Source organism: Kitasatospora cineracea, assembly GCF_003751605.1.
Taxonomy (GTDB): Bacteria; Actinomycetota; Actinomycetes; order Streptomycetales; family Streptomycetaceae; genus Kitasatospora; species Kitasatospora cineracea.
This window is the reverse complement of record NZ_RJVJ01000003.1, coordinates 1-57,671: the sequence shown is the minus strand read 5'-3', so window position 1 is coordinate 57,671 and position 57,671 is coordinate 1. Positions and strand designations below refer to the sequence as shown.

At 73.9% G+C, this 57,671-nt stretch carries 45 protein-coding genes and 3 pseudogenes; 31 read left to right on the top strand and 17 right to left on the bottom strand.

Features of this window, described 5'->3' with window-relative positions:
- Window positions 1–47: 47 nt before the first annotated feature.
- Together EDD39_RS34475 and EDD39_RS34470 are read right to left on the bottom strand one after the other, a co-directional pair.
- The gene (locus tag EDD39_RS34475) at window positions 48–1,406 is read right to left on the bottom strand and encodes an extracellular solute-binding protein (protein WP_208765732.1); all 1,359 of its coding nucleotides are present in this window, start codon (window positions 1,404–1,406) and stop codon (window positions 48–50) included.
- Between the two features lie 191 nt (window positions 1,407–1,597).
- Window positions 1,598–2,620 (bottom strand): LacI family DNA-binding transcriptional regulator, encoded by a 1,023-nt coding sequence (locus EDD39_RS34470; protein ID WP_123563545.1) that lies wholly within the window; start codon window positions 2,618–2,620, stop codon window positions 1,598–1,600.
- Between the two features lie 208 nt (window positions 2,621–2,828).
- Here EDD39_RS34470 and EDD39_RS34465 point away from each other — a divergent pair, with 208 nt between their 5' ends.
- The 4 genes from EDD39_RS34465 to EDD39_RS34450 all read left to right on the top strand — a co-directional run bounded on the left by EDD39_RS34465 (window position 2,829) and on the right by EDD39_RS34450 (window position 7,960).
- A complete protein-coding gene (locus EDD39_RS34465; RefSeq protein ID WP_123563544.1) occupies window positions 2,829–4,484 on the top strand; it encodes a carbohydrate-binding protein in 1,656 nt (551 codons plus the stop codon).
- A gap of 347 nt (window positions 4,485–4,831) precedes the next feature.
- Window positions 4,832–6,592, top strand: a complete 1,761-nt coding sequence (locus EDD39_RS34460; RefSeq protein ID WP_123563543.1) for an FUSC family protein — start codon at window positions 4,832–4,834, stop codon at window positions 6,590–6,592.
- A 122-nt stretch (window positions 6,593–6,714) separates the two neighbouring features.
- Entirely contained in the window at window positions 6,715–7,356 is a 642-nt protein-coding gene (locus tag EDD39_RS34455) for a ClpP family protease (protein ID WP_030913048.1), read from the top strand.
- A gap of 1 nt (window position 7,357) precedes the next feature.
- Window positions 7,358–7,960 carry a ClpP family protease gene (locus EDD39_RS34450; RefSeq protein ID WP_030463979.1) on the top strand — a complete coding sequence of 201 codons (603 nt, stop codon included), beginning with the start codon at window positions 7,358–7,360 and terminating at the stop codon, window positions 7,958–7,960.
- Window positions 7,961–8,040: 80 nt separating this feature from the next.
- Here EDD39_RS34450 and EDD39_RS34445 read toward each other — a convergent pair whose 3' ends face one another.
- Complete coding sequence (locus EDD39_RS34445; protein WP_123563542.1) at window positions 8,041–8,433, bottom strand: helix-turn-helix domain-containing protein; 393 nt, start codon at window positions 8,431–8,433, stop codon at window positions 8,041–8,043.
- Between the two features lie 153 nt (window positions 8,434–8,586).
- Window positions 8,587–11,169 (bottom strand): DUF7617 domain-containing protein, encoded by a 2,583-nt coding sequence (locus EDD39_RS42405; RefSeq protein WP_279638470.1) that lies wholly within the window; start codon window positions 11,167–11,169, stop codon window positions 8,587–8,589.
- Window positions 11,170–11,698: 529 nt separating this feature from the next.
- On the opposite strand from EDD39_RS42405, the gene EDD39_RS34435 reads away from it, so the two are divergent.
- From EDD39_RS34435 to EDD39_RS34410, 5 genes are all read left to right on the top strand, one after another.
- Window positions 11,699–13,282: a carbohydrate-binding protein gene (locus EDD39_RS34435; protein ID WP_123563541.1), complete on the top strand. Its 1,584-nt coding sequence runs from the start codon at window positions 11,699–11,701 to the stop codon at window positions 13,280–13,282.
- Between the two features lie 360 nt (window positions 13,283–13,642).
- Window positions 13,643–14,746: a multiple monosaccharide ABC transporter substrate-binding protein gene (chvE, locus tag EDD39_RS34425; RefSeq protein WP_162870309.1), complete on the top strand. Its 1,104-nt coding sequence runs from the start codon at window positions 13,643–13,645 to the stop codon at window positions 14,744–14,746.
- 40 nt (window positions 14,747–14,786) lie between these two features.
- Complete coding sequence (mmsA, locus tag EDD39_RS34420) at window positions 14,787–16,334, top strand: multiple monosaccharide ABC transporter ATP-binding protein (protein ID WP_123563539.1); 1,548 nt, start codon at window positions 14,787–14,789, stop codon at window positions 16,332–16,334.
- Between the two features lie 3 nt (window positions 16,335–16,337).
- Window positions 16,338–17,573 (top strand): multiple monosaccharide ABC transporter permease, encoded by a 1,236-nt coding sequence (gene mmsB / locus EDD39_RS34415; protein WP_123563538.1) that lies wholly within the window; start codon window positions 16,338–16,340, stop codon window positions 17,571–17,573.
- An 89-nt stretch (window positions 17,574–17,662) separates the two neighbouring features.
- Window positions 17,663–18,763 (top strand): LacI family DNA-binding transcriptional regulator, encoded by a 1,101-nt coding sequence (locus EDD39_RS34410; RefSeq protein WP_123563537.1) that lies wholly within the window; start codon window positions 17,663–17,665, stop codon window positions 18,761–18,763.
- Here the strand turns inward: EDD39_RS34410 and EDD39_RS34405 are convergent.
- The 4 genes from EDD39_RS34405 to EDD39_RS34390 form a co-directional block, all read right to left on the bottom strand.
- On the bottom strand, window positions 18,703–19,818 hold the full coding sequence (locus EDD39_RS34405; protein WP_123563536.1) for an aldose epimerase family protein: 1,116 nt from the start codon (window positions 19,816–19,818) through the stop codon (window positions 18,703–18,705). The two genes, EDD39_RS34410 and EDD39_RS34405, sit on opposite strands and share 61 nt — an antisense overlap.
- A gap of 106 nt (window positions 19,819–19,924) precedes the next feature.
- Window positions 19,925–21,430 (bottom strand): L-arabinose isomerase, encoded by a 1,506-nt coding sequence (gene araA / locus EDD39_RS34400; protein WP_123563535.1) that lies wholly within the window; start codon window positions 21,428–21,430, stop codon window positions 19,925–19,927.
- Between the two features lie 15 nt (window positions 21,431–21,445).
- Window positions 21,446–22,117: an L-ribulose-5-phosphate 4-epimerase gene (locus EDD39_RS34395; protein WP_123563534.1), complete on the bottom strand. Its 672-nt coding sequence runs from the start codon at window positions 22,115–22,117 to the stop codon at window positions 21,446–21,448.
- Entirely contained in the window at window positions 22,114–23,829 is a 1,716-nt protein-coding gene (locus EDD39_RS34390) for a ribulokinase (protein ID WP_123563533.1), read from the bottom strand. The genes EDD39_RS34395 and EDD39_RS34390 overlap by 4 nt, the downstream gene beginning before the upstream one ends.
- Window positions 23,830–24,448: 619 nt before the next feature.
- On the opposite strand from EDD39_RS34390, the pseudogene EDD39_RS34385 reads away from it, so the two are divergent.
- From EDD39_RS34385 to EDD39_RS34355, 8 genes and pseudogenes are all read left to right on the top strand, one after another.
- A pseudogene (locus EDD39_RS34385) lies at window positions 24,449–26,998 on the top strand (beta-L-arabinofuranosidase domain-containing protein); the annotation flags it as partial.
- The gene (locus EDD39_RS42605; RefSeq protein ID WP_341869192.1) at window positions 26,999–27,193 is read left to right on the top strand and encodes an RICIN domain-containing protein; all 195 of its coding nucleotides are present in this window, start codon (window positions 26,999–27,001) and stop codon (window positions 27,191–27,193) included.
- Window positions 27,194–27,322: 129 nt separating this feature from the next.
- A complete protein-coding gene (locus tag EDD39_RS34380; protein WP_208765731.1) occupies window positions 27,323–28,360 on the top strand; it encodes a LacI family DNA-binding transcriptional regulator in 1,038 nt (345 codons plus the stop codon).
- 280 nt (window positions 28,361–28,640) lie between these two features.
- On the top strand, window positions 28,641–29,624 hold the full coding sequence (locus EDD39_RS34375) for an ABC transporter substrate-binding protein (RefSeq protein ID WP_123563530.1): 984 nt from the start codon (window positions 28,641–28,643) through the stop codon (window positions 29,622–29,624).
- A gap of 80 nt (window positions 29,625–29,704) precedes the next feature.
- Window positions 29,705–31,225, top strand: coding sequence for a sugar ABC transporter ATP-binding protein (locus tag EDD39_RS34370; protein WP_030464234.1), 1,521 nt, complete (start codon window positions 29,705–29,707; stop codon window positions 31,223–31,225).
- A gap of 50 nt (window positions 31,226–31,275) precedes the next feature.
- Window positions 31,276–32,274, top strand: a complete 999-nt coding sequence (locus tag EDD39_RS34365) for an ABC transporter permease (RefSeq protein WP_123564033.1) — start codon at window positions 31,276–31,278, stop codon at window positions 32,272–32,274.
- A complete protein-coding gene (gene yjfF / locus EDD39_RS34360; RefSeq protein WP_123563529.1) occupies window positions 32,271–33,248 on the top strand; it encodes a galactofuranose ABC transporter, permease protein YjfF in 978 nt (325 codons plus the stop codon). Before EDD39_RS34365 ends, yjfF begins: the two co-directional genes overlap by 4 nt.
- A 160-nt stretch (window positions 33,249–33,408) precedes the next feature.
- Complete coding sequence (locus EDD39_RS34355) at window positions 33,409–34,059, top strand: lysophospholipid acyltransferase family protein (protein ID WP_123563528.1); 651 nt, start codon at window positions 33,409–33,411, stop codon at window positions 34,057–34,059.
- Window positions 34,060–34,087: 28 nt separating this feature from the next.
- On the opposite strand, the gene EDD39_RS42400 is transcribed toward EDD39_RS34355, so the two are convergent.
- Window positions 34,088–35,017 carry a DUF4232 domain-containing protein gene (locus EDD39_RS42400; protein ID WP_341869362.1) on the bottom strand — a complete coding sequence of 310 codons (930 nt, stop codon included), beginning with the start codon at window positions 35,015–35,017 and terminating at the stop codon, window positions 34,088–34,090.
- A gap of 143 nt (window positions 35,018–35,160) precedes the next feature.
- On the opposite strand from EDD39_RS42400, the gene EDD39_RS34340 reads away from it, so the two are divergent.
- Together EDD39_RS34340 and EDD39_RS34335 are read left to right on the top strand one after the other, a co-directional pair.
- Window positions 35,161–36,096: a DUF389 domain-containing protein gene (locus EDD39_RS34340; RefSeq protein WP_123563527.1), complete on the top strand. Its 936-nt coding sequence runs from the start codon at window positions 35,161–35,163 to the stop codon at window positions 36,094–36,096.
- Between the two features lie 432 nt (window positions 36,097–36,528).
- Window positions 36,529–37,008: a DUF4279 domain-containing protein gene (locus EDD39_RS34335; RefSeq protein ID WP_123563526.1), complete on the top strand. Its 480-nt coding sequence runs from the start codon at window positions 36,529–36,531 to the stop codon at window positions 37,006–37,008.
- Window positions 37,009–37,069: 61 nt separating this feature from the next.
- On the opposite strand, the gene EDD39_RS34330 is transcribed toward EDD39_RS34335, so the two are convergent.
- Both EDD39_RS34330 and EDD39_RS41695 read right to left on the bottom strand, forming a co-directional pair.
- Window positions 37,070–38,065 carry a PucR family transcriptional regulator gene (locus tag EDD39_RS34330; RefSeq protein ID WP_244257461.1) on the bottom strand — a complete coding sequence of 332 codons (996 nt, stop codon included), beginning with the start codon at window positions 38,063–38,065 and terminating at the stop codon, window positions 37,070–37,072.
- A complete protein-coding gene (locus EDD39_RS41695) occupies window positions 37,960–38,214 on the bottom strand; it encodes a lipopolysaccharide assembly protein LapA domain-containing protein (protein ID WP_030464696.1) in 255 nt (84 codons plus the stop codon). The genes EDD39_RS34330 and EDD39_RS41695 overlap by 106 nt, the downstream gene beginning before the upstream one ends.
- Window positions 38,215–38,394: 180 nt before the next feature.
- On the opposite strand from EDD39_RS41695, the gene EDD39_RS34325 reads away from it, so the two are divergent.
- Complete coding sequence (locus EDD39_RS34325) at window positions 38,395–39,585, top strand: MFS transporter (RefSeq protein WP_123563524.1); 1,191 nt, start codon at window positions 38,395–38,397, stop codon at window positions 39,583–39,585.
- A 219-nt stretch (window positions 39,586–39,804) separates the two neighbouring features.
- Window positions 39,805–41,100 carry an alpha/beta hydrolase family protein gene (locus EDD39_RS34320; RefSeq protein WP_123563523.1) on the top strand — a complete coding sequence of 432 codons (1,296 nt, stop codon included), beginning with the start codon at window positions 39,805–39,807 and terminating at the stop codon, window positions 41,098–41,100.
- Window positions 41,101–41,158: 58 nt separating this feature from the next.
- Here the strand turns inward: EDD39_RS34320 and EDD39_RS34315 are convergent, their stop codons facing one another.
- Window positions 41,159–42,577, bottom strand: coding sequence for an FAD-binding oxidoreductase (locus EDD39_RS34315; RefSeq protein ID WP_244257459.1), 1,419 nt, complete (start codon window positions 42,575–42,577; stop codon window positions 41,159–41,161).
- A gap of 352 nt (window positions 42,578–42,929) precedes the next feature.
- Between EDD39_RS34315 and EDD39_RS34310 the strand changes: the two genes are divergently transcribed.
- Entirely contained in the window at window positions 42,930–43,700 is a 771-nt protein-coding gene (locus EDD39_RS34310; protein ID WP_123563521.1) for a polysaccharide deacetylase family protein, read from the top strand.
- 328 nt (window positions 43,701–44,028) lie between these two features.
- A complete protein-coding gene (locus EDD39_RS34305; RefSeq protein ID WP_148089583.1) occupies window positions 44,029–45,069 on the top strand; it encodes a response regulator in 1,041 nt (346 codons plus the stop codon).
- Window positions 45,070–45,191: 122 nt separating this feature from the next.
- Here the strand turns inward: EDD39_RS34305 and EDD39_RS34300 are convergent, their stop codons facing one another.
- A complete protein-coding gene (locus tag EDD39_RS34300) occupies window positions 45,192–47,336 on the bottom strand; it encodes a carbohydrate-binding module family 20 domain-containing protein (RefSeq protein WP_244257458.1) in 2,145 nt (714 codons plus the stop codon).
- A 349-nt stretch (window positions 47,337–47,685) separates the two neighbouring features.
- On the opposite strand from EDD39_RS34300, the gene EDD39_RS34295 reads away from it, so the two are divergent.
- Window positions 47,686–50,010: an ATP-binding cassette domain-containing protein gene (locus EDD39_RS34295; protein WP_123564032.1), complete on the top strand. Its 2,325-nt coding sequence runs from the start codon at window positions 47,686–47,688 to the stop codon at window positions 50,008–50,010.
- A gap of 134 nt (window positions 50,011–50,144) precedes the next feature.
- Here EDD39_RS34295 and EDD39_RS34290 read toward each other — a convergent pair.
- Window positions 50,145–50,498: pseudogene (locus tag EDD39_RS34290) on the bottom strand (winged helix-turn-helix transcriptional regulator); the annotation flags it as partial.
- A gap of 95 nt (window positions 50,499–50,593) precedes the next feature.
- Here EDD39_RS34290 and EDD39_RS34285 point away from each other — a divergent pair.
- Window positions 50,594–50,944, top strand: a complete 351-nt coding sequence (locus EDD39_RS34285; RefSeq protein WP_123563517.1) for a DoxX family protein — start codon at window positions 50,594–50,596, stop codon at window positions 50,942–50,944.
- Between the two features lie 167 nt (window positions 50,945–51,111).
- Window positions 51,112–51,630: a GNAT family N-acetyltransferase gene (locus tag EDD39_RS34280; protein ID WP_244257457.1), complete on the top strand. Its 519-nt coding sequence runs from the start codon at window positions 51,112–51,114 to the stop codon at window positions 51,628–51,630.
- A 57-nt stretch (window positions 51,631–51,687) separates the two neighbouring features.
- Here EDD39_RS34280 and EDD39_RS34275 read toward each other — a convergent pair whose 3' ends face one another.
- The 3 genes from EDD39_RS34275 to EDD39_RS34265 all read right to left on the bottom strand — a co-directional run bounded on the left by EDD39_RS34275 (window position 51,688) and on the right by EDD39_RS34265 (window position 54,620).
- Window positions 51,688–52,929: an RCC1 domain-containing protein gene (locus EDD39_RS34275; protein ID WP_123563516.1), complete on the bottom strand. Its 1,242-nt coding sequence runs from the start codon at window positions 52,927–52,929 to the stop codon at window positions 51,688–51,690.
- Between the two features lie 30 nt (window positions 52,930–52,959).
- A complete protein-coding gene (locus EDD39_RS34270) occupies window positions 52,960–54,204 on the bottom strand; it encodes an RCC1 domain-containing protein (protein WP_123563515.1) in 1,245 nt (414 codons plus the stop codon).
- Between the two features lie 113 nt (window positions 54,205–54,317).
- Window positions 54,318–54,620: a hypothetical protein gene (locus EDD39_RS34265; protein WP_123563514.1), complete on the bottom strand. Its 303-nt coding sequence runs from the start codon at window positions 54,618–54,620 to the stop codon at window positions 54,318–54,320.
- Window positions 54,621–54,995: 375 nt separating this feature from the next.
- Between EDD39_RS34265 and EDD39_RS34260 the strand changes: the two genes are divergently transcribed.
- The 5 genes and pseudogenes from EDD39_RS34260 to EDD39_RS39125 form a co-directional block, all read left to right on the top strand.
- Window positions 54,996–55,904: a hypothetical protein gene (locus EDD39_RS34260; RefSeq protein WP_123563513.1), complete on the top strand. Its 909-nt coding sequence runs from the start codon at window positions 54,996–54,998 to the stop codon at window positions 55,902–55,904.
- Window positions 55,898–56,479, top strand: a complete 582-nt coding sequence (locus EDD39_RS34255) for a hypothetical protein (protein ID WP_148089582.1) — start codon at window positions 55,898–55,900, stop codon at window positions 56,477–56,479. The genes EDD39_RS34260 and EDD39_RS34255 overlap by 7 nt, the downstream gene beginning before the upstream one ends.
- A 214-nt stretch (window positions 56,480–56,693) precedes the next feature.
- A complete protein-coding gene (locus EDD39_RS34250) occupies window positions 56,694–56,975 on the top strand; it encodes a hypothetical protein (protein WP_123563511.1) in 282 nt (93 codons plus the stop codon).
- Window positions 56,972–57,259, top strand: a complete 288-nt coding sequence (locus tag EDD39_RS34245; protein WP_123563510.1) for a hypothetical protein — start codon at window positions 56,972–56,974, stop codon at window positions 57,257–57,259. The genes EDD39_RS34250 and EDD39_RS34245 overlap by 4 nt, the downstream gene beginning before the upstream one ends.
- Before the next feature lie 95 nt (window positions 57,260–57,354).
- Window positions 57,355–57,671 (top strand): annotated as a pseudogene (locus EDD39_RS39125) (hypothetical protein); the annotation flags it as partial.

Genomic DNA, 57,671 nt, shown 5'->3' with positions numbered 1-57,671 from the left:
GCGGGTGCGGCCGGCGGCGGGGGCGTGCGGCCGGCCGCGCCCCGGGCTCACTGCGCGGTGGCGAGGATGGTGTCGACCTTCTTCTGCGCGTCCTTCAGCAGCTCGTCGACGTTCGCGTCCTGCTTGGTGAGCACGGCCTGCATCACGCCGTCCAGCACGGTGTAGATCTGCTGCGCGTTCGGCGGCTCGACCTTGACCTTCACCTCCGCGGAACGGTCCACGAACGGCTGGTAGTTCTGCTGCGGGACGTTGGCGTACTTGGCGTGCACGGCCTTGACCGTCTCGCCGCTCTTCCCGTCGAACAGGTCGGGCTGGGGCAGGCCGATCGGGATGTCGGAGCCGGCCGACTTCTTGTCGGTCTCCTCCTGCCGGTCCGGGTTCAGGTACTTCCACTGGACCCAGGCCAGGCCGGCCTTGATCTTCGCCGGGGTGTCCTTGGGGTTGAACATGAAGCCGTCGCCGCCGCCGAGCGTGGCGGTGCCGGGCATCGCGGCCAGCCCGTACTCGTCGTACTTGCGCTCGAACTGCTTGACGATGGTGGGGATGTTGTCGGGGCCGGCGAGGTACATGCCGAGCTTGCCCGCGCCCATCGCCTTCTGGACGTCGGGGATCTCCAGCAGTTGGCGGCTGCCCATGCTGTTGTCGGTCCACCGCATGTCGTGCAGGTACTGCAGGGCCTTGCGGCTCGCGTCGGAGTCGACGGCGGCCTTCCACTTGCCCGTGCCGTCCTGGGTGGCGACGTCGCCGCCCAGCGAGTAGATCCACGCGGTCAGGTGCCAGCCGCCCTGGTTGTTCTTGGAGAAGTCGGCGTAGCCGGTGGTGCCGTCGCCGAGCGCGGTGATCCTCTGCGCGGCGGTGCGGACCTCGTCCCAGGTGGTCGGCGGCTTGTCCGGGTCCAGCCCGGCCCTGGTGAACAGCTCGCGGTTGTAGACCAGGCCCATCGAGTAGTTGCCGGTGGGCAGGCCGTAGACCTTGCCGTCCTTGCCCGTGAAGACCCGCTGCAGCTCGGGCTTGACGTCGGCGAGCGCGGGGACGTCCTTCAGGTACGGGGTGATGTCGGCGGCCTGGTGGCGCTGGATCAGGCCCGCGGGGTCGGTGAAGTAGACGTAGTAGACGTCCTCCAGCTGCCCGCCCGCGAGCTTCGCGGCGAAGGTCTTCGGGTCCATCAGGCCCTCGTGGGCGTCGATCCTGATGTTCGGGTGGCTCGCCTCGAACGCCTTGACGTCGTCCTCGAAGTTCTTGCGGTCCACGGTCTGGGTGGCCGGGGGGAGGCCGTTGACCGAGATGGTGACCACGCCGCCGGCGTCACCCGAGCCGCTGCCGCTGCTGCCGCAGGCGGCGGCCGCGAGGGCGGTGGCCGCGGCCAGCGCCACGGCGGAGACACGGCGGATTCTGTTGCTGTCCATGCTGATTCGGACCTTCCGTGGGACCTGCAACCGCTTGCGCCGGGGAGTGGACGAACGCGCAAGCGGCTTGACGGATGAGGAGGCCCGGCTGGTTGCCTCGGGCGCTCGTCGATGACCCGAACACTGACATCGTGAACGCAAAGAGTCAACAGTGTGACGCAATATCCTTGCGCGCCGTCCGGCTTCGTGACCTACCTCCCGGTGGCGATCACTGCGCGTACCGGACCGGTCGACCCGCGCACGATCAGCTCGGGCTCGAACAGCACCTCCCCCGCGGGCACTTGGCGGCCCTCGATCTGGTCGACCAGGGCCTTGGCCGCCGCGGCGGCCATCGCGGCGGTCGGCTGGCGCACCGTGGTCAGCGGCGGATCGGTGGCGATCATGTACGGAGAGTCGTCGAACCCGACCACCGAGACGTCGTCCGGCACCACCAGTCCCTCGCGCCGCAGCCGCCGCACCGCGCCCAGCGCCAGCGCGTCGCTCGCGCACACCACCGCGCTCGCCCCGGCCTCCACCAGCCTGGGCACGGCCGCCGCTCCGCCGTCCATCGAGAACATCGCGTGGGCCACCAGCCGGCCCAGCTCCCCCTCCCGCCCGCGCCGGCGCAGGTGCCGGGCGAACGCCTCCAGTTTGCGTACGGACGGCACGTGTCCGGCCGGGCCGAGCAGCAGCCCGATCCGCTCGTGCCCGAGCGCCTCCAGGTGGGCCAGCGCCTGCTCGACGGCGGCCTCGTCGTCGACCGAGACCAGCGACGAACCCCGGTGCCCGTCGGCCGCGTTGATCAGCACCACCGGCACCTCGCGCTCGCGCAGCGCCCGCCCCTGCTCGGGCCCGGCGTCCGCGTAGCTGGCCCCCACGAACACGATGCCGGCGACGTTCTGCCGCAGCAGCATCTCGATGTAGTTCGCCTCCGAGACGCCGTCGGCGGTGCGGGTGCACAGCACCGGCATCAGCCCCTGCTTGCTCAGCGCCCCCGCCAGTACCTCGCAGAACGCCGGGAAGACGGGATTCTGCAGGTCGGGGACGACCAGGCCGACCAGCGGCGCCCGCTCCGACCGGAAGCCGGCGGGCCGCTCCAGGCCCATCACGTCCAGCGCCGTCAGCACCGCCGCGCGCGTCTCCCGCGACACCCCCGGCCGGTTGCGCAGCACCCGGCTCACCGTCACCGTGCTCACGCCGGCGAACCGGGCCACCTCGTCCAGCTTCTTCTTCATGCCCGAAGGCTACTGTCCGGACTGCAAAAAAACGACTGCTCCATGAAAATCAACGAAAGCGGGAGTCACCGGACCGGTCGGCCGGATGGTCTGTAAGGACTCTTGACAGTCGTGCGGCCCGGACCGCGACCATGGGGCCGGACCAGAGCCCCCCTCCCCGAAGGCCGAAGTCCGTTGCCTTCCCCCACAGTTGAAGGGAGCGCGGTCCATGACAGGACCCGTTCGCAGACCGTTCCGAGCCCTGCTCGCCGGAGTCCTCGGCGTCACCGCCCTGGCCGGCCTGACGCTGACCGGCTCGGGCACCGCCGACGCGGCGGGCACCCCACTGCCCGCCCGGGTCTTCGCCCCGTACTTCGACGCCCGGACGACCGGTGACAGCCTGTCCGCCCTCTCCACGCGGTCCGGCAACAAGTTCGTGACGCTGGGCCCCGTCCAGGCCGACGCCAAGGGCTCCTGCACGCCGTACTGGAACGGCGACACCAGCACCCCGGCCTTCCGGGTCGACCGGGCGCCGAGGTTCACCGACGACATCGACTACCTGCGGGCGGGCGGCGGTGACGCCGTCCTGTCCTTCGGCGGGCCCGCGGCCGACCGCGCCGGCACCGAGATCGCCGACAGCTGCACCGATGTCGGGGCGATCGCCACGGCCTTCCAGAACGTCGTCCTGTCGTACGGCGTCAGCCGGATCGACCTGGACGTCGAGGGCGGCTCGCTGGCCGACTCGGCCGGCATCGACCGCCGCAACAAGGCGGTCAGGCTGACCGAGGACTGGGCGACGTCCGTCGGCCGCCCCCTCCAGTTCTCGTACACCCTGCCGGCCACCCCCGCGGGCCTGACCCCCGGCGGCCTGGCCGTGCTGCAGAACGCGCTGTGCAACGGCGCCCGGATCGACGTCGTCAACCTGCTGACGTTCGACTACCGCGACGGCCCCCGGCACGACATGGCCGCCGACACCCGGAGCTCCGCGCAGGGCCTGCACGACCAGTTGCAGCAGCTGTACCCGTCCAGGACCGACGCGCAGCTGTGGGGCTCGATCGGGATCACCGAAATGATCGGCGTCGACCACTACGGCCCGGAGGAGACGTTCAGCACCGCGGACGCCGCCGCCGTGGAGAGCTGGGCGGCGGCCAAGGGCGTCAGCACCCTGTCGTTCCGGTCGCTGCAGCGCGACAACGGCGACTGCCCGGGCACGGCCGGGTCGGACTCCTGCTCGGGCACCGCCCAGAGCGCCTGGCAGTTCAGCAGGGCCTTCCAGCCGTTCACCGACCCCCCGCCCGTCTACCACTCCCCGTCGCCCTCCTCGCCCTCCTCGCCCTCCTCGCCCTCCTCGCCCTCGTCCCCCTTCCCCTCGATCACCGACGAGGGGCCCAGCTTCCTCATGCACCTGGGCCAGGACGCGGGCAGCGTGGTCGCCGGCTCCTCGGTGACCACCACGGTGAGCGCGGCGGTCAACCACGCCCAGGTGGAGTACGTGACGGTCGGGGTCAGCGGCACCCCGGCGGGGGTCACCGCCTCGGTCGACCCCGCCGTGGTCTTCACCGGCTATCCGGGCAACCAGAGCAACTCGGCCGCCACCCTGTCGCTGGCGACCACGTCCGCGGCCGTCCCCGGCGTCTACCGGCTGACGGTGACCGGGCGGGGCAGCTCGTTCCGGGCCGACGCCACCTACACCCTCACCGTGGTGAGCCCGGTCCCCCCGCCGCCCTGCGCCACTGCCGCCTGGAACCCCGCGCAGGTCTACACCAACGGCGACACCGTCTCGTGGACGGGCCGCAACTGGCGGGCCAAGTGGTGGACGCAGGGCGAGCAGCCCGGGACCACCGGTGAGTGGGGTGCCTGGAAGGACCTCGGCGCCCACTACTGAGCCACCAGGCCCGAACCCGCCGGCCCGGTGCGGAGCTCGGGAACGGCCGCCCGCGCACCGGGCCGGCGGGGGGTTACGCACTCCGTCCGGGGGACACCGGGAGGTCACGCGGTCTCCCCCGGGCAAGCGAAATCCCGACTCCAGGCGGCGCAGGGCGGCGGTGGCGCCGGGTCGGCGGGGGCGGGGCGTCGCCTTGCATGTGCCGCATGTCAACACTTCGACACGGGCGTCACCGCACGCTCCGGTCCGACCTCCCGCTGCCCCGGGCCCGGCGTCCGAAGCCGGGCCCGGAACCGGCCGCAGCCCCGTCCCGCTTCCGGCGGGAGTCGGGCCGGACCCTGCGGTGGGTGCGGCAGACCTGTGCGCCCAAGGGGCGGCCCGCCGTCTCCCCGGCGGTGTGGCGGTCGGCGCTGGCGGTGACCGCCCCGGCCGGGGTCGGGCTGGGGCTGGGGCGGCCCGCGGAGGGGGTGATGGTGGCGATGGGGGCGCTGTCGGCGGTGCTGACCGATGTGGCGGCCGCCTACCGGCACCGGGCGATCACCATGCTGTTGCCCCAACTGCTGGGCGCGGCAGGGGCGTTCGCCATGCTGGCGGCGCAGGGGCGGTGGTTCGCGCCGGGGGTGCTGCCCGCGCTGGGGGTGGTGGCGGGGGTGCTGGCCACGCTGGGGGTGGAGGGGTCGCTGGGGGCGATGATCCTGCTGATGGACGCCGAGGTGGCGATGGACCTGCCGCTGCCGGGCCCGCTCTGGTGGCCGCCGGCGCTGATGCTGCTGGGCGGGCTGTCGGTGGTCGGGCTGGCGCTGGCCGGGCGGCCGTTCTTCCGGGGCCGGGCCGAACGGGCGCTGCTCGCGCAGTGCCTGGCGGGGTGTGCGGCGGTGCTGGCGCCGGACGCGGCGGGCCCGGCCGGGACGGCGCGGCGGCGGGCGCTGCACGACGTGCTGGAACGGGCCAGGCACACCGGTTCGGTGGGGGGCAGCGTGCTGCTGGCCCGCCACCTGCCGGGCCTGCTGGCGCTGGCCGAGGCGGCGTCCTCGGCGGGGGCGCGGGGGCTGGTGGCCGATCCGGCGCTGGTCGGCCGGCTGCGGGCCGAGGCCGGACGGGTGGCGGCGGGGCGGCCGGGCGCGGGCGGGGCGTGGCCGCCGGGGCACGGCCCGCTGGACGTCCGGCTGGTCCGGGCGGCCCGCGCGGCGGTGGACCCGGGCCCGGGGCCCGTCGGGTCCGCCGGTCTGCGGGCCGGTCTGCGGGCCGGTCTGTCCCCGGGCCGGCGGCGGGCGGCGGTCCGGGCGGTGCTGGCGGACCCGCGGTCCTGGCTGGGCGGCCTGCGGGTGGGGGCGGCGCTGCTGCTGGCGGGGGCGGCGGCCGCGCACTGGGACCTGCGGCACCCGTACTGGGCGGTGCTGAACGTGACCTTCGTCTGCCGTCCGGAGGTCGGTCCGGTCACCGGGCGTGCGCTGGAACGGTTCTGCGGCACCGCGCTGGGACTGCTGGGCAGCGGGCTGGTGCTGGCCTGCGCCGGGCCGGACGGGGCGCTGCTGGCGGTGCTGGCGTTGGCGGCGGGGCTGGTCCCGGCGCTGTCCGGCACCGGCTACCTGTACCAGGCGGCGGCCCTGGCCACGGTGGTGCTGATGGCCACGCAGCTCGCGGGCGATCCGGGCCTGCCGCTGCTGCTGCCGAACCTGGCGTCCTGCGCGATCGGCTGCCTGGCCGCGGTGCTGGCGGGTGAGCTGTTCGGCCCGCGCCACCGGCACCCGGCGGTGGCCCGCCGGCTGGCCGGTGCCGTCGAGCAGGCCGCCCTCGCGCTGACCCCACACCGCCCCCGGACGGCGGCCCCGGCCCCGTACCGGCCGGGCGCCGCAGTCTCCGCCGCCGCGACCGTCCCGCACCTGCAACTCGCGGCGGCCCGGGCCGAGTTCGAGCGGATTCGGCGGGAGCCGCCGTGGCGGCAGGGGGCGACCGCGCGCTGGGCCGCGCTGATCGACGAGGTGGAGCGGACGGTGGACACCGCGCTCGCCCCGGCCGCCCCCGCCGACCACCGCCACTTCGACGCGACCCGCCACCACCTGCACCGGCTCGCCACCGACCTGCACCGGCTGGCGGCCCGCCCCTGAGCCCCGCACGGCCCGGCCCCCTCTGCCCGCAGCGAATCTGCGGCGGGCAGAGAACCCTTCGCCGGGGGCCGCCGGGGGCCGACAGTGGAGTCACCGACCCTCCGTCACCACCGGGAGATCCGATGACTCCACCGCTCAGCGTCCTCCGCCCCCGGGCGGAGGACGGCGACACCCCGCCCAACCCGTTCGACGACCACCTGGCGGCACTGCTGCTGGCCCGGCGGATCGTCCTGCTCGGCACCCAGGTCGACGACGTGTCGGCGAACCGGGTGTGCGCGCAGCTGCTGCTGCTCTCGGCCGAGGACCCGCGGGCCGACATCAGCCTGTACATCAACAGCCCGGGCGGTTCGGTCACGGCCGGGCTGGCGATCTACGACACCATGCGGCTGATCCCGAACGACGTCTCCACCCTGGCGATGGGGTTCGCGGCCAGCATGGGGCAGTTCCTGCTGACGGTGGGCGCGCCGGGCAAGCGGTTCGCGCTGCCGAACGCGCGGATCATGATGCACCAGCCGTCGGCGGGCATCGGCGGCACCGCGTCGGACATCGCCATCCAGGCGGAGAACCTGGAGTACACCAAGCAGGCCATCGAGCGGATCACCGCCGAGCACACCGGGCAGAGCCCGGAGACCATCGCCCGGGACGGCGACCGGGACCGCTGGTTCACCGCCGAGCAGGCCCGCGAGTACGGGATGGTGGACCAGGTGCTGGAGTCGCTGGCCGACATCGGCACGGCCGCGTCCCGTCGACGGGCGGGGCTGTGACATGGCCTCCTACCCGATTCCCTACGTGATCGAGCGGACCGCCCAGGGCGAGCGCTCCTACGACGTGTTCAGCCGGCTGCTGAACGAGCGGATCGTCTTCCTCGGCACCGAGATCGACGACGGCGTCGCCAACGTGGTGATCGCCCAGCTGCTGCACCTGGAGGCGGCGGCCCCCGAGCAGGAGATCGCCGTCTACCTCAACTCGCCCGGCGGGTCGTTCACCTCGCTGATGGCGATCTACGACGCGATGTCGTTCGTGCAGTGCCCGATCGCCACCTTCTGCGTCGGCCAGGCCGCCTCCACCGCGGCGGTCCTGCTGGCCGGCGGCGACCCGGGGCGGCGTTCGGTGCTGCGGCACGCCCGGGTGCTGCTCAGCCAGCCCGCCAGCGGCGGGCAGCGCGGCACCGTCTCCGACCTCAGCCTGGCCGCCAAGGAGGTGCTCCGGATCCGCTCCCAGGTCGAGGAGGTGCTCTCCCGGCACACCGGCCACCCGGTGGCCGCGCTGCGCGCCGACCTGGACCGCGAGAAGGTGTTCAGCGCCGAGGAGGCCGTCGCCTACGGCCTCGCCGACCGGGTCCTGAACAGCCGCGTCCCCGCCCCCTGAGCCCCCCCATGCTGGTGCGCGCCCGCCCCCTTCCGTCCGAAGGGGGCGGGCGCGCACCGGCGGGTACGGCCGTCCGGCGCTCAGGCCGCCAGGCAGAGCCCGCCGTAGCGGCCCGCGGTCGCGGTCGCGGTCCGGCTGCGGCCGGCCGTGCTGTGCACCGCGACCAGTTCCCGCTGCACCAGCGAGAGCACGTCCCCGAGGCCCAGCCCGAGCGCCCGGGCGGCGGCGGCGAGCACCTCCGAGGAGGCTTCCTTGCGGCCGCGTTCCAGCTCCGACAGGTAGGGCACCGAGATCCGGGCGGCCTCCGCGACGTCCTTCAACGTCCGCCCCTGGGTGAGGCGTTCGCGCCGCAGCACCCCGCCCACCACGTCCCGCAGCAGCGGCTCCCTGGGTTCCGGCACGGGCCGCGGGGCCTGCTGCGGGCGCAGCGGGACGACGCGGGCGGTCTGGGTGTCCGACGCACGAGTTGTCATCCCCCAAGCCTAGGCACCGCACCCGGCCCGGAGGGCCCGCGCCGCTCTGCCCTCAGCAGAACCCTCGCACCGGCCCCGGTCGGCCGCCGGGCGGGGGGCCCGGCGGCCGACCGGTTCGTCAACCTCCTTCCGTTCCAGGGGTGTCGGCCGGTGCTACGGCACGGCCAGCAGGCACAGCAGCGAGCAGGCGACCGCCGCGGACGGCGCCGTGGTGGTCGGGACGGTCCCGGCGGGCGCGTTCGCGGCGACGAAGCTGGCGGACGCGGTGTTCTTCACCGGCAGGGCCAGCAGCAGCGAGTCGCAGTAGACCTGGCGGCTGCTCCCGGCGGCCAGCGCGAACGTCCCGGCGGCGCTGCGGCAGGCGGGCGTGCTGGGGTCGTTGACGGTGACGGTGGCGGCGTCGACCGGGCCCGCGTTGGTGACGGTGATCCGCCAGTGCGCGGTGCCGAGCAGTCCGAGCAGTCCGACGGGGCTGGTCTTGGCCCAGGGTCCGGGTCCGCCGGGGGCGCAGTCGTGCCAGTTGAGGGAGCCGCAGATCTCCTTCTCCACGCTGACCTTCGGCTGGCAGCCGGTGCCGGGCGCGACGGGGGCGGTGACGGTGTTGGAGGTGAACGTGCCGGTGGTGTCGGTGCCGGTGGCGGTGTTGCTGACCGAGGTGGTGGTGCAGCTCGCGGCGACCGTGGTGCGGAAGCAGATCTGCGGCGCGTCGCCCCGGTACTCGACGACCAGCATGGGGTGGTTGGTGGCGGTGAAGTCCCCGGTGGTGGTGAGCACGAGCTGCGCGGTGACGGTGAGCGCGGGGTGCGCGGCGGGGTCGACGCCGGACAGGTCGACGGTGCCGTCGGGGGCGAGGCCGGGGGTGGCGACGGGCGTGCCGTCGGGGTCGGTGACCAGGACCCGGGAGGCGGCCAGGTCGAGGTGGGTGAGGTCGAGGTCGGTGAGCCGGGCCCGGGTGTAGGCCTGGACGTGGCCGCTGCCGCCGTCGCAGTAGAAGGAGGCGGGTTTGAGGGTGACGGTGGCGCCGCTGTGCTGGCAGGGGCTGGCGGCGGTGGCCGGGTCCATCGAGAACAGGATTCCGGCGTCGCCGAGGCCGATCAGGCAGCGGGTGGTGCTGTCGTAGCTGTAGCCGTAGTCGCGGGTGGTGCCGCCGTTGGCGGTGGGGTGGGTGGCGGGCAGCGGGAAGCCGGCGCAGGGGGCGGCGGTCCGCCAGTCGTAGCAGAGGGTCACGCCGCTGCCGCCGCTGCCGCCCCAGGCCGGGAAGTAGCTGCGGGTGGTGGTGTCGGTGACGACGGTCTCGGGGTCGAAGGTGAGGGTGGCGCCGTTGAGGGTGCCGAGGATGCCGGGTGCGGTCAGCGGCGTGCCGTCGACGGCGTAGCAGGTGGTGAGGACGTTGGCGCCGCCGACGGTGCTGGTGCAGACGCCGTTGGGGTGCCCGGCGGTGTCGTAGGCGGTGAAGGCGTCGTAGGTGTAGTACGCGGAGCTGGGCCCGGCGGTGTGCGGGGTGCTCCAGCCGGCGCAGACGGCGTTGGTGCTGGTGTCGAAGCAGCCGAGGGCGGGCGCTCCGGGGGCGGTGGAGCCGCTGCCCTGCGGGGCGGAGGAGGCGAACACCTTGTCGCCGATGGCGGTCAGGCCGCCCTGGTAGAGGGCGCCGGGGTTGCCGGGCAGGTCGTGGTTGGCGGCGACGATCGGGGCGTAGGGCTGTCCGGCGCAGGGGGTGCGGCCGGGCAGGGTCATGCACAGCACCTGGCCGGTGTTGGCGACCGCGTACAGGTTGTCGCCGACCTTGGCGAGGCCGGCGATGTTGTTGGCGCTGCTGGGGGAGGTGCCGTTGGCGGCGAGCGCGGTGAAGCCGCAGTTGGCGTGGGCGGCCAGGTCGAGGCAGCCGATGCCGACGCCGGTGGCGGTGTTGGCGGGGTAGTAGAGCAGGTTGGACTGCTGGGGGTCGATCACGTACTTGGTGGTCAGCGGGCTGCCGAGGTCGCCGGTGTTGCCGGTGCCGAGCGGTCCGGCGGCGGTGTTCAGCGGGCGCGGCCAGGGGCCGCCGGTACAGGGCCGGCCGGTGGTGAGGCTGCTGCACACCACCTTGGCGGCGGCGGGCGAGGCGTGGTGGTAGATGCTCCAGGCCTGCACCTCGCCGTTGGGGGTGCGGTACAGCACGGGGGTGTAGCCGTCGCCGCCGGTGGCCTGCGCGGTGGGCTGGACGGGGGCGAGCAGCAGCGGGGAGACCTCGGTGCCGCCGGCCCGGGCGACCGGGTTCTCGGCCCGGACGGCGACGGTGGCCGCGCCGGTGTCGGTGGGCCCGAAGGTGGTGCCGTCGGTGGACCAGGACGGCGTCCAGCCGGGCGGGACCTGCAGCGATCCGGGCAGGTAGCTCTGGCCCGCCCCGGCCCCGGCGATCGGGTCGGTGACGGTGGCGGGGGCGGCCGCGTCACCGGGGGTCCGGTTGTCGTACTGCACGGTCCAGTTGAGGGTGTCGCCGTGCTCGGCGGTGGCGGCCCCGGGGTGGGTGGCGTTCTGCACGCTCTTCACCAGCGCGGAGCCCGAACCGGTGTCGGCGGCGGTGGCGGTGTCGGCGGCGGCCCGGCCGCTCGCCGGGACGAGGCCGCCCGGTCCGAGCAGCAGCAGGGCGGTGGTGAGCGCCGCGGCCAGGGCGGCGCGCAGCGAACGGCCCGGCCGGGGGGCCGGTTCGGGGTTCGGGGTCGGTTTCCGATGGGGCGGACGCTGGCTGTTCAGCACTTCTTCTCCACCTCGGCTCAGCAGCCGATCTGACGGATCGTCAGATCGCGCCGCCGCCAGGGTAGGGCGGGCGCGGGCCCGCTCCGCGCCCGCTTTTCGTATTGGTCGCATCATGACCGAATATGACTGTCCGCCTCCGCCGCGGCCGCCCGGAAAACCGAACACCGGCCCCCGTCCCGAAAACCCGTCCGAACCCGAGCCCCCCACCGAGCCCCGAACCGAAGCCCGCCCCCACCGGACCCCGCCCCGCACGCCCCGGAGGTCGGTTTCCACTCCCGACCCGCCGGTCCCGCGCCGTTCGGCCCCGTTCGGCCCGGCGGCCCGTCCTGAAAGTTCCGCGGGCCCGTCCCGCGGAGTTTTCCGGCGGGTCGCCGCCCCGACCTGCCGGAAGCCTTGGCGTTCACATCCATGAACTTCGGTCACGTACAAGTCTATTGACGCGCCCAGAACAGGCTCCTACTGTCCCTGGAGCGGCGCCGCACCCGCACCACGTTCACATCCGTGACCCCACCCACCTGGAGACGAACGCATGCGCAAGAGAGCAGCCCTCGCGTCCGCGGCCCTGCTGGCCGGCACCCTGGCCGTGCTGTCCACCGGGCCCGCCCGAGCCGCGTCCACCCGCTACGAGGCCGAGACCTCCCCCGCGGTCTGCACCGGCACCGTCGACTCCGACTGGACCGGCTTCTCCGGCTCCGGCTTCTGCAACGGCACCAACGCCACCGGCGCGTACGCCCAGTTCACCGTGAACGCCACCGCCGCGGGCACCGCGACCCTGCAGTTCCGGTTCGCCAACGGCACCACCACCGCCCGGCCCGCCGACCTGGCCGTCAACGGCACCGCCACCGGCACGCTCTCCTTCGAGGGCACCGGCAGCTGGACCGGCTGGACCACCAAGTCCGTGACCGTGCCGGTGCGTTCGGGCAGCAACACGATCCGGCTCACCCCGACCGCCGCGGCCGGCCTGCCCAACCTGGACTACCTGGACGCCGAGGTCACCGCCTCCTCCACCACGCCCCCGCCCGCCTCGGGCGCCCTCTACGTCGCCCCGAACGGCACCGCGGGCGCGGCCGGCACCCAGTCCGCGCCCACCACGCTCGCCTCGGCGATCTCCCGGATCACCCCCGGCGGCACCATCTACCTGCGCGGCGGCACCTACGCCTACGGCACCACCGTCACCGTCCCGGCGGGCAGCAACGGCACCGCCGCCGCCCGCACCACGCTGTCCGCCTACCCCGGCGAGACCCCGGTCCTGGACTTCTCCGCGATGACCGAGGACCCGGCCAACCGCGGCCTGGTCGTCAACGCCGACTACTGGCACGTGTACGGCCTCACCGTCCAGCACGCCGGGGACAACGGCATCTATGTCGGCGGCAGCCACAACGTCATCGAACGGACCGTCACCCAGTACAACCGCGACTCCGGCCTGCAGCTCGGCCGGATCTCCTCCACCACCCCCACCGCCCAGTGGCCGTCCGACAACCTGATCCTCAGCGCCGAGTCCCACGACAACGCCGACTCCGACGGCGAGGACGCGGACGGCTTCGCCGCCAAGCTCACCGTCGGCCCCGGCAACGTCTTCCGCTACGCCGTCTCGCACAACAACATCGACGACGGCTGGGACCTGTACACCAAGACCGCCACCGGCCCGATCGGCCCCGTCACCGTCGAGGACTCGCTCTCCTACGGCAACGGCACGCTCTCCAACGGCACCGTCAACGCCAACGGCGACCGCAACGGCTACAAGCTCGGCGGCGACGACATCGCGGTCAACCACACCGTCCGCCGCAGCATCGCCTACCGCAACGGCCACCACGGCTTCACCTGGAACAGCAACCCGGGCACCATGGCGGTCTCCGGCAACCTCAGCATCGACAACGCCGAGCGCAACTACTCGTGGGACGCCGGTACTTCGGTGTTCCGCACCAACACCTCCTGCCGCTTCGCGGTCAGCGGCTCCAACGACAAGACCGTCGGCGACGCCGACTCCACCAACCAGTTCTGGACCGGCACCAACGGCTCCCGCTGCGCCCCCTACGCGGGCGCCCTCGCCTGGTCCTTCACCGCCGACGGGCGCCTGGCCGTCACCATCGGCGGCACCCCCGTCACCCTCTGACCCGCCCGCACCCCGCCCCACCCCGGAGCCCCCGGCCGCCCGCCCCGCCAGGCGGACGCCGGGGGCTCCCGGCCGTCCCGCGGCGCGCCGGACAGAGGGCCGGGCGGCGGGCCGGACGGGGGGCCGGACGGGCGGCGCCGGGAAAATGTCATGAACCCTTGACGTCGGCACTGTTAGCGCTAACACTCGTGTGACGTCGAACGACGGCACCCCAGCGGCCGGTCCGACCGCCCGGCACCGGGCCGTCGTCCGCCCCGCCGCGCCCGCGCGCGGGCCCGGGCACGGGCCCCCGTCGTCCGGCGCACCACCCCCTGCCCCATCCCCCTCGCCGGCCCACCCCGGCGCACCCCTGGAGGACCTGTGCGGAAGCTTGCGACGACCCTGGCCACGGCGGCGCTGCTGCTGCCCCTCGCCGCCTGCGGCCAGAGCGCGAACGGCGTCGGGGACGGCGCGGTCAAGGACGGCGGCGGCGGCAAGGGCGGGCTGGTCGGCATCGCCATGCCGACCAAGTCCTCCGAGCGCTGGATCAACGACGGCGACAACATGGTCAAGGAGTTCCAGTCCAAGGGCTACAAGACCGACCTGCAGTACGGCGACAACGTGGTCGAGAACCAGGTCTCGCAGGTCGAGAACATGATCACCAAGGGCGCCAAGCTGCTGGTGGTCGCCGCCATCGACGGCTCCTCGCTCACCGACGTGCTGCAGAAGGCCGCCGACGCGCACATCCCGGTGATCTCCTACGACCGGCTGATCCGCGGCACCAAGAACGTCGACTACTACGCCACCTTCGACAACTTCAAGGTCGGCGTCCTCCAGGGCACCTACATCGCCGACAAGCTGGGCCTCAAGGACGGCAAGGGCCCGTTCAACATCGAGCTGTTCGCCGGCTCCCCGGACGACAACAACGCCAACTTCTTCTTCGACGGCGCGATGAGCGTCCTCAAGCCGTACCTCGACGACAAGAAGCTGGTCGTGCAGAGCGGCCAGACGGCGTTCAACCAGGTCGCCACCCTGCGCTGGGACGGCGGGCTCGCCCAGTCCCGGATGGACAACCTGCTGAGCAAGTCCTACACCTCGGCCCGGGTCGACGCCGTGCTCTCCCCGTACGACGGCATCTCGATCGGCATCCTGTCCTCCCTCAAGGGCGTCGGCTACGGCGGCGCCGGCAAGCCGCTGCCGATCGTCACCGGCCAGGACGCCGAGCTGGCCTCGGTGAAGTCCATCATCGCGGGCGAGCAGACCCAGACCGTCTACAAGGACACCCGTCAACTCGCCAAGGTCGCCGTCCAGATGGGCGACGCGCTGCTCACCGGCGGCAAGCCCGAGACCAACGACACCACCCAGTACGACAACGGCGCCAAGGTCGTCCCGGCCTACCTGCTCCAGCCCGTGAGCGTGGACAAGGACAACTACCGCCAGGTGCTGGTCGACGGCGGCCAGTACACCGCCGACCAGGTCAAGTAGCCGCAGCGGCCCGCACCCCCACCCGAAACGGATGCCCACCATGGCCGGACCGGTCCTCGAGATGCGCGCGATCACCAAGACCTTCCCCGGGGTCAGCGCGCTCTCCGACGTCAACCTCACCGTCGCCGCCGGCGAGGTGCACGCGATCTGCGGCGAGAACGGCGCCGGCAAGTCCACCCTGATGAAGGTGCTCAGCGGGGTGCACCCGCACGGCTCCTACCAGGGCGAGATCCTGTTCAAGGGCGAGCCCTGCCGGTTCAAGGACATCCGCGCCAGCGAACGGCGCGGAATCGTCATCATCCACCAGGAACTCGCCCTGGTCCCGTACCTGTCCGTCGCGGAGAACGTCTTCCTCGGCAACGAGCACGCCCGCCGCGGCATCATCAGCTGGAACAGGACGCTCACCCACGCCGCCGAACTGCTGCGCCGCGTCGGCCTGCACGAGCACCCCCGGACCCGGGTCGCCGACCTCGGCGTCGGCAAGCAGCAGCTGGTCGAGATCGCCAAGGCCCTCGCCAAGGACGTCGAACTCCTCATCCTCGACGAGCCCACCGCCGCGCTCAACGACGAGGACAGCCGCAAGCTCCTCGACCTCATCCTGGAACTCAAGGCCCAGGGCATCGCCTGCATCCTCATCTCGCACAAGCTGAACGAGATCGCCAAGGTCGCCGACTCCGTCACCATCCTGCGCGACGGGCGCACCATCGAGACGATCGCCGTCGGCTCCGGGGGCGTCTCCGAGGACCGGATCATCCGGGGCATGGTCGGCCGCGACCTGGAGCACCGCTACCCCGAGCGCACCCCGCAGATCGGCGAGGTCGCGCTGGCCGTCGAGGACTGGACGGTCCAGCACCCGATCGACCACCACCGCAACGTCGTGGACGGCGTCTCGCTGCACGTGCGGCGCGGCGAGATCGTCGGCATCGCCGGCCTGATGGGCGCCGGCCGCACCGAGCTGGCGATGAGCGTCTTCGGCCGCTCCTACGGCCGGTGGACCGGCGGCCGGGTCCTGGTGAACGGCACCGAGGTCCGCACCCGCACGGTCTCCGAGGCGATCGGCCACGGCATCGCTTACGTCACCGAGGACCGCAAGCACTTCGGACTCAACCTCGCGGACGACATCAGCCGCAACATCTCGCTGGGCGCGCTCGGCAAGGTCTCCCGCCGCGGCTGGATCAACGCGCACGAGGAGACCCGGGTCGCCGAGCGGTACCGGAAGTCCATGAACATCAAGGCCCCCTCGGTGTTCACGGAGACCGGGAAGCTCAGCGGCGGCAACCAGCAGAAGGTCGTCCTCAGCAAGTGGATCTTCGCCGAGCCCGAGGTGCTGATCCTCGACGAGCCGACCCGCGGCATCGACGTCGGCGCCAAGGCGGAGATCTACACCGTGATCGCCGAACTCGCCGCCCAGGGCAAGGCGGTGCTGGTCATCTCCTCCGAACTCCCCGAACTGCTGGGCCTGTGCGACCGCATCTACACCATGGCCGAGGGCCGGCTCACCGGTGAGGTGCCGCGGGCGGACGCGACCCAGGAATCCCTCATGCGCCTCATGACCGTGAGCGCCGCGACCCAGAACGAGCAGGTGTAACGCATGGCCCAGACCGGGACCACCCCCCAGGCCGGGAAGGCCGCCCCCGCGGCGGCCGACCGCCCGGCCCTCCAGACCCTCCTCGCCGGGGCACTGCGCGGCAACGTCCGCCAGTACGGCATGCTGGTCGCCCTCGCCCTGATCGTGGTGCTGTTCCAGATCTGGACGGACGGCATCCTGCTCCAGCCGCTGAACGTCACCAACCTGATCCAGCAGAACAGTTACATCCTGATCCTGGCGATCGGCATGATGATCGTCATCATCGCCGGGCACATCGACCTGTCGGTCGGCTCGCTGGCCGCCTTCACCGGCGCGGCGGCGGCCGTCATGATGGTCAAGCACCAGGTGCCCTGGCCGGTGGCGCTGATCGCCTGCCTGCTGATCGGCGCGGCGGCCGGCGCCTGGCAGGGCTTCTGGATCTCCTACGTCGGGATCCCGTCGTTCATCGTCACGCTGGCGGGCATGCTGGTCTTCCGCGGCGGCACCCAGATCATGCTGCAGGGCCAGTCGATCGCCCCGTTCCCCAAGGGCTTCCAGAAGATCGGCAGCGGTTTCCTCCCCGAGGTCGGCCCGCACACCGACTACCACAACCTGACCCTGCTGCTCGGCGCCGCCGTCCTCGCCGTCGCGCTCCTGCAGGAGGTCCGCGGCCGCCGCCAGGCCGCCTCGTACGGCCTCGAACTCCTGCCGACGGGCTTCTTCCTGGCGAAGCTGGCGGCCGTCACCGCCGCGGTCGTGGTCTTCACCCTGCTGCTGGCCAGCTACCACGGCTTCCCGATCGTGCTGCTGGTCCTGGCCGTCCTGCTGTTCGGCTTCGGCTACCTGATGCGCAACTCGATCATCGGACGGCACACCTACGCCATCGGCGGCAACGAGCCCGCCGCCAAGCTCTCGGGCGTCAAGAGCAAGCGCGTCGTCTTCCTCGCCTTCGTCACCATGGGGGTCCTGGCGGCCCTGGCCGGACTGGTCTTCGCCGCCCGCCTCAACGCCGGCACCCCGCAGGCCGGCATCAACTTCGAACTCGAGGCGATCGCCGCCGCGTTCATCGGCGGCGCCTCCGCCAGCGGCGGCGTCGGCACGGTGCTGGGCGCGATCATCGGCGGCCTGGTGCTGGGCGTGCTCAACAACGGCATGTCGCTGGTCGGCGTCGGCACCGACTACCAGCAGGTGATCAAGGGCCTGGTGCTGCTCGCCGCGGTCGGCTTCGACGTCTGGAACAAGCGCCGGGCCGGTTCCTGACCCGCCTGCGGGCCCCGGCACGGCCCGGTGCCCAGTACTGTTTGGCGGAGGGGAACTCGTCCGGCCTGGTCCGGAGGAACGGGAGAACGATGGAAGAGACTGCCGAGCGGCGCCCGCCGACGATGGCGGACGTGGCCCAGGTCGCCGGCGTGTCCCACCAGACGGTCTCCCGGGTGCTCAGCGACCACCCGAACGTGCGCGAGGCGACCAAGGAGCGGGTGCTGCGGGCCATCGCCGAGCTGGGCTACCGGCCCAACTCGGCGGCCCGCACCCTGGTGACCCGGCGCAGCCGCACCATCGGCGTGGTCGCGGCGAACACCACGCTGTTCGGCCCCGCCAGCATCCTGGCGGGGCTGGAGCGCGCCGCCCGGCAGGAGGACTACCTGGTGGCCTCGGTCGGGCTGGAGGAGCTGACCGAGCACGCGCTGGGCAAGGCGCTGGAGCGGCTGGGCGGTTGGGGGGTGGACGGCGCGGTGGTGATGACGCCGCACCGGCGCGCGGTGGCGGCGCTGGCCCGACTGCCCCAGCCGTTCCCGGTGGTGACGGTGGAGGGCGGGCACGACCTGGACCTGCCGGGCGTGGCCGTGGACCAGTTCGCCGGGGCGCGGGCGATCACCGAGCACCTGCTGGCGCTGGGCCACACCTGTGTGTGGCACGTGGCGGGCCCGGGCGAGTGGATCGAGGCGGAGGGGCGGCTGCAGGGCTGGCGGGCCGCGCTGGAGGCGGCCGGGCTGCCGGTGCCGCCGCACCTGACCGGGGACTGGAGCCCGGCGTCGGGCCACGCGGCCGGGCGGCAGGTCGCGACGGCGTTCCGCGGCGGGTCCGGCCCGCGGCCCACGGCGGTGTTCGCGGCCAACGACCACATGGCGCTGGGCCTGGTGCGGGCGCTGACCGAGGCGGGCGTGCGGATGCCCGAGGACGTGGCGGTGGCCGGGTTCGACGACCTTCCGGAGGGCGCGTACACCACCCCGTCGCTGACCACGGTCCGGCAGGACTTCGCCGCCGTCGGCCGGGCCGGGATAGGGCTGCTGCTGCAGCTGATCGACGACCCCGGCGCGGCGCTGGCGCACGTGTCCGTCCGGCCGGAGCTGGTGGTGCGGGAGAGCACGGCGGGCCGCTCCCCCGGCGGTCACCGCCCGCGGGCGTCCCGTCCCGGCCCGTCCTCGGCGCTGTTCTCGGACGCCGGCTGACCGGTGGTGAACCGGTAGGCGGTGGTCGAGTCGTACTCCTCCCCCGGGCGCAGGACGGTGGAGGGGTAGCCGGGGTGGTGCGGCGAGTCGGGGTGGTGCTGGGTCTCCAGGGCGATGCCGCCGTGCCGGGGATGGGGGGCCTCGGCGGGGCCGGTGGAGCCGTGGAAGTGGTTGCCGGTGTAGACCTGGAGGCCGGGTTCGGTGGTGAGGCACTCGACGCGGCGGCCGCTGGCGGGGTGGTGGAGTTCGGCGGCCGGCCGCAGGCCGGGGGCCGGGCGCAGCAGCCAGTTGTGGTCGAACCCGCCACCGGCGAGGGCGAGTTGGGGGTGGTCGAGGCCGAGCCGGGGGCCCAGCGGGGTGGGGCGGTTGAGGTCGAAGGGGGTGCCGGCGACGGGTGCGGGCGGGCCGAGCGGGATGAGTTCGGCGTCGACGGGCAGGTAGGCGTCGGCGTGGACGCGCAGCAGGTGGTCGCCGATGGTGCCGTTGCCCTCCCCGGCGAGGTTGAAGTAGGCGTGGTTGGTGAGGTTGACGACGGTGGGCGCGTCGGTGGTGGCCCGGTACCGGATGGTCAGGGTGCCCCCGGCGTCGAGCAGGTAGGTGACGTGGACGTCGAGGGTGCCGGGGAAGCCCTGGTCGCCGTCCGGGCTGGTCAGGTGGAAGCGCACTCCGGCGGCGTGGTCGGTGCGGACGGGTTCGGCGTCCCAGTGGCGGGTGGCGAAGCCGTCGGGCCCGCCGTGCAGGGTGTGGCCGGTGCGCTGGGTGGCGAGGGTGTGCACGGTGCCGTCGAGGGGCAGTTCGCCGCGGGCGATCCGGTTGCCGTAGCGGCCTACGGTCGCCCCGAAGTAGGCGCCGTCCCCGTGGAGTTGGCTCCAGCCTGCCGCACCCAGGACGATGTCGGCGGTGCGGCCGTGCCGGTCCGGCATGCTGAGGGACTGGAGCCTGGCGCCGAAGTCGAGGAGTTCGGCGACGACGCCGCTCGGGGAGCGCAGCGTCCAGCCCCCGCCGGGCAGGGCTCCGGCGGGGGCGCGGTGGACGGTGGGGGTGCGGTCGGTCATGGCGGCTCCCGGGGGTGTCGGTGGGGGCCGTCCGGGCCGGGTCCCGGTGTCGGGGCGGTGACGTGGCCGGGCCCCGGCCCGGACGGCGTTCGAGGGGGCGTCGGAGTCAGAGGCCCTGGGCGAGACGGTGGTAGGCCTGGTTCCAGCGCAGTTCGCGGGTGAAGGTGCGCATCGTGGTGTCGGCGTCGATGAGGACGAGTTCCACCTTGAGCATCTCGGCGAGGTCGTCGAGGTGTTCGGCGTCGAGGGCGCGGGTGAGCACGGTGTGGTGCGGGGCGCCGGCGGTCAGCCAGGCTTCGGTGGAGGTGCGCAGGTTCGGCTTCGGCTGCCAGACGGCGCGGGCGACGGGCAGCTTGGGCAGCGGCTCGGCGGGGTCGACGACGTCGATCTCGTTGGCGACCAGCCGGAAGCGGTCGCCGAGGTCGGCCAGGCCGACGACGACGGCGGGGCCGGGGGCCGCGTCGAAGACCAGGCGGACGGGGTCCTCGCGGCCGCCGATGCCCAGCGGGTGGATCTCGCAGGACGGGGTGGCGGCGGCGATGGTCGGGCAGACCTCCAGCATGTGCGCGCCCAGGATCAACTCCCGTCCGGGCTCCAGGTGGTAGGTGTAGTCCTCCATGAAGGAGGTGCCGCCGTCCAGGCCGGTGGCGGCGGTCTTGAGGGTGCGCAGCAGGACGGAGGTCTTCCAGTCGCCCTCGCCGCCGAAGCCGTAGCCGTCGGCCATCAGGCGCTGCACGGCAAGTCCCGGGAGCTGGCGCAGGCCGCCGAGGTCCTCGAAGTTGGTGGTGAAGGCGCCGAAGCCGCCGTCCTTCAGGAAGTAGCGCAGGCCGAGTTCGATCCGGGCGGCGTAGCGCAGCGCGTCGTGGCGCTCGCCGCCGGCGCGCAGTTCGGGGGCCAGCCGGTAGAGCTCCTCGTAGTCCTTGACGAGCTTGTCCACGTCCGTGTCGGCGGCGGCGTCGACGGCGGCGACCAGGTCGTTGACGCCGTAGGTGTTGACGGAGACGCCGAGGCGCAGTTGGGCTTCGACCTTGTCGCCCTCGGTGACGGCGACGTCGCGCATGTTGTCGCCGAACCGGGCCAGCTTGAGGGTGGCGAGGTCGGCGCGGGCGGCGGCGGCGCGGGCCCAGGTCGCGACGCGGGCGGCGACGGCGGGGTCGCTGACGTGGCCGGCCACCGTCTTGCGGGTGACGCCGAGGCGGGACTGGATGTAGCCGAACTCGCGGTCGCCGTGGGCGGCCTGGTTCAGGTTCATGAAGTCCATGTCGATGGTCGACCACGGCAGGTCGCGGTTGGCCTGGGTGTGCAGGTGCAGCAGCGGCTTGCGCAGCGCGTCGAGGCCGGCGATCCACATCTTCGCCGGGGAGAAGGTGTGCATCCAGGCGATCAGCCCGACGCAGGCGTCGTCGGCGTTGGCCTCCAGGCAGACCCGGCGGATCGCGCCCGCGTCGGTCAGCACCGGCTTCCAGATGATGCGCACCGGCAGTCCGGTGCGGGCGAGCTGGTTGGCGACCTGCTGGGACTGCTCGGCGACCTGCTGCAACGTCTCGGGGCCGTAGAGGCCCTGGCTGCCGGTGAGGAACCAGATCTCGCGGTTGAGGAACACTTCGCTCATCGGGGGACTTCTCCTTCAGCGGGCCGCGGGGCGCTGGCCGTAGACGTTCTGGTAGCGGTAGTTGAGGCGGTCGATGTCGTCCTGCGCGATGGGCAGCGGTTCGCCCAGCTGGCGGGAGATGTGCACGGTGCGGGCGACGTCCTCGCACATCACGGCGGCCTTCACCGCCGCCTTCGCGTCCTTGCCGATGGTGAACACGCCGTGGCTCTTCATCAGCACGGCGGGCGAGCGGTGGCCGTCGAGGGTCTCCACGATGCCGCGGCCGATCGAGTCGTCGCCGATCAGCGCGAACGGGCCGACGGGGATTTCGGCGCCGAACTCGTCGGCCATCGCGGTCAGCACGCACGGCACCGCCTCGCCGCGGGCGGCCCAGGCGCTGGCGTAGGTGGAGTGGGTGTGCACCACGCCCCCCACATCCGGGCGGTGGCGGTAGACGTAGGCGTGCGCGGCGGTGTCGGAGGACGGCGCGTGCTCGCCCTCGACGACGTTGCCGTGCAGGTCGCACAGGATCATGTTCTGCGGCGTCAGCTCGTCGTAGTCGACGCCGCTGGGTTTGATCACCAGCAGGTCCTCGCCGGGGACGCGGGCCGAGACGTTGCCCGCCGTCCACACCACCAGGCCGTAGCGGACCAGTTCCCGGTGCAGGTCGCAGACCTGGCGGCGCAGCAGGTCGATGGTGTCGCTCATGGGTTGCGGTCCTCGCTGTCGTGGGTGAGGGCGGTGTTGCGGATGGCGCGCAGGCGGTGCAGCAGCAGGTCGTCTCCGGTGCCGAAGTGGTCGTGCAGCAGGCGGTACTCGGCGTACAGCGCGTCGTAGGCGTCGGCACGGTCCGCATCGGGCAGGTAGGCGTGGCGCTGGACGCGGCCCATCGCGGCGGACGCGGCCCGCACGTCGGGGTAGGCCCCGGCGGCGACGGCGGCGTGGATCGCCGAACCCAGCGCCGGTCCCTGCTCGGAGACCGCCAGCGAGACGGGGCGGCGCAGTACGTCGGCGTGGATCTGCATCAGCAGGGCGTTCTTCTTCAAGCCCCCGGTGACGACGAACTCGCTCACCGGAACGCCACCCGCCTCCAGGGCGTCGACGATGGTGCGGGTGCCGAAGGCGGTGGCCTCCAGCAGGGCGCGGTAGACGTCCTCGGGACGGGTGGCCAGGGTCAGGCCCGCGATCACACCGGACAGGTGGTGGTCGACCAGGGTGGAGCGGTTGCCGTTCATCCAGTCGAGCGCGACCAGGCCGTGCGCGCCCACGCGCTGGGCGGCGGCCTTGCGGGTCAGCAGCTGGTGCGCGTCCTCGCCCGCCGCCTCGGCCTCGGCGAGGTAGTCGGCGGGCAGCCCCTGGCGCAGCCACCAGGCGAAGATGTCGCCGACCGCGGACTGCCCGGCCTCGTAGCCCCACGCGCCCTCGGCGATCCCGCCGTCCACCACCCCGCAGATCCCGGGGACGTCCGCCAGCACCGGGCCGTTGACGACGTGGCAGGTGGAGGTGCCCATGATCGCCAGCAGCCTGCCGTTCTCCACGGCCTGCGCAGCCGGGGCCGCCACGTGCGCGTCCACGTTCCCCGCGGCGACCGCGATGCCCGCCGGCAGGCCCGTCCAGGCGGCGGCCTCGACACTCAGCGAACCCACCCGCGAACCCAGCGCGGCCAAACCGTCCGGGTGCTCCAACTTGGTGCGGGCGAAGTCCGCGAAACCGGGGTGCAGGGCCGCCAGGTACTCCTCGGACGGGTAGCCGCCGTCCTGAAAGATGCCCTTGTACCCGGCGGTGCAGGTGTTGCGGGACTCGGCGCCGGTCAGCTGCCAGACGATCCAGTCGGCGGCCTCGATCCACCGCTCGCACGCCGCGTAGACCTCGGCGTCCTCCTCCAGCACCTGCAGCGCCTTGGCGTACTGCCACTCGGCGGAGATCTTCCCGCCGTAGCGGCCGATCCACTTCTCGCCCCGGGCGTGCGCCAGGGCGTTGATCCGGTCGGCCTGGCCCTGCGCCGCGTGGTGCTTCCACAGCTTGGGCCAGGCGTGCGGACGGTCGGCCCAGGCGGCCACCTCCGCCAGCGGGGTGCCGTCGGCCAGGGCGGGCAGCACGGTGCAGGCGGTGAAGTCGGTGGCGATGCCGATGACGCGGGCCGGGTCGACGCCGGCGTCGGCGAGCGCGGCGGGGACGGCGGTGCGCAGCACCTCGCGCCAGTCCTCGGGGTGCTGCAACGCCCAGTCCGGCGGCAGCCGGCGGCCGGTGCCGGGCAGGCGGTCCTCGATCACGGCGTGCGGGTAGGGGTGCACGCCGGTGCCGAGTTCCTCGCCGTCGCGCACCCGGACCACCACGGCGCGACCGGACAGGGTGCCGAAGTCGATGCCGACGACGTAGCTCTCGGTGTCCTGGTCGGGGGCGTGGGGCAGGTCGGTCACGGTGTCGTCCTTCGCGCAGGGGTGGGATGTCAGGGTCCGGCCGCCGGTGGTCTCCGCGTCGTCGCGGCCGGCGGCCGGCCTGCCTCGTTCCGCGTTCCCACCCTCGGGAGAAGCACGGAACGGGAGCCGTCGGCCGGGCGCGCGGAAGCGGGTGATGCCGCACGGACGACGGGGTCGGGGTGGACGGGCGCGACCGGCGGGAGCCGGACGGCCCGGCTGCGGTGGTGCTGCCCGTGGAGTGGACGAGCGAAATGTTAGCGCTCACAATCGGGGTCGACAAGAGGTCCGCCGCCGGAACCGCCGACCCGCCCGGCCGCGCCGCCAACTCCCGGCAGCCGCACGGGAGGTGGCGTCGCGGCCCGCCGTGCGCGATGGCTGGACAGTGCGGACGGCCGCGACTATAAAAGTCATCCATCCGCGACCGGCCCGTGCCGCCTGCCCGCGCCGCGCACTTGTTAGCGCTCACACCGCTGAGCCCGCACCCCGAGCCCTGCACGCCCCAAGCCCGCACGCCCCGAGCCCTGCACGCCTTGAGCCCTGCACCCCCCGAGCCCGCACGCCCCGAACCGCCCGGCACCGCGTCCCCACCCGAACCCGCACCCGGCCCCTGGAGCCCACCATGCCTCCTCCCCCTCCCCCGTCCTCCTCCCCGACCCGGCGCAGCGTGCTGAAGGCCACCGGGGCCGCGGCGGTGGCCGCCGCCGTCCCGCTCGCCGCCGGCCGGTCCCCGGCCGCGGCCGCCACCGTCCCCCCGGTCCAGGCGGAGGTCGGCGTCTCGACCTACCCGTTCGACCCGGGGCAGGTCCGGCTCACCGGCGGCCGCTGGCTCGACAACCAGAACCGCACCCTGGCCTACCTGCGGTTCGTCGACGTCGACCGGCTGCTGTACGTCTTCCGCGCCACCCACGGCCTGTCCGTCAACGGCGCCGCCCCGAACGGCGGTTGGGACGCGCCGGGCTTCCCCTTCCGCGGCCACGTGCAGGGCCACTTCCTCTCCGCCTGGGCCCAGGCGTACGCCGCGCTCGGCGACACCGTCTGCCGGGACAAGGCCGCGGCCATGGTGGCCGCGATGGCCCAGTGCCAGGCCGGCAACGCGGCCAGGGGCTTCACCGCCGGGTACCTGTCCGGCTTCCCCGAGAGCGACTTCAGCGCGCTGGAGGCGGGCACCCTCACCAACGGGAACGTGCCCTACTACTGCGTCCACAAGACCATGGCCGGCCTGCTCGACGTCTGGCGCTACACGGGCAACACCCAGGCGCGGGACGTCCTGCTCGCTCTTGCCGGCTGGGTGGACACCCGCACCGCGAAGCTGAGCTACAGCCGGATGCAGGCCGTCCTGGGCACCGAGTTCGGCGGGATGAACGAGGTGCTGGCCGACCTCTCCCTGCAGACCGGCGACCGGCGCTGGCTGACCGTGGCCCAGCGCTTCGACCACGCCTCGGTCCTCGATCCCCTCGCCGCCGACCAGGACCTGCTCGACGGCCTGCACGCCAACACCCAGTTGCCGAAGTGGATCGGCGCCGCCCGCGAGTACAAGGCCACCGGCACCACCCGGTACCGCGACATCGCCGCGAACGCCTGGGACATCACCACCGCCGCGCACACCTACGCCATCGGCGCCAACAGCCAGGCCGAACACTTCCGGGCCCCGAACGCCATCGCCGCCTACCTGACGAACGACACCTGCGAGCTGTGCAACTCGTACAACCTGCAGAAGCTGACCCGGGAGCTGTGGCTGCTCGACCCCGACCGCTCCACCTACTTCGACCTCTACGAGCGGGACCTGCTCAACCACACCGTCGGCGGGCAGAACCCCGCGGACCCCCACGGGCACATCACCTACTTCACCCCCCTGAAGGCGGGCGGCCGGCGCGGCGTGGGCCCGGCCTGGGGCGGCGGGACGTGGAGCACCGACTACGGGACCTTCTGGTGCTGCCAGGGCACGGCGCTGGAGTCCAACACCAAGCTGATGGACTCGGTCTACTTCTACAGCGGCACCACGCTCACGGTGAACCTGTTCCTCCCCTCCGTCCTGGACTGGTCCCAGCGGGGCGTGACCGTCACCCAGAGCACGACCTACCCGGCCGGCGACACGACCACCCTCAAGGTCACGGGGAGCGTCGCCGGGACGTGGTCCATGCGGGTGCGCATCCCCGCGTGGGCGTCCGGTGCCACGGTCAGCGTCAACGGCACCGTTCAGAACACCGCCGCCACCCCGGGTACCTACGCGGTCCTCACCCGCGCCTGGGCCTCCGGTGACACCGTCACCGTGCGCCTGCCCATGGAGGTGGTCCTCGCCCCGGCCAACGACAACCCGGACGTCGCCGCCCTGACCTACGGGCCGACGGTGCTGTGCGGCAACTACGGCGACACCGTGCCGGCGTCCCTGCCGTCGCTGGCCGTCTCCTCGGTGACCAGGACCAGCACCACCGCCCTGGCCTTCACCGCCACGGCCGACGGGGCGCCGGTCAGCCTCGCCCCGTTCTACGACGCGCAGGGCTACAACTACAGCGTCTACTGGAACACCGGCACCGGCACCGGCTTCCGCCTCGTCAACGCCGCCAGCGGCCTCGTCCTGGGCATCAAGGACATGTCCACCGCGGACGGCGGCCCGGCCCTGCAGTGGCAGGACACCGGAACCGCCGACCACAACTGGTCCTTCGTCGTCGACGGCGCGGCACTGCGGCTGCGCAACGCCAACAGCGGCAAGGTCCTCGGCGTGCAGAACATGTCCACCGCGGACGACGCGCCCGTCCTGCAGTGGGCGGACAACGGCACCGCCGACCACCGCTGGGAGGTCGTCGACCTGGGCGACGGCACCCACGCGCTGCGCAACGCCAACAGCGGCAAGGTCCTCGGCCTCCTGAACAGCTCCTCCGCCCAGGGCGCGCAGGCCGTCCAGCACCCCGACAACGGCACCTCCGACAACCGGTGGCGGTTCGTCCCCAACGGTGCGCGCCGCATCCGGAACCTGAACAGCGGCCTGGTCCTGGGGGTGCAGAACATGTCCACCAGCGACGGCGCGCCGGTCCTCCAGTGGGCCGACAACGGCACCGCCGACCACCTGTGGTCGGCGGTCGTGGACACCGGCGGGTACCTGCGGCTGCGCAACACCAACAGCGGCAAGGTGCTCGGCACGGAGGGCGGCGCCACCGCGAACGGCACCCGGATCGTCCAGTGGGCCGACAGCGGCACCGCCGACCACCGGTGGCGGCTGCGGTACGGCTCCGGCGGCTGCTTCCGCATCCAGTGCGCCGCCGGCGGCCGGGTGCTGGGCGTCACCGGCATGTCGACCGCCCAGGGCGCCCAGGTGGTGCTCTGGGACGACAACGGCACCACCGACCACCTGTGGCGCTTCGTCTGAGCGCCCGCCGACCCCCCGTGCCGGACCGGCGGGCCGCGGCCCGGCGTCGCGCGAGCGCGCACCACCGGGTCCGCCGGTCCCCTGCGGCCGGGGCCGGGCCGCCGGCCGGGCGCCGCGATTGGAGCCCGCATGACCGCACCGAGGACCCGTCAGCCCGTGATGGCCGACGTGGCCAAACTGGCCGGGGTCTCGCACCAGACCGTCTCGCGGGTGCTGAACGGCTCGCCGAACGTCGCCCCGGCCACCCAGGCCAGGGTCGCGGCGGCGATCCGCGAGCTGGACTACCGGCCGAACTCGATGGCCCGGGCGCTGGTGACCCGGCGCTCGCAGACCCTGGGCGTGGTCAGTTTCGCCAGCACCCTCTACGGGCCCGCCTCCATGCTGGACGGGCTGGAGCAGGCCGCCCGCAGCGCGGGCTACTTCGTCAGCGTGGCCTCGCTGCGGTCGCTGGACCCGCGCTCCGTGCAGGAGGCCGTCGACCGGCTGCGCGACCAGGGCGTGGAGGGCATCGCGGTGATCGCCCCACAGGTCTCCGCGACCGGCGGCCCGGCCGACCCGGCCGGGGCGAGCCCGGTGGTGATGGTGGGGACCGGCGCGCCCTCCGCCGTTCCGCGGGTCGCGGTGGACAACGTGGCGGGGGCCGCCGCGGCCACCCGCTACCTGCTCGGCCTCGGCCACCTGACGGTGCATCACATCACCGGACCGCCAGGCTGGTTGGAGAGCCAGGAGCGGGAGCGGGGCTGGCGCGGCGCGCTGGCCGAGGCGGGCGCGCGGGTGCCGCCGGCGCTCCCCGGCGACTGGGGCGCCCGCTCCGGCTACCAGGCCGGGCTGCGGATCGCCGCCGACCCGCGGGTGACCGCGGTGTTCTGCGCGAACGACCAGACGGCGCTGGGCGTGCTGCGCGCGCTGCACGAGGGCGGGCGGGCGGTCCCCGGGGACATCAGCGTGGTCGGGTTCGACCACATCCCGGAGGCCGCCTACCTGGTCCCGCCGCTGACCACGGTCCGCCAGGACTTCGAGGCCCTGGGACGGCAGGCGCTGTCGCTGCTGGTCGAGGAGTTGTCCGGAGTGCCGTGCGCGGGCCGCCGGGTGCTGATCGCCCCGGACCTGGTGGTGCGCGATTCGTCCGGCCCGGCGCCCGCCGGGGCGGCGGTCAAGATTCGATAACGCGGTGCACCGCTCTTGCCGAGGGTGGTTGTTAGCGCTAACAATCTTGTCTGGCCGAGGCGCCGGCGTCGAACCCCACCGGGAGCACCACCGCCGGCCGCCGGCCGCGAACCCAGCGCACTCCCCGCCTCCGGCGATCCACCGCACTTCCCCGCGGCGGCCGTCCGCGCACGGCCGCCCGATGCGAACCCCCCTTCCCTTCCGGCACCACCCCCACCCCTTCCGGCACCACCCGCCGCCCGCGGCGCCCGCCCGGGAGCACAACCGAGAGGAACCCCAGATGTCCAAGAGAGCCGTTGCCGCAGCCGCACTCTCCGGCGCCCTGGTCCTCGGCCTGACCGCCTGCTCCTCGGGCAGCGGCTCCGCCGACGGCAAGAAGTCGGACGGCAAGCTCACCATCGGCTTCGCCCAGGTCGGCGCCGAGAGCGGCTGGCGCACCGCCAACACCAAGTCGATCCAGGACGCGGCGAAGAAGGCCGGCGTGACCCTCAAGTTCTCCGACGCGCAGCAGAAGCAGGAGAACCAGATCAAGGCGATCCGCTCGTTCATCCAGCAGAAGGTCGACGTGATCGCCTTCTCGCCGGTGGTCGAGTCCGGCTGGGACACCGTCCTGAAGGAGGCCAAGAACGCGCACATCCCGGTGATCCTCACCGACCGCGCGGTGGACTCCAAGGACGAGTCGCTGTACGTCTCCTTCCTCGGCTCGGACTTCGTCGAGGAGGGCAAGAAGGCCGGCGACTGGCTGGTCAAGGAGTACGCCGCCGCCTCCGGGGACGTGAACATCGTCCAGCTGGAGGGCACCACCGGCTCCGCGCCCGCCAACGACCGCAAGTCCGGCTTCGCGGACGCGATCAAGGGCGACCCGAAGTTCAAGGTGGTCGCCTCGCAGACCGGCGACTTCACCCGGGCCAAGGGCAAGGAGGTCATGCAGGCGTTCCTGAAGTCCCAGCCGAAGATCGACGTGCTGTACGCGCACAACGACGACATGGCGCTCGGCGCGATCCAGGCGATCGAGGAGGCCGGCAAGAAGCCCGGCACCGACATCAAGATCGTCTCGGTGGACGGCGTCAAGGACGCCTTCACCGCGATGAGCCAGGGCAAGATCAACTTCGATGTCGAGTGCAACCCGCTGCTCGGCGACCAGCTGATGGAACTGGCCAAGAAGGTCAAGGCCGGCGAGAGCGTCGAGCGCCGGATCAAGACCGAGGAGGGCACCTTCACCCCCGAGCAGGCCACCGCCGCGCTGCCCAACCGCCAGTACTGATCCGGCCGGACCCCCGGGGGCCGCGCCGCCTGCCCCGCGGCGCGGCCCCCGTCCCCCGACCGACCACGAAAGGAGGACCGATGCAGCCACCGGTCCTGGAGGTACGCGGGCTCCGCAAGGAGTTCCCCGGCGTGCTGGCGCTCGACGGCGTCGACTTCCGGCTCTTCCCGGGCGAAGTGCACGCGCTGATGGGCGAGAACGGCGCGGGCAAGTCCACCCTGATCAAGGTCCTCACCGGCGTGTACCGGGCCGACGGCGGGCAGGTCTCGATGGCCGGCCGCGCCGTGCGGATCACCGGGCCGCTCCAGGCCCAGCAGATCGGCATCAGCACCGTCTACCAGGAGGTCAACCTCTGCCCGAACCTGTCGGTCGCGGAGAACCTCTTCATTGGCCGCGAGCCCCGACGGCGCGGCCTGGTCCACTGGTCCGAACTGCGCCGCCGCGCCGCCGCCTCGGTGGCCGCGCTCGACCTGGACCTCGACGTCACCACCCGGCTGGACAGCCACTCCATCGCCGTCCAGCAGCTGGTCGCCATCGCCCGGGCCGTCGACGTCGACGCCAAGGTACTGATCCTGGACGAGCCCACCTCCAGCCTCGACCGCGACGAGGTCGCCCAACTCTTCGCCGTCATGCGGCGGTTGCGCGACCGCGGGGTGGCGATCCTGTTCGTCTCGCACTTCCTCGACCAGGTCTACGAGATCTGCGACCGGATGACCGTGCTGCGCAACGGCCGCCTCGAGGGCGAGTACCGCACCCGGGACCTCACCCAGGTCCAGCTGGTCTCCCGGATGATCGGCTCCGAACTCGCCAGCCTGGAGAGCCTGGCCGCGGCCGGCCGCCGCACCGACACCGTGGCCGCCGGCGGCGAGCCGTTCCTGGTCGCGGACGGCCTCGGCCGCAGCGGCGCCATCGAACCGTACGACCTGACCGTCCGCCCCGGCGAGGTGGTCGGCCTGGCCGGCCTGCTCGGCTCCGGCCGCACCGAGGCCGCCCGGCTGCTGTTCGGCGCCGACCAGGCCGACCGCGGCACCCTGCGCCTGGACGGGCGCCCCGCCGCGCTGCGCGAACCGCGCGCCGCCATCGGCCACGGCATCGCGTTCTGCTCGGAGAACCGCAAGGCCGAGGGCCTGGTCGGCGAACTCACCGTCCGCGAGAACATCGTCCTCGCCCTGCAGGCCGGCCGCGGCTGGCTGCGCCCGATCTCCCGCACCGAGCAGGACGCCCTGGCGCTGCGCTGGATCCGCGCCCTGGACATCCGTCCGAACGACCCCGAGGCGCTGGTGCGCAACCTCTCCGGCGGCAACCAGCAGAAGGTCCTGCTGGCCCGCTGGCTGATCACCGACCCCAAGCTGCTGATCCTCGACGAGCCCACCCGCGGCATCGACGTCGGCGCCAAGGCCGAGATCCAGAAGCTGGTCGCCCGGCTCGCCGAGAAGGGCATGGCGGTGCTGTTCATCTCCGCCGAACTCGAAGAAGTCCTGCGCCTGAGCCACAAGGTCGGCGTGCTGAAGGACCACCGGATGGTCGCCCAGCTCGCCAACGACGGCTCCCTCACCCCGGAGCACATCATGGAGACCATCGCGAGCGGAGGCCGGCCGTGACGGCGATCGCCAGGCACCGGCTCTTCTGGCCCGCGGCCGTCCTGGCCGTCATGCTGCTGGCCAACCTGGCCTTCACCCCGGACTTCTTCGCCGTCCGGATCAAGGACGGCCACCTGTACGGCAGCCTGGTCGACATCCTGCACTTCGGCGCCCCGCTGACCCTGGTCGCCCTCGGCATGACGCTGGTCATCGCCACCGGCGGCATCGACCTGTCGGTCGGCTCCACCGTCGCCATCGCCGGCGCCCTCGCCTGCCTGTACATCAGCAAGGCCGCCGACCCCGGCAGCGTCACCACCGTGCTGGTCGCGGTCGCCCTGGCGCTGGCCGTGGCGCTCGTCCTCGGCGCCGTCAACGGCGTGCTGGTGGCCCGGATCGGCGTGCAGCCGATCGTGGCGACGCTCATCCTGATGGTCGCCGGGCGCGGCGTGGCCCAGCTGATCACCGACGGCCAGATCATCACCGTCACCAGCGGCCCGTACCGGCTCATCGGCGGCGGCTACTGGTTCACCGTGCCGTTCGCCGTCCTGCTGGCCGCCGCCGCGGTGGGCGTGTCCCTGCTGCTGACCCGGTCCACCGCGCTGGGCCTGCTGCTGGAGTCGGTCGGCGGCAACCCGGTGGCCAGCCGGCTGGTCGGCATCCGGGCGCTGCGGCTGACCGCCCTGGTGTACGTGGTCAGCGCGGTCTGCGCGGCCGTCGCCGGTCTGATGATCAGTTCCAACGTGTCGGCGGCCGACGGCAACAACGCCGGCCTGTGGATCGAGCTCGACGCCATCCTGGCCGTCGTGATCGGCGGCACCTCGCTCAACGGCGGCCGGTTCTCGATCGGCGGCACGGTGATCGGCGCCCTGGTCATCCAGACCCTGTCCACCACCGTCTACACCATCGGCATCCCCCCGGAGACCACCCTGGTCTTCAAGGCCGCGGTGGTCATCGCCGTCTGCCTCGTCCAGTCCCCGCAGTTCCGCGCCAAGATGGCCCGCCGCCGCCACGCGGCCCGCAGCAGCCGGCCCGAGCCCGCGGCCCCTACCGCTCCGAAGGTGGGCACATGATCGCCACTCTCACCGCCCGGCTGCGCGGACAGATCCCGCTGCTGGTCACCTCCGTCCTGCTGCTGGCGATGTTCGGCGCCGGCTCGGTGCAGTACGAGGGCTTCGCCTCCGGCCAGGTCCTGCTCAACCTGCTGATCGACAACGCCTTCCTGCTGGTCGTCGCCATCGGCATGACCTTCGTCATCCTCACCGGCGGCATCGACCTGTCGGTCGGCGCGGTCGTCGCCCTGTCCACCATGGTGTCGGCCTGGCTGGTGGAGAAGCACCACTGGCCGATGCTCGTCGTCATCCCGCTGGTGCTGGCCGTCGGCACCGGGATCGGCTGGGCGATGGGCTGGGTGATCCACACCTTCGAGATCCAGCCGTTCATCGTCACCCTGGCCGGCATGTTCCTGGCCCGCGGCCTGTGCTACACGATCAGCGTCGAGTCGATCTCCATCACCGACCCCTCCTACACCACGATGGCGCAGACCCGCATCCCGCTGCCCGGCGGCACCTTCCTGTCCCCGAGCGCCCTGATCGCGGTCCTGGTCGTGGTCGCCGCCTTCGTGGTGCTGCACTACACCCGCTTCGGCCGCAACGTCTACGCGCTCGGCGGCAGCGAGCAGTCCGCCCTGCTGATGGGCCTCCCGGTGGCCCGAACGAAGGTCACCGTGTACGCGGTCAGCGGCTTCTGCTCGGCCCTCGGCGGCGTCCTGCTCACCTTCTACATGCTCTCCGGCTACGGCCTGCACGCGGTCGGCCTGGAGCTGGACGCGATCGCCGCGGTGGTCATCGGCGGCACCCTGCTGACCGGCGGCTCCGGCTACCTGGTCGGCACCGTGCTGGGCGTGGCCGTGCTCGGCCTGATCCAGACGATCATCAGCTTCCAGGGCACCCTCAGCTCCTGGTGGACCCGGATCGTCATCGGCGCCCTGCTGTTCGTCTTCATCGTCCTGCAGCGCCTGGTCACGGCCCGCCGCCGACCGGCCTGAACGGGCGCCGCCCACCCCCGCCGGACCGGCCGGCGGGGGTGAGTACGCGGGTGAGTACCCGGGCTCAGGCCGCACCGGCCGCACCGGCGCCACACTGGGCGGGCCGCCCCCGGGACCGCCGCGGGCGGCCCGCCGCCACCCGATCCCGAGGGCCCACCCCATGCTGAGCGCCGTCGCCCGCACCGTCGTCCCGGTCCTCGGGCGCCTCACCGTCACCACCGACCCGGACACCGCCCTGGCCCCCGGCAGCATCGTCGCCGCCAACCACTCCTCGCTGGCCGACCCGGGCGTGGTGCTCGCCGCCGTCCGCCGGCTGGGCGTCGAACCCGTCGTGCTGGCCACCGCCGGGCTGTGGCGGATCCCGCTGCTGCGCGGCGCGCTGACCCGCGAGGGCCACGTCCCCGTCCACCGCGGCACCGAGCACGCCGCGCGCGCCCTGGAGGCCGCGGCCGCCGCGCTGGCCGCCGGCCGGGTGGTCGTCCTCTACCCCGAGGGCCGCCTGCCGCTGCGGACCGACCCCGCCGACCGCGCCCCCGGCCCGTTCCGCACCGGCCTGGCCCGGCTCGCCGCCGGCGGCGCCCCGGTCGTCCCGCTCGGCCAGGCGGGCGCCCGCCGGATCAGCTCGGGCTCCACCGCCAAGCAGTTCGCCGGCCTCCTCACCGCCCCGCTGCGCCGCCCCGCCGTCCACGTCCACCTCGGCGCGCCCCTGCACCTCTCCCCCGACGTCGCCACCGCCACCGCCGAGGCCCACGCCGCCGTCACCGCCGCCTGGCGCACCGCCGCCACCCACCTGCCGCCGCACCGCCGCTGACGACCCGTCAGCCCGGCTCGGGCCGGGGTCACTCGCCCTGGCCGGCGCTCCCCACCGGGCCGACCTTCACCGGGGACCCGTCGGTGTCCGTGACGGGCAGCGAGCCGGCGCCCGGCCAGGGCAGGGTGACCGGCTGGGTCTCGTCGGGCGGGGTCACCACCAGGCCGGTGATCCGCAGGCCGGAGCCGCCCGTGTTGTTGGCCGGGTAGCTGATGCCGAAGTAGGTCGACTTGCCGCTCTTCAGCACCGCGGAGACCACCGGTTCGCCGGAGCGCTTCGCGGACAGCGGGCCCGAGGGGGTCTGCAGGTCGACGCCCGCGTACCCGGAGAGCGTGCAGTCCTTGCCGCTGTGGTTCTTCAGCTCGACCACGACGGTGTTGGCGTCGTCGCCGGTGATGGTGCGGTCCGCGGCGGTGACGGTCAGGTCCGCGGTCCGGCACTTGGCCGCCTTCCCGGCCCCGCCGGAGCCGGCCGGCGCGGCGGTGGAGGGCGCGGCGCCCTTGCCCGTGCCCGTCGGGGCCTGGCCCCGCTCGGGGAGGCACCTGCGGAGGCACCGGTGGACGCGGCCGGGGCCCCGGTCGGGGCGCCCTGCACGGCCCCCGTCTCGTCGTCCTGGCAGGCGGTGAGCGAGAGGGCGGCGGCGACGGCCAGGACGACGAAGGCGGGCGTACGGACGCGCATGGTGATCTCCTCCGGTGGGGCGGCCGGGCCGGCCGCCCGGTGCGAGCGGGTTTCCGAAGACCAGGACCGTCCGCCCGGACGAACCGTTGCACCCGGGCCGCCCCCAGGACAGTGCTGTGACACACCCCGCCGCAACCCGCCCGCCCCGCCGCCCCGCATCCCCCCGCCGACCTGCGAGAACGCCGCTCCGCCCGGCCCCCGCGCCCCACCGCCCCCGCCCCCGCCGGCCGGGACGGACCCGTGACCCGGCCGCCCTTGACCCACGACGGAGCCCCACCGCCCCCGGCGGCCCGGAAGTTCACTCCCCGTCAGCCCGCCCCGCCCGGCCGCGCCCGGACCGGACCGGCCCGCCTGCGGCCGGGGCCCGACGCCCCGCCCCCTAAGGTGGGCGCAGACCGCGCCGCCCGCCCGGAGGATCCCGTGCTCCAGCTCCGCCTGATCGTTCCCCCCGACCTGCGCGAACAGGTCCTGAAACGGCTCGACACCCGGGTCGGGGTCGCCCACCTCGCGGTGCTGCCCGGAGGTGCGGTGCGCCCGGCCGGCGACCTGGTGCTGTGCGACGTGGCCCGCGAGGCCGCGGACGAACTGCTCGGCGAGCTGCGCGGGTTGGGGCTGGCCGAACGCGGGGCGATCAGCGTGGACGAGGTCGGGCTGACCCTCTCCCGGGCGGCCGACGAGGCGGAGCGGGCGGCGCCGGGCGAGGGGGTCGACGCCCTGGTGTGGGAGGAGGTGTCGGAGGTCGTCCAGGAGGAGTCGACGCTCAGCGGGGTCTTCCTGGCGCTCCTGACGGTCGCCACCATGCTGGCCGCCTGCGGCGCGGTGCTGGACAGCGCGATCCTGATCGTCGGCGCGATGGCCGTGGGCCCCGAGTTCGGGCCGCTCGCCGGGCTCTGCGTCGCCGTCGTGCGGCGCCGGGCCCGCCCGGCGGTCCGCTCCCTGCTGGCGCTGGCGGTCGGTTTCACCGTGGCGATGGCGCTCACCGTGGGCTTCTCCCTGCTGATGGACGCGCTGGGCCTGTTCAGCGACGCCAGGTTCGCGGCCGCGCGCCCGAACACCTCGTTCATCTGGCAGCCGGACGCGATGTCCTTCGTGGTGGCCTTCCTGGCGGGTGTCGCGGGTCTGCTCTCGCTCACCTCCGCCAAGGCGTCCGCCCTGGTCGGCGTGGCGATCTCGGTCACCACCGTCCCGGCCGCGGCCAACGCGGCCGTCGCCGTGGCCTACGGCGAGTACGCCCAGGGCTGGGGCTCGGCCGTCCAGCTCGCCCTCAACCTGCTGGGCATCGTCCTGGCCGGCGTCCTGACCCTGCTGGTCCAGCACGGCGCCTGGCACCTGGTCCGCCGCCGCCGCACCCGCTGAACCGGGGCGGCCCGCAGGCGCCCCGGCCCCTGCGGGCGTCGACGCCCTCCCTTCCGCGGCGTCGACGCCCGTGGACCGCGCAGCCCCGGTGCGGCCCGTGGCGGCTCCCCCTGGCAGTGCGCCGCGGACGGGCCCCCGGCGTCGCCGGCGCGGCCCCGGCCGGCCCGTCCGCTCCCCCGGTCGCACTGCGGCACCTCCCCCGAGGTGCCGGGATGATCGTGGCAGGGGCGGGGGGCCGGCACATTGCCAGGATCCGGCAGTCTTGGCGCCCCTACGGCGCCGGAAACCCGCAGCGGCGTAGCCCCGGCGGGCGTTCCGGGAGGGTCCGGGCGGTTCCTCCGGCCGGCCTCCGGGCCGAACTCCTGCGAAGGGGGCCGGCGTTCCACGGAAATGCGGTCTCCCGCGGAGGGGCGCGGCGCCTATCCTTCCCGCATGCTCATCAGCCAGTACGCCTACTTCGGGCTGTCCAGCCTCACCGTGTCGGCCGCGGAGATGACGGCCGTCCTGGGAATCGAACCGGACGAGACCATGGTCCGGGGCAGCCGCTCCACCGGACCCAGGGTGCTTCCGGTCCTCCACCGGTGGAAGATCGTGTGCCGCGAGCCGGGCCTGGGCGTCGACGAACAGGTCGCCCGCGTCGTGGCACGGCTGGCACCGCACGCCGATGCCATCGCCGCCCTGACCCGGCGGCTCGACGCCGAGGACGGCGAGGACGGCGAAGGCCCCAGCGCCGTCCTGGAGGTCGTGCGCGTGTTCAACGACGAGGACGGACAGGACCGCCTCGCCGGCACGCCCCCGGAGCTCGTCGAGGGCCCGGGCCTGCTGGGGTGGCACCTGGGACGCGACGTGCTGGCGTTCCTCCACACCACCGGCGCCGCTCTGGACGTCGACGAGTACGACCACGCCGGCTGACGGACGACCCGCCCCCGGGCCGGCGGGCGCGTCCCTCGTCCGGCTCCCGCAGCACGCCCCCTCACAGCTCGCGCTGCGGCCATCCGAGCAGGCGAGCGCCCATCGCGACGGTCTCCAGGGTGTGGCGGTGCAGGGCGTCCGAGAGGTCGTAGCCGGTCAGGGACTTGATCCGGTCCATCCGGTAGCCCGGCGTGCGGACGCTCACGCCCAGCCGCCGGGCGGCCTCCGCGTTCACGTAGCCCGCCTCGGCCTGCGCGGCGAGGGTGGCCAGCAGCGGGGCGGCGCCGCCGCGCGCGCCGCCGAGCGGGCCCAGCACGCTGCGCACCAGTTCCGCCATCGCGACCCGGTCGCGCATCAACACCGGGAACACCAGCAGTTCCTCGGCCCGGAGCCGTTCGGCGGGCAGGTCGAGGCGCTGCGCGAAGTCCAGCGCGCCCAGCGCCTCGTCGTAGCTGCGCACCACCCCGCCCGGCCCGGAGTGGCGCCGCCCGGTCGCCACCCGGTACCCGGGGCCGGGGCGGAGCGCGGGGGCAGCGAACGCCTCCAGCACCACGTGCGCGCCGTCGGGGGCGACGCACACCGGCCGGCCGTCCTTGGTCGCCGGCAGGACGTCCCGTTCGCCGAAGCGGCCAACGAGTTCGCGCTCCACCCGGCGCGCCACCGGGTCCGCCCCGTCGTACGGTTCCGTGCCGACCGCGACCGCCACCGCGTGCGCGCGGGCCGGCCGCAGCCCGAACCGCTCGGCCCGCTCGGCCGGCGCCCCCGGGCCGCTGCGCCCGTACAGCAGGTCGTCGATGGACTCCCGCCGCGCCGCCTCCTCCTGGCGGATCGCCAGCCGCTGCGCCCGCTCGTGGCCCTCGCCCAGCGCGGCGACCGCAGCCTCCGCGGCGGCGAGCAGCGCCTCGCCGGTGCGGCGGAGCCCGCCCGCCGAGCCGGCCCCGGCGGCCCGGCCTAGCCCTTCGTCCGGCGGCGGGCCAGCAGACCGCCGAGGGCGGCGCCGACCAGCAGGGTGACCAGCAGGACCAGCCAGAGCGGGAGGGTGACGGTGGGGATCCACAGCCGGATGCTCACCGAGGCGGTGTTCACCGCGATGAACCAGACCGCCAGGATGCCGAGCACCAGGAAGGCGATCGTCCGGAAGCGTACGTCGCGGCCGCCGACGGTCACCGAGGCCGGTCGGTCCGCACTGCGCGTCTTGTCAGCCATACGGCCCATTATCCGGGGGACACCGCGTTTCGGCCCGCCGACGGCCGCCGGGCCCCCGCCCCGTCCGCTCCCCCCGTCCACTGCCGTCCTGCCCCCGTCCACTGCCGCCCCGCCCCCGTCCGCCCCCGTCCGCTCCCGGCGCGCCGGTTCCGTGCCGTCCGGTGCGCTGCCTACGGTGGGGTGGTGACAGATCGTCAACACCGCGGGTACCTGGGGGCGGCGGCCGCGTTCGCCGTCTGTATGGCCGGCACCACGCTGCCCACCCCGCTGTACGGGCTCTACCAGGAGCGGATCGGGTTCTCCGAGCTGATGGTGACGGTGGTGTTCGCCGCCTACGCATTCGGGGTGATCGGCGTGCTGCTGCTGTTCGGCAACGTCTCGGACGCGGTGGGCCGGCGGCCGGTGCTGCTGTGCGGGCTGGCCTGCGCGGGCGCCAGCGCGGTGGCGTTCCTCGCCGAGCAGGGGCTGGCCTGGCTGTTCGCGGGCCGGCTGCTGTCGGGTTTCGCGGCGGGCCTGTTCACCGGCACCGCCACCGCGTACGTGCTGGAACTGGCCCCGCCGGGCGGCCGGGCCCGGGCCGCTTTCACCGCGACCGCCGCCAACATGGGCGGCCTGGGCTGCGGCCCGCTGCTGGCCGGGCTGCTCGCCCAGTACGCGCCGCGGCCGCTGACCCTGCCGTTCGCCGTCCACCTGGTGCTGCTGGCGGCCTCCTTCGCGGTGGTGCGGGCGCTGCCGGAGAGCGTGGCCGGGGCGCGTCCGCTGCGCACCGCCCGGCCGCGGCGGCCGGTGCTGCCCGCCGAGGTGCGCGGGGTGTTCGTGCCGGCCGGGATCGCCGCGTTCACCGGGTTCGCGCTGCTGGGGGTGTTCACCTCGGTCACCCCGGCCTTCCTGGCCCAGGACCTGGGGGTGCGCAACCACGCCGCGGTCGGCCTGATCGTGGCGGCCGCGTTCTTCGCCTCCACCGGCGGCCAGCTGCTGGTGCCCCGGCTCGGCGCCCGGCGGGCGATCCCGCTGGGCTGCCTGGTGCTGATCGGCGGCCTCGGCCTGCTCGCCCTCTCGCTCGCCACCCACGCCCTGGCCCCGCTGGTGCTGGCCGCCCTGGTCGGCGGCACCGGCCAGGGCATGACCCTGCGCGGCGCGGTCGGCGAGGTCGCGGCGGCGGCCCCCGACGCCCACCGGGGCGGGGTGCTCTCCGCCCTGTTCGTCGTCGCCTACCTGGGCATCTCCGTCCCGGTGATCGGCGTCGGCCTGCTCACCGGCCCGCTCGGCCTGCCCGACGCGGGCCTGGTCTTCACCGCCTGCATGGCCGTGCTGGCCGCCGTCTCCGGCGCCTTCCTGCTGCACCGCGCCCGCGTCACCTCCGCCACCTGACACTCGCCGCTCACCCGATCCCCGCCACGCGATCCCCGCCACCTGACACTCGCCGCTCACCCGATCCCCGCCACCCGATCCCCGCCACCTGATCGGACGTCATACCCGGGTAGCATCCCGCCGTTTGGCTCCCGGGTACGACGCGTCTGGCCCGTTCGCGCCCGTACCGTGTCGCCCGTCGGGTCCGCAGCGGGCGGACGGGCGCGGAGGGAGCAGCCGATGGGCAGGCGGGGACGGATCACGGGGGCGGCGCTGCTGCTCGCGGCGACGGCGGCACTGGCGCCGGTGTGCGCCCCTGGCACGGCAGCGGCGGCAGGTGCGGCAGCGGCGGCGGGCACGGCAGCGGAGATTCGTCGGGCGGCTGCCGAACTCCCGCCCCCCACCGGCCCGTTCAGCATCGGCACCACCTCGTTCGAGCTCACCGACCCCGCCCGCGCGGACCCGTGGACCCCCGGGCGGACGCGCCGCCTGATGGTCAGCGTCTGGTACCCGGCCGTCCCCGCCACCGGGGGCGCCCCGGCGCCGTACATGGTGCCGGCCGCCGGTGCGCACTTCGGCGGGCCGGAAGGCGTCGGGCTGATCAACTACGGTGTGACTCCGGGCAGTACGGACTGGTCCGCGATCCGCACCCACGCCCGGACGGACGCCCGGGTGCTGCCGGGCGGGCGGCGGCCGGTCGTGCTGTACTCGGCCGGGCTGGGCGACCCGCGCACCTGGGGGACCGCGCTGGTCGAGGACCTGGCCTCGCGCGGGTACCTGGTGGTGACCGTCGACCACACCTACGAGGCGTCCGAAGTCGCCTTCCCGGACGGCACGTTGGCGACGTCGGTGCTGCCCGGGATGCTCGGCGACCCGGACCTCGACATCGGCGCGGTGCTGCGCCGGTCGATGGACGCCCGGGTCGCCGACACCCGGCTGGTCCTCGACCGGCTGGCCTGCCTCGGCGAGCGCCCGGGCCTCCCGGCCGGCCTGGCCGGCGCCCTCGACCTGACCCGGGTCGGCATGGCCGGCCACTCCGCGGGCGGCTTCACCGCCCTGCAGACCATGCACGACGACCCGCGGATCGCCGCCGGGATCGACCTCGACGGGCAGCTGCACTACCCGGGCCCCGACGGTCAGAGCGGCGTCTTCCTCCCGACCCTCGCCCAGGACGGCCTGGACCGCCCGTTCCTGCTGCTGGGCACCCGCAGCCCCGACTCCGGTTCCTACCACCGGCAGCCCGGCTGGGACGCCCTGTGGCAGCACAGCACCGGCTGGCACGCGGACCTCACCCTGGAGGGCTCCCGGCACGGCTCCTACACCGACGCCGAGTCGCTCCTCCCCCAGCTCGCCCGCCGGGGCGCCCTCTCCGCCGACACCCTGGCCTCCGAGGTCGGCACCGTCGCCCCCGCCCGCGCGGAGAGCGCCACCCGCAGCTACGTCGCCGCCTTCTTCGACCGCTGGCTGCGCGGCCGCGACGACCACCTGCTGGACGGGCCGTCCCCGCTGTTCCCCGAGATGACCTACGAACGCTGACCGGGCCGGGGCCCGGGGCCACCACCGCCCCGGGCCCCGCTCCCCGACGTGCCCCCGCTCAGGCCGCCGTGACGGACTGCGGGAAGGCGAACACCCCGTCGGGGTCGTAGTGGCGGGCGGCCCGCTGGAGGCGCGGCAGGTTGGCGCCGTAGTAGGCGCGGCCCCAGTCGGGCAGGGTGGCGTCGATGTAGTTGACGTAGGCGCCGGGGGCGCCGAGGCGGGAGAGGCCGTCGCGGATCTCGTCGACGGTGGCCCGGACCCGGTCCTCGGTGGCGGGGGTGGCGGCGGCGTAGACCTGGGCGCTGGCCAGGGAGTCGCGGTGCGGGAAGGCCGTCCCGTCGGGGGCGATCTCGCCGACCGCGCCGCCGAGCGAGTCGAGCAGCAGGTCGACGCCGGTGCGGCCGGTCATCAGCTCGGTGAGCCGGGCCGGGTCGAGGGGGCCGGGGCCGAACATCCGGGAGACCGCGACGAATCCGGTCCGGGTGAGCCGGCCGCCCTCCCAGACGGGGTGGCACTGGGCGATGGTGTCGTTGGCGCAGCCGGCCATGAACTTCATCGCGGCCAGGTAGTCCTTGGCGGCGACGGTGCGGCCGGTGGGCGCGGTGCCGGCCAGCCGCACCAGGCGGTCGACCTGCTGGTTCGCGCCGGACGGGTCGCCGACCCAGCAGCCGACGATCTTGCAGGTGGGCGGGTTGCCGCCGGAGATCTGGCAGCTGGCCCACAGTTCGGGGGGCGCGTCGGCGACCCACTGCTGCCAGGCGCCGAGCACCTGCGGGACGGAGCCGGCCGGGAACGGCAGGACGATGACCGTCAGGCCGGGGGCGGGCGGGGTGTCGAAGGTGAAGCGGGTGACGACGCCGAAGTTGCCGCCCCCGCCGCCGCGCAGCGCCCAGTGCAGGTCGCTCTCGTGCTCGGCGTCGGCGGTCAGCACGCAGGAGTCGGCGGTGACGACCTCGGCGGCGGTGAGCCGGTCGCAGGTCAGGCCGTACTTGCGGGCCAGCACGCCGATGCCGCCGCCGAGGGTGAGGCCGCCGATGCCCACGGTCGGGCAGCTGCCGCCGGGCAGCAGCCGGCCGGCGGCGGCCAGGCCCGCGTAGACCTCGATCAGCCGGGCGCCCGCGCCGACCTCGGCGCTGCCGTCGGGGCGGACCCGGACGTCGTTCATGGCGCGCAGGTCGATCACCAGGCCGCGGTCGGGGACGCTGTAGCCGAGGTAGCTGTGGCCGCCGCTGCGGGCGGCGATCGAAATGCCGTGGCCGCGCGCCACGTCCAGGCAGGCCCGGACGTCGTCGGCGGAGGCGCACTTGGCGACGGCACCGGGGAACTGGCCGTCGTTCAGCTCGTTGAAGCCGAGCCGGGCCGTCCCGTACCCGGGGTCGGCGGGCAGCACCAGCCGGTCGCCGAGCCGCTGCCGCAGCGCCTGCCAGTCCGGCGGCGCGGCCCGCCACCCGCGCTGCCGGGCCGGGAACGCCCGCACCGAGTCCGCACCCGCGGCTCCCGTGCCCCGCCCTTGGGCCCGGGCCGGTGAGGCCCCTGCCGTCAGCCCCACCCCCAGCGCTCCGCCCACGGCCAGAAAACGACGACGGTCCATTGTCACGACGCACCTTCCTCCCCCGCACCGGGCGCACGGGGGCTCTGCGCCGATCGTCACGCCCCGTCCCGCCCCGGCCCGGCTGCGGCCCGCCGGAGTGCGTCCGATGGCCCAGCGCGCCCGGCGCGCACCCGACGCCCCGTCACTTTCCGCGCGCCGGTGGGGCGTCCGCCTGCCCGAGCCGCCCCCCAGCTTTAGCCATCAAATCGGACGAACGTACAAATGTAGGATATGCACCATGAAACTGGTGAAGAGGCGGCCGAGGTTCTACCTGCTGCCGGGTCTGGCGGTGGCGGCGGTCGTGGCACTGGTCACGGTGGTGATCGTGCGCAGCTTCGCCATGGTCACGGTCGACCCCGCCCAGGCCCGCAAGCAGGCGAAGGGCACCCCGGCCGCCGGGCAGGTGGACTGCTCGCGGGAGAAGTGCATCGCGCTCACCTTCGACGGCAGCCCGGGCGAGCCCACCGGGCGGGTCATGGACCTGCTCGCGCAGCACCACGCCCGGGGGACGTTCTTCCTCGAGGGCCGGGACATCCACAGCTTCCCCGACGTGGTGCGGCGCATCGCGGCGGAGGGCCACGAGATCGGCGACCACACCTGGAACCACCCCCGGCTGACCGAGATCCCCGACGCGGAGGTCAGGGACGAGCTGACCCGCACCGCGGACGCCATCGCGGAGGTCACCGGCAGCCGGCCCACCCTGATGCGCCCGCCGGAGGGCCGCACCGACGACCGGGTCTCGAAGATCTCCCGGGAGCTCGGCCTGGCCCAGGTGCTGTGGACGGTCACCGCGCAGGACTACGCGACCGAGGACACCGCCCTGATCACCAAGCGGGTCCTGGACGGCGCCGACCGGGACGGGATCGTCCTGCTGCACCCGCTGCACAAGGGCACCGTGCCCGCCCTGCCCGGCATCCTCCAGGCCCTCGACGACCAGGGCTACACCTTCGTCACCGTCGACCAGTTGCTCGCCCCCGGCACCGCGCAGCCCGGCACCATCTACAAGTGACGGCCCGCCCCGCGGCCCTCCCGCCCCCGCCCGCACCCGACCGCCCCCGAACCGTGACCTGACCGAACGTCAATTCCGCTGCTGGTGCCGTATTGTCGCCGTCCTCGGCCGGACGCGGACGCCGGCGATCACGCGTCGTCGCGGCCGCACGGCCGCGCGCTGCCCGGAACCGCGGGCGGACGCGCGGGCCGGGGCGGGGAGGGCACCTCCGGCCACACGGGCCGGCGGGAACGACGGGAGGCACACGGGTGCGGTTTCGAAGACGAGCACGGCTTCGGGGACGGGAACGGGTGCGGCCGACGGCGCGCCCGGCGAAGGGGTGCGACTGGTGACGGCCCTGGACGGCCTCCCGCCGATGAGCGTCGAACCGGGCGCGGAACTGCGGGAGTTCGCCGAGGAGATGCGCACGCTCTTCCTCGGCCTGGACGCCCCCGCGGCGGACGCCCTCGCCGCCCGCTGCACGCCGGGGCCGGAGGCGTGCGCGGACTACCTGTCGGCCGTGCGCATCCCGCCGTGGGAGTTCGTCGAGGCACTGCTCGACGCCCTCCCCGACGCCCCCGACCGGCCGGACGTCCGGGAGCGACTGCGCCGGTCCCGGCTGGCCGCCCTGCGGGTCGCCCCGCCGATCGGCTGGGCGGTGCGCCAGATCGAGGGCCAACTGCACGCCGCCGAACGGGAGGTGCAGGAGGCCGACGAAGAAGCCGAACAGGCCGAACGCGAACTCGCCCGCACCCGGCCGACCCCGGCCACCCCCGACACCCCCGGCGCGCCGGCCGACGGCACCGGCCTCGCCCAGCGCACCGCACTGCTGGCCGAGAAGGCCGGGCAGGCCCGCGAACGGTCGGCCCGGGCCGCCGCCCGCCGCGACCTGATGCGGCGTCAACTCGCCCTGGTGGAAGGGCAGCAGGGCACCACGGCCGCCCCGCCCGCGCCCACCGGGGCAGCGGCCGCGGAGGCCGGCGGCGACGACCCGCTGCCGAAGATCCTGCTGGTGGACGACCGGCCGGAGAACCTGGTCGTCCTGGAGGCCCTGCTCGGCCCGCACGGCCACCACCTGGTCTCGGCGACCTCGGGGCCCGACGCGCTGCGGGCGCTGATGGAGCCCGACGACTACGCGGCGATCCTGCTGGACGTGCAGATGCCCGGCATGGACGGCTACGAGACCGCCGCGCACATCCGGAGCCGGGCCCGCACCCGGGACATCCCGATCGTCTTCGTCACCGCCATCGGCAGCGGCCCCGACCACGCCCGGCACGCGTACGCCGCGGGCGCCGCCGACTTCATCCCCAAGCCGGTCGACCCCTGGACGGTGCGGGCGAAGGTCGCCTCCTTCGTCGAACTGCACCGCGCACGCCGCACCGGCCGCTGACCGGCCCCCGGCCCGTCGTCGGCCGGAACGGCGAGGCCGCCGCCCCCGTGACAGGGGGTGGCGGCCTCATTCCGTGGGGGTCTGCGTTCCGTGGGGGTCCGGCCCCCGGCCCCGGGCGGGTGCTACTTCCAGCTGTCGGTGAGCGTCGCCGTCCCGGAGGCCCCGGTGGTGTAGCTGCGGTTGGCGCCGCTCTCCCAGGTGACGTTCCCGGCCGCGTCCTTGACGACGTACTTGTACTCGAAGGCGCTGTTCGCGGGCAGGGTCAGCGAGAGCGTCCAGTTCGGGTAGGAGGCGGAGGACATCGGCAGCGCGGAGGCGGGGTTCCAGCTGCCGAGCTGGGCGGTGGAGCCGACCAGGTAGACGTTCTGCCCGTAGACGGTGGCCTTGTTCTCGGAGAAGTTCACCGTGACCTGGCCGGTCGTCGCGGTGGTGCCGCCCCAACTGTCGTTCAGCGTGCCGCCGGTGGCCCCGGAGTTGGCGCTGTGGTTGGCACCGCTCTCCCAAGTGACGTTCCCGGCGGCGTCCTTGACGATGTACTTGTACTCGAAGGCGGTGTTCGCGGGCAGTTGGACGCTGCCGCTCCACACCGGGTAGCCGGCCGGGGAGAGCGCGACCGCCGCGTTCGGGTCCCAGCTGCCGAGCTGGGCGACCGAGCCGACCAGGTAGACGTTCTGCCCGGTCACGGTGGTCTTGGTCTCGTTGAACTTCTCCGTCACCGTCCCGTTGCCGGGCGAGGCGGAGGCCGAAGCGGAGGCGGAGGGGCTCGGGCTCGCGCCGGTACTGCCGCTCGGGCTCGGGCTCGGGCTGGTGGTGCCGGTGGTGGCGGTGTACAGCGCGACCGCGTCGCCCGCGTTCACGGTGACCGTCGCCTTGCCGGAGCCGTCCACGCCGACCGTCGGTCCGGTGCAGTCGGAGCCGCTGAGGTCGCCGTGGATGACGTCGCAGTAGGTGCCCGCGGCGAGGCCGGTGGTGAAGGTCTGGGTGACCGCGGAGCCGCTGTTGTTGATGGCGACCCAGCCCTTGCTGCCGCGGCTGAAGGCGATCGCGTTGCCGCCGTTGTCCCACCAGTTGGCGACGCTCTCGCCGCGGGTGGCGTTGTGCCAGCCGACCATGTTGGAGATGCCCTGGTCCCGGTCGGTGCAGGTCCAGGTGTTGTTGCCGCAGTTGACGTCGGTGACGAAGCCGCTGCCGTCGGCGGGCGGCGAGTCGTCCTTGTTGTTGAACCGGAAGCCCGCGTACACCTGCGGGGTGCCGTAGCCCCAGGCGAGTTCGAAGACGTGCGCCAGCTTGTACTTGGAGCCGTCGTTGTACGTCAGGGTGGTCTTGTCGCGCTCCAGGTCGTGGTTGGTCACCATGACGGCGGACTTGTCGCTCGGCTCGAAGCCCCAACTCTGCCCGAAGGTCTTGAGGTTGGCGATGTTGCCGTTGAACTGCTGGGAGAGCTTGGAGGCGTAGGTGAACTCCAGCACGCTGCCGTTGCCCTCGAACGCGGCGGGCGCCAACTGGCCGCCGCTGCCCGGGAAGATCTCCTGGTAGACGTACGGACGCCCGCCCCACCGGGTGTCGCTCAGCCGGGAGACGATGTTGCCCATGTCGGCCTGGGCGATGTGCTTGGCCGCGTCCACCCGGAAGCCGTCGACGCCCGCACCGATCAGGGTGTTCAGGTACCCGGCGATCTTGCCGCGGACGTAGTCGCTCTCGGTGTTCAGGTCCTCCAGGTTGAGCAGCTGGCACTCCTGGACCTGGGTGACGTTGTTCCAGTCGTTGATGCCCAGGTCGGCGTTGGGGCACGGCGGGGAGCCGTGGAAGTCCGACTTGGCGTAGGGCACCGCCGAGTAGCTGTACGCGGACGGGCTGAAGGCCGACCCGCCGTACCCGGTGGTGCTGGTCTGGTTGCTGCCCGCCATGTGGTTGATCACCGCGTCGGCGTACACCTTCACGCCCGCGTTGTGACAGGCCGTCACCATCGCCCGGAACTGCGCGTCGGTGCCCATCCGGCTGTTCAGGTTGTACGAGACCGGCTGGTAGACCTCCCACCAGGGGTGCCCGGGCAGCGAGATCGACTCCTGCGGCGGGGCCACCTGCACCGCCCCGTAGCCCTTCGGCCCCAGGACGCCGGTGCACTCGGCGGCCACCGAGTTCCAGTTCCACTGGAACAGGTTGGCGATCACGTCGCCGCCGTTGGGGGTGGCGGCGGCCTGCGCGGTGCCCTGCAGGCCGAGCGGCATCAGCACGCCCAGGACCAGCGCGCCGGCCGCGGCGGCCACGGGCACGGTTCTACGGACAGGGGTCATCGGCGAATCTCCCAAGGTGGTGGGGGACTTGAGGAGCGAACGGGAAGACGATCCACCCCGGCGCGACACACCGTCAAGACATCCGTGCAAGAAATTTCATCTCCTTGCGTTCGGATTCACACCTGCCGGAAACAAGAACGGGCTAGCCAATCCACCGAAAAGGTATACACCTCCCCGGAATCCGCCCAGCTCACCCCGCCACGACAGAAACTCCTTTCAGAAACTTTCACCCCTCGCATCGCTCCCCGTGCCGCTCCCCGCCCCGCACCCGCCCCCGGGATAGCGTGGCGCGGTGAACCACAGCGAGATCGACGACGACGGCATGGTGCGGGTGCGCGGCGCCCGGGTGCACAACCTGCGGGACGTGGACGTCGCCGTGCCGCGCGGCGCGGTGGTCGCGTTCACGGGGGTGTCCGGCTCCGGCAAGTCCTCGCTGGCCTTCGGCACCCTGTTCGCCCAGGCCCAGCACCGCTACCTGGAGTCGGTCTCGCCCTACGCCCGCCGCCTGCTGCGCCAGGTCGAGGCCCCGCAGGTGGACGCGGTGACCGGCATGCCCCCGGCCGTCGCGCTGGAGCAGCGCCGCTCCGTCCCGTCCTCCCGCTCCTCCGTCGGCACCATCAGCACCATGTCCAACCTGCTGCGGATGCTGCTCTCCCGCTGCGGCAGCTACCCGCCGGGCGCGCCGAGGCTGGACTCCGACGCGTTCTCGCCGAACACCCCGGCGGGCGCCTGCCCCGAGTGCCACGGGCAGGGCGTGCTGCACCGGGTGACCGAGCGCTCCCTCGTCCCGGACGACTCGCTCTCCATCCGGCAGGGCGCCGTCGCGTCCTGGCCGGGCGCCTGGCAGGGCAAGAACCTGCGCGACCTGCTGGGCGCGCTCGGCCACGACCTGGACCGGCCCTGGCGCGAACTGCCCGCCGCCGAACGGGAGTGGATCCTGTTCACCGACGAGCAGCCGGTGGTCACCGTCCACCCCGAGCGCGAGCCCGGCCGGGTCCAGCGCCCGTACCGGGGCAAGTACAGCAGCGCCCGCCGCCTGGTCCTCAAGTCCTTCGCCGAGTCCCGCAGCGAGGCCGCCCGCGCCAAGGCCGCCACCTTCCTCGAACAGTCCACCTGCCCGCACTGCCACGGCCACCGGCTGCGCCCCGAGGCGCTGGCCGTCACCTTCGCCGGCCTGCCGGTCACCGGCCTGGCCGCTCTCCCCGCCGCCCGCCTCGCCGACCTGCTGCGCCCGCACACCGCCGGGGACGGCCCGGCCGCCCTGATCACCGCCGACCTGGCCGACCGCCTCACCGCCCTGGACCGCCTCGGCCTCGGCTACCTCTCGCTCGACCGCGCCGCCCCCACCCTGTCCACCGGCGAGCTCCAACGCCTGCGCCTGGCCACCCAGTTGCGCTCCGGCCTGTTCGGCGTGGTCTACGTCCTGGACGAGCCCTCGGCGGGCCTGCACCCGGCCGACACCGAGGCGCTGCGCCGGGTCCTGGCCGAACTGCGGGCGGCGGGCAACTCGGTGTTCGTGGTCGAGCACGACATGGCGGTGGTGCGCGGCGCCGACTGGCTGGTGGACGTCGGCCCGGCCGCGGGCTCCGGCGGCGGCCGCGTCCTGTACAGCGGCCCGGTGGACGGCCTGCGCACGGTGGACGCCTCCGCCACCCGCCGCTTCCTGTTCGACCCGCCGCCCCCGCCGCCGCCCCGCCGCCGCACCCCCACCGGCGTGCTGCGCCTGCGCGGCGTCACCCGGCACAACCTGCGCGACGTGGACGCGGACGTGCCGCTGGGCGTGCTCACCGCCGTCACCGGCGTCTCCGGCGCGGGCAAGTCGACGCTGCTCGCCGCCGTCGCCGAACACCCGGACGCGCACCGGGTGGTGACCTTCGACCAGACCCCGCTGGGCCGCACCCCGCGCTCCAACCTGGCCACCTACACCGGGCTGCTGGACACCGTCCGCAAGCTGTTCGCCGCCACCGACGAGGCGAAGGCCCGCGGCTACGGCGCGGGCCGGTTCTCCTTCAACGTGGCCGCCGGCCGCTGCCCCACCTGCGAGGGCGCGGGCGCGATCGAGGTCGAGCTGCTCTTCCTGCCCACCGCCTGGAGCCCCTGCCCGGACTGCCACGGCAGCCGCTACAACCCGCAGACCCTGCACGTGACCTACCGCGGCTCCACGATCGCCGACGTGCTCGCCCTGACCGTCGACGAGGCCGCCGCGTTCCTCGCCGACACCCCGCCCGCCGCCCGCGTCCTCACCACCCTCCAGCAGGTCGGCCTCGGCTACCTGCGGCTCGGCCAGCCCGCCCCCGAACTCTCCGGCGGCGAGGCCCAGCGCGTCAAGCTCGCCGCCGAACTCCAGCACGCCCACCGCCGCCGCACCCTCTACCTGCTCGACGAGCCCACCACCGGCCTGCACCCCGCCGACAGCGAGACCCTCACCGCCCAGCTCCACCGCCTGGTCGACGCGGGCGCCACCGTCCTGGTCGCCGAACACGACCTCGACCTGATCGCCGGCGCCGACCACGTCATCGACCTCGGCCCCGGCGGCGGCGACACCGGCGGCCGCGTCCTCGCCACCGGCACCCCCGCCGACATCGCCGCCTCCCCCGCCGGCCGCACCGGCCCCTACCTGGCGAAGCGCCTGGCACTCCAGCCGTAGTCCCTGATCACCGTCGTCGATCAGGAACGGCTCGGTTTCCCCTCCACCGGAGGGGCCTTCACCGGGGTCGCCCGACCCGCCTCGACGGTGCTGGCCGCCTCGACGGTGCCGGCCTCCTCGACGGTGCTGGCCGCCTCGGCTGCCTCCCGGAAGGTGACGACCGCCTCGCCGTTCTCCCGCGCCCACGCGGTGAGCATCCTGATGGGCTCCTCCAGGGTTCGCCCGAGATCGGTCAGGCCGTACTCCACGCGCGGCGGCGCCTCGGCGTACGCGTGCCGCTCGACGAGCCCGTTGGCTTGGAGCCGGCGCAAGGTCTGGGTCAGCACCTTGCGCGAAATGCCACCGCTCAGCTCGACCAACTCGCCGTGCCGCAACGGGCCGTCGGTCAGCGCGAAGAGCGTGACCATGGACCACTTGCTGGCGATGATCTCCATGGCCAGGAGAGCGGGGCAGTCGGCGAGGAAGGCGATTCCGGGTCGCAGGCTCATGCCCCGAAGGTTACCTGGAGGTACCTGACGGCCGCCTATCGTCGACGAGGTGCGCACGCCCCTTACTCGCCTCCCGCATGATTGAGGTTCCAGCCATGTTCGTCTCCCTCGCCGTCGTCACCGTGATCGTGTCGGCGCTTCTCCTGGTGTCGGCCGGGGCCAAGTCCCTGCGGACGCGGCACATCACCGAGCAGATGTCCACCCTCGGAGTGCCGCAGCGCATGATGGCCCTCCTGATCGGCGCTCAGATCGCGGGCGCGGCCGGCGCGATCGCCGGACTCCGGTGGGGACCCGTCGGAATCGCCGCCGCGATCGGCCTGACGCTCTACTTCGCCGGGGCGGTCACCTTCCACCTGCGCGTCGGCGACCGCAAGGGCGCGTCTCCGGCAGCAGTCCTCACCGTGGCCTCCGTCGCCCTGATCGTGCTGCGTGCCGCCACTCTCTGACAGCGGACGGCCGGCCTGGCGCCGACCTTGATCGTGCCGAGTGAGGGCCGAGTGAGGCGGTCTCCACCGAGGACGGCCATCGTTGATCGTCGTGTCGCCACCCCGCCCCGTCAAGGACACCCGGAACCCCCTGGCCCGCCCCGCCCGCACCGTGCTGGAATACCCCGGTGCCCCTCACCGTCCGCCCGGCCGCGCCGGCCGACCTGCCGCACCTCCCGGCCCTGCAACTCGCCGCCGGACAGGTTTTCCACACCGTCGGCATGAGTGCGGTCGCCGACCATCCGCCGCCCGCCGCAGCCGAGTTCGCCCCGCACCAGCGTCTGGGCCTGCTGTGGGTGGCGGCCGACGGCGACCGCCTCGCGGGTTTCGTCCTGGCCCGGCCGCTCGGCGGCTGTGCGCACGTCGAGCAGTTGAGCGTCCACCCGTCGTACGCCGGACGGCGGTTGGGCGGCCGGCTGATCGACCGGGTCGCCGGGTGGGCGGCCGGGCGCCGGATGCCCGCCCTCACCCTCAGCACCTTCCGCTCCGTCCCGTGGAACGCCCCGTACTACCTGCGTCTCGGCTTCCGCGAGGTCCCGCCCGCCGGGCTCACCCCGGCGCTGCGCGAACTCCTGGGCGAGGAAGCCGCGTTCGGCCTCGATCCGGCCGACCGGGTCTGCATGCGCCGGCCCGTGCACGCCGCCTGACGCCCGAGGGGCCCGCGCGGTGTTCGCGCGGGCCCCTCGATCCCCTTGCGGGGAAGGTCAGTTGGCGAGGCTGAAGTCCCCGCCCACCGGGGCGGCGATCTTGTCGACGCCGGTCAGCGCGGTCAGTGTGGTGACCGGGGTGCTGCTCTCGGTGGTGGTGCCGTTGCCGAGCTGGCCGGAGCCGTTGGCGCCCCAGGAGCGGACGGTGTTGTCGCCGAGCAGCACGATGGTGTGCTCGCGGCCGCCGGCCACCAGCTGTACGCCCTTGATGCCGGGCACCGGGACGGGGGTGATCCGGTAGTCGGTGGTGCCGTCGCCGACCTGGCCGGAGGTGTTCTGGCCCCAGCCCTTGAGCTTGTTGTCGCTGTCGGTGACGGCCAGGCTGTGGTTGCAGCCCGCGGCGATCTGCGAGACGCCGCCGAGCCAGATGCCCTGGGTGTCGACGGGCGTGTACCGGTTGATGGTGCTGTTGTCGCCGAGCTGCCCGGTCGCGTTGTAGCCCCAGGCCTTGACGGCGTTGCCGCTGGTGGGCTTGGTGCCGCCGCTGGGCGGCCCGACCAGGGCCAGGTTGTGGTTGCAGCCGGCGGCGATCTTGGTGACGCCGGTGAGTCCGCCGACCGGGGCGGGCACGTTGCGGCTGGCCGAAGTGCCGTCGCCGAGCTGCCCGTTGATGTTGTAGCCCCAGGCCCAGACGGTGCCGTCCTCGCGCAGGGCGAGGCTGTGGTTGAGCCCGGCGGCGATCGCCACCACCTTGTTGAGGCCCTCGACCCGGACCGGGACGCTGCTGTCGCTGTTGGTGCCGTTGCCGAGCTGCCCGTAGTTGTTGCGGCCCCAGGCGACCACGGTCTGGTCGTCGAGCAGGGCGAGGCTGTGCCAGCCGCCGGCGGCGACGTCCCGGGCGTTGGAGAGGTTGACGACCTGGCCGGGCGCGTTGTGGCTGAACACGCTGCCGTCGCCGAGCTGCCCGGAGCCGTTGGCGCCCCAGGACTGCACGGTGCGGTCGGTGAGCAGCGCCAGCCCGTGCCCGGTCGCGGAGCCGCCGCCACCGGCGGCGATCTTGACGACCTCGGCGCTGGTCAGGCCGAGCACGGTGGTGGCGGTGGTGCGGAAGTCGGTCCAGGTGCCGTCACCGAGCTGCCCGGAGCGGTTGTTGCCCCAGGCCTTGAGCCGCTTCTCCTGCGCGTGCGCGGTCCCGGCGGGCACGGCGGCCAGGCTGAAGGCGGTGAACGCGGCCAGCCCGGCGGCGAGCACGGGCCGCAGGCGGGAGCGGCCGGCGGTGGCAGTCTGCGTGGACGTCATGAAGTGCCTTTCCTCGAAAGGTGGTGGGGGTCAGCGCGCGAGGCTGAAGTTGCCGTTGCTCGGCGCGGAGATCAGGGAGACGCTGCCGGACTTGGCGAGCACCTGGACCGGGGTGTTGCGCTGGGTGGTGGTGCCGTCGCCGAGCTGGCCCTTGTCGTTGAGGCCCCAGGCCTGCACGGTGCCGTCGGCGAGCACGGCCAGGTTGTGCGCGGAGCCGGCGGCGATCGCCTCGACGCCGGACACGCCGGGGACGGGCACGCTGGTGTTGCGCTGGGTGGTGGTGCCGTCGCCGATCTGCCCCTTGTCGTTGGCGCCCCAGGCGCGCAGCGTGTGGTCCTGGAGCAGGGCGAGGCTGTGGGTGGCGCCGCCGGCCAGCGCGACGACGTCGGTCAGTTCCTGGACGGGCACGGGGTAGGGCTTGTTGGCGGTGCTGTCGTCGCCGAGCTGGCCCTTGTCGTTGAGGCCCCAGGCGTAGACGTGGCCGTCGGCGAGCAGCGCGAGGGCGTGGTTGGCGCCGGCGGCGATGCCCTTGACGGTGGTCAGGCCGGGGATGGTCATCGCGGTGTTGCGGGTGGCGGGGGTGGGTGCGGGGACGGACGCGGTGGAGCTGACGGGCACCGGGGTGACGCCGAGTTGGCCCTTGTCGTTGTTGCCCCAGGTCTTGACGGTGCCGTCCTTGAGCAGCGCCATGCTGAAGGCGTCCCCGGCGGCGACGGCCTTGACGTCGGAGAGCCCGGCGACGGTGACGGGCAGGTTGGTGTTGGTGGCGGTGCCGTCGCCGAGCTGGCCCTTGTCGTTGGCGCCCCACGCCTTGACGGTGCCGTCCTTGAGCAGGGCGAGGGCGTGCGAGCCGCCGGCCGCGACGGCTTCGACGCCGGTCAGTCCGGCGACCAGGCCGGGCACCGCCGCGTCCTCGGTGGCGTTGGTGACGCCGTTGCCGAGCTGGCCCTTGTCGTTCTTGCCCCAGGCTTCGACGGTGCCGTTGCCGAGCAGCGCGAGCGCGAAGCCGGTGACGGCGGTCCCGCTGGTGGTACCGCCGGCGGCGATGCCGTTGAGCTCGGCCCCGGCCATGCCGACCACCGAGACGGGGGTGAGCCGCTGGGTCTTGGCGGTGCCGTCGCCGAGCTGCCCGCTGGCGTTGTTGCCCCAGGCGCGCAGCCGCAGGTCGTAGGCGGACGCGGTGCCGGCCGGCAGGGCGGTGGTGCACACCAGGGTCAGACCCGCCACCATCGCGGGCAGGGTGACGGCGGGCAGCTGGCGCAGCTTGCGGTGCATCGGTGGTTCCTCCGTGGACGTGGACGGGCGGGACGGGCGGGACGGACAGGGCGGGCGGGACGGACAGGGCGGGCGGGACGGGCAGGACGGGCGGGACGCGGCCTGACGGGACGTCAACGGCGCCAGGGGGCGGACGCGCCGGGAAGGGCGCGCTGGACGGGCTCGCCCTGGGCGAGCCGTCCGGGCGGGGGCTGGACGGGGTAGGTCTTGTCGACCGGCCGGTGCGCGGCGTGCGATCCGCCGTGCGCATCGCCGTACGTGCTGCCGTACGTGCCGCCGCTCGCCGCTGGACGGCCGTTCAGCGCGGCATCCCGCGCGGCGTCCGACGCGGCGGCCGGTAGTGCGGCCAGCAGGGCGGCGAGCAGGCAGGGGGCGGCGGCCGCGAGCAGGGCGGCGTTTCGGGTGTGGGGTGTCATCGGGGCCTCGTGGTCACGGTCGGGGCGCGGCACGGCACGGCGCGGCACGGCGCGGCACGGCGCGAGGGGTGCACGGTGGCAGCCCGACCCCGGTCGAAGTCGAAGTCGAGGTCGAGGTCGAAGCCGGAGTCGGGCTCGGAGTCGAACTGATGATCCGATCGCCGGGATACCTAACCCACCGTCACCGGCTTCGTGCGGCCCGGAACCGCTTTCCATGCCAACGGCCCAGCCAGTCCTTCGCACACCCCCCGTTCGGTCCGCTCTCGGTTGCGGTGCGTAGTCGACCCGCCCAGCATGGCCAGGGATCTTGATCGTCAGCCGTCCTGATCAGACATCAACCGATCGGCCCCGTGGCCGAGTTCAGGGAGGAACCCGTTGCTCCGGACCTCACCGGCCAGACTCCTGGCCATCACCCTCAGTAGCGCCGCCGCGCTGGCCGTCCCGGCTCCGGCGGGCGCGGAGGACACCGAGCCGGCCGTCGTGGTCAACGGCACCTTCGTCTCCCCGCAGGTCCCGTCCGGCAAGGACTGGGCGTACCTCACCGTCGACGGCTGGGACGGCCCCGGCCTGCTCTCCGCCGCCCGGGCCAACCACCCGCAGGGCTACCAGGCCGCCTTCCTCGCCGCCCCCGACTCGGCCGAGCCGCTCAGCACCCGGCTGCGCGCCGTCCGCGCGGGCGCCACGGTCACCCTCACCTGGGACGACAACCCCGACACCTGCGTGGGCAAGGGCGTCGCCCGGCGCAGCTACACGGTCTCGGTCGCGGGCGACGCCAACCAGCCGGGCGTGTTCGCCACCAACGAGCCCACCGGCCGGGCGAACTGGTTCGTCGGCCGGTCCTACTCCTTCACCGCGGCCGAGGACTCGCCGAAGGTCGCCTTCTCCTTCGGCGCCTCCAACGCCACCCCGAGCTGCCAGCCGTCGATCACCAACGTGTCCGCCAAGCAGACCGCCCCGACGGCCCCGCCGAAGGCCGCCACCGACCCGTGCGCGGGCGACGCGGCGGACGGCTCCCAGTGCAAGGACGTCGGCGGCGCCAAGGACGAGATCGCCAAGTGCCCGGCCACCAGCCGCGACTGCCTGAGCGGCGTCGCCGGGGACGGCCAGCAGACCAACGACGGCATCGCCCAACAGACCTCCGCCGTCCAGGACTTCGGCGCCGTCCCGCGCGACCAGAGCCCGGACGCCGCCGCCCAGGGCCTGTGCCCGCTGTCCAACGCCCTCACCGACGGCCTCCCGCCCTCGTCCGTGGTCGTCCCGCCGAGCCAATGGGGTCCGTGCTGATGCGCCGTCAACTGCTTTGCGCCACCGGTTCGGTGCTGCTCGCCGCCGCTCTCGCCCTGACCGCCCCGGCGCCCGCCGCGCACGCCGCCGACACCGTCGAGGCCACCGTCCCGAACGGCACCTTCGCCGATCCGGTCGCGCCCGACAACGGCACCCAGGCCGGGCACGCCGGCTGGTCGCCGGACGGCACCGGCGCGGTGTTCGGCAAGGGCCTGGCCCAGCACCCGCAGGGCTACCAGGCGGCCTCGCTGAACTGGAACGGCGCGCCGCTGACCATGCGCACCCGGCTGTGGGGCGTCCGGAAGGGCTCCACCGTCACCCTCACCTGGGACGACAGCCCCAGCACGTACCGGGGCTGCAAACCGGAGCAGGTCAAGGACGGCCAGACGTACAACGTCGCGCTGATCACCGACGGGCCCGCGCCCGACCCGCAGGTCACCACCAAGGGCAGCGACAGCGTCGGGACCGCCAACTGGACGGCGGGCGCGCCTTCTCGTTCACCGCGACCGAGGACAACCCGATGGTGTCCTTCGAGTCGGCGGAGCCCGCCGGGGCGATGTCCTGCGGCCCGCTGATCACCAACGTGGCCGCCAGGCAGGACGCTCCGCGCCCGTCGACAAGAAGGTCCGCAAGGAGCAGCTGCCGCCCCCGAAGGCGTACCGGGCAACGACCCGCTGGAGCCGGGCGTGGCGGTGGACGACTGCGAGGGCTCGCCGACCACCTGCACCTTCACGGTCGACAAGGGCTACTCGTACCAGTACTACGGGCAGACCCGGATCGTCGGCGGAGGTGTACCTGAACTGCACCCGCAACGCGATCACCGACGACCGGAAGCTCGAGGTCACCGAGCCGCCGTACGACAGCCTCACCCAGTACTACGCGCTGAAGGGCGCCCCGCTGCTGCCCAGCCGCTCCGAGCTGGCCAAGAGCCGCCCCAACGTGGCGGGCCAGGTCGAGGCGGGCTTCAGCGTGGCGGGCGGGAACACCGCGGCGGTGTCCACCAGCAACCCGCTGACCTGGTCGCGGACCACCAGCAAGCCGATGAACCCGGTGATCCAGCCCGGCGAGTGAGCTGGATCGAGGTGCAGCCGGCCCGCGAGCGGGTGGCCGGCTCGTTCACCAACTCCCGCAACAACTACCGGCTGGACGCCGCCTTCGACGTCCCGGCGACCTCGCTGCCGGACCGCTACTACCAGCGCACCGGCCCGCTCACCGAGGTCGAGCTGAAGCGCTGCGGCGCCGACCGCCCGACGGCCGACACCCCCGACAACACGGCCGGCCCGGACAAGCGCCTGACCCCGCTGGACGCCCCGCCGGCCGGCCTGGCCACCCGCACCGTCCCGCTCACCCCCTGATCCCCCGACTCCCGTTCCCTGTCAGCCGATCGGCCGCCCGGCACCCGCAACACCGGGCGGCCGACGCCCTGTTCACCGACCCCCAGGAGCAACCCGTGCCGCCCACCCGCCTGTTGGCCCTCCCGCTCGGCGCCGCCCTCGTCCTCGCCGCCCCCTGGCCGGCCGGGGCGGCGAACACCGATCCGGTGGCGGTGGAGAACGCGACGTTCTCCTCCCCGACCGTGCAGTCCGGCGACTGGACCTACGGCGTCGACGGCTGGACCGGCCCCACCGGCGTCGCCTCCACCGCCCGGGCCGCCCACCCGAAGGGCTGCAGGCCGCCACCCTGGGCTGGAACGGCAAGGCGGTCTCGCTCAGCACCCGGCTGCGCGGCGTCCGGGCCGGCGCGGGCGTCACCCTCAGCTGGGACGAC

Coding starts and splice junctions, on each gene's coding strand:
- EDD39_RS34455 (WP_030913048.1), top strand. CDS start 6,715: ATGACTCCACCGCTCAGCGTCCTCCGCCCCCGGGCGGAGGACGGCGAC.
- EDD39_RS34295 (WP_123564032.1), top strand. CDS start 47,686: ATGGTGCGGGTGCGCGGCGCCCGGGTGCACAACCTGCGGGACGTGGAC.
- EDD39_RS34355 (WP_123563528.1), top strand. CDS start 33,409: ATGCTGAGCGCCGTCGCCCGCACCGTCGTCCCGGTCCTCGGGCGCCTC.
- EDD39_RS34410 (WP_123563537.1), top strand. CDS start 17,663: ATGGAAGAGACTGCCGAGCGGCGCCCGCCGACGATGGCGGACGTGGCC.
- EDD39_RS34465 (WP_123563544.1), top strand. CDS start 2,829: ATGACAGGACCCGTTCGCAGACCGTTCCGAGCCCTGCTCGCCGGAGTC.
- EDD39_RS34285 (WP_123563517.1), top strand. CDS start 50,594: ATGTTCGTCTCCCTCGCCGTCGTCACCGTGATCGTGTCGGCGCTTCTC.
- EDD39_RS34310 (WP_123563521.1), top strand. CDS start 42,930: ATGAAACTGGTGAAGAGGCGGCCGAGGTTCTACCTGCTGCCGGGTCTG.
- yjfF (WP_123563529.1), top strand. CDS start 32,271: ATGATCGCCACTCTCACCGCCCGGCTGCGCGGACAGATCCCGCTGCTG.
- mmsB (WP_123563538.1), top strand. CDS start 16,338: ATGGCCCAGACCGGGACCACCCCCCAGGCCGGGAAGGCCGCCCCCGCG.
- EDD39_RS34435 (WP_123563541.1), top strand. CDS start 11,699: ATGCGCAAGAGAGCAGCCCTCGCGTCCGCGGCCCTGCTGGCCGGCACC.
- araA (WP_123563535.1), bottom strand. CDS start 21,430: ATGAGCGAAGTGTTCCTCAACCGCGAGATCTGGTTCCTCACCGGCAGC.
- EDD39_RS34335 (WP_123563526.1), top strand. CDS start 36,529: ATGCTCATCAGCCAGTACGCCTACTTCGGGCTGTCCAGCCTCACCGTG.
- EDD39_RS34265 (WP_123563514.1), bottom strand. CDS start 54,620: ATGACACCCCACACCCGAAACGCCGCCCTGCTCGCGGCCGCCGCCCCC.
- EDD39_RS34470 (WP_123563545.1), bottom strand. CDS start 2,620: ATGAAGAAGAAGCTGGACGAGGTGGCCCGGTTCGCCGGCGTGAGCACG.
- EDD39_RS34270 (WP_123563515.1), bottom strand. CDS start 54,204: ATGCACCGCAAGCTGCGCCAGCTGCCCGCCGTCACCCTGCCCGCGATG.
- EDD39_RS34320 (WP_123563523.1), top strand. CDS start 39,805: ATGGGCAGGCGGGGACGGATCACGGGGGCGGCGCTGCTGCTCGCGGCG.
- EDD39_RS41695 (WP_030464696.1), bottom strand. CDS start 38,214: ATGGCTGACAAGACGCGCAGTGCGGACCGACCGGCCTCGGTGACCGTC.
- mmsA (WP_123563539.1), top strand. CDS start 14,787: ATGGCCGGACCGGTCCTCGAGATGCGCGCGATCACCAAGACCTTCCCC.
- EDD39_RS34380 (WP_208765731.1), top strand. CDS start 27,323: ATGACCGCACCGAGGACCCGTCAGCCCGTGATGGCCGACGTGGCCAAA.
- EDD39_RS34375 (WP_123563530.1), top strand. CDS start 28,641: ATGTCCAAGAGAGCCGTTGCCGCAGCCGCACTCTCCGGCGCCCTGGTC.
- EDD39_RS34395 (WP_123563534.1), bottom strand. CDS start 22,117: ATGAGCGACACCATCGACCTGCTGCGCCGCCAGGTCTGCGACCTGCAC.
- EDD39_RS34405 (WP_123563536.1), bottom strand. CDS start 19,818: ATGACCGACCGCACCCCCACCGTCCACCGCGCCCCCGCCGGAGCCCTG.
- EDD39_RS34475 (WP_208765732.1), bottom strand. CDS start 1,406: ATGGACAGCAACAGAATCCGCCGTGTCTCCGCCGTGGCGCTGGCCGCG.
- EDD39_RS34365 (WP_123564033.1), top strand. CDS start 31,276: ATGCTGCTGGCCAACCTGGCCTTCACCCCGGACTTCTTCGCCGTCCGG.
- EDD39_RS34370 (WP_030464234.1), top strand. CDS start 29,705: ATGCAGCCACCGGTCCTGGAGGTACGCGGGCTCCGCAAGGAGTTCCCC.
- EDD39_RS34445 (WP_123563542.1), bottom strand. CDS start 8,433: ATGACAACTCGTGCGTCGGACACCCAGACCGCCCGCGTCGTCCCGCTG.
- EDD39_RS34275 (WP_123563516.1), bottom strand. CDS start 52,929: ATGACGTCCACGCAGACTGCCACCGCCGGCCGCTCCCGCCTGCGGCCC.
- EDD39_RS34450 (WP_030463979.1), top strand. CDS start 7,358: ATGGCCTCCTACCCGATTCCCTACGTGATCGAGCGGACCGCCCAGGGC.